The sequence below is a fragment of the Myxacorys sp. genome (assembly GCF_059501405.1).
In genome coordinates this window covers 1-54818 of the sequence record NZ_JCACCM010000042.1, presented here as the reverse complement: position 1 = coordinate 54818, position 54818 = coordinate 1, and the positions used below count along the sequence as shown (strand labels likewise).

Annotated in this window: 45 protein-coding genes; 23 read left to right on the top strand and 22 right to left on the bottom strand. The window is 48.1% G+C overall.

All coding sequences use genetic code 11. The features are described from left to right. Positions 1-215: 215 nt before the first annotated feature. The 4 genes from AC5I6P_RS04060 to AC5I6P_RS04045 all read right to left on the bottom strand — a co-directional run bounded on the left by AC5I6P_RS04060 (position 216) and on the right by AC5I6P_RS04045 (position 4791). Positions 216-1172 carry a GDP-L-fucose synthase family protein gene (locus tag AC5I6P_RS04060; RefSeq protein WP_495692480.1) on the bottom strand — a complete coding sequence of 319 codons (957 nt, stop codon included), beginning with the start codon at positions 1170-1172 and terminating at the stop codon, positions 216-218. Between the two features lie 37 nt (positions 1173-1209). Beyond that, positions 1210-2289, bottom strand: a complete 1080-nt coding sequence (gene gmd / locus AC5I6P_RS04055) for a GDP-mannose 4,6-dehydratase (protein WP_495692479.1) — start codon at positions 2287-2289, stop codon at positions 1210-1212. Between the two features lie 475 nt (positions 2290-2764). Continuing rightward, a complete protein-coding gene (locus tag AC5I6P_RS04050; protein WP_495692478.1) occupies positions 2765-3469 on the bottom strand; it encodes an undecaprenyl-phosphate galactose phosphotransferase family protein in 705 nt (234 codons plus the stop codon). A 179-nt stretch (positions 3470-3648) separates the two neighbouring features. Then, a complete protein-coding gene (locus AC5I6P_RS04045; protein ID WP_495692477.1) occupies positions 3649-4791 on the bottom strand; it encodes a glycosyltransferase in 1143 nt (380 codons plus the stop codon). Between the two features lie 125 nt (positions 4792-4916). On the opposite strand from AC5I6P_RS04045, the gene AC5I6P_RS04040 reads away from it, so the two are divergent. Then, positions 4917-5759 (top strand): hypothetical protein, encoded by an 843-nt coding sequence (locus AC5I6P_RS04040; RefSeq protein ID WP_495692476.1) that lies wholly within the window; start codon positions 4917-4919, stop codon positions 5757-5759. Positions 5760-6386: 627 nt separating this feature from the next. Here AC5I6P_RS04040 and AC5I6P_RS04035 read toward each other — a convergent pair. The 4 genes from AC5I6P_RS04035 to AC5I6P_RS04020 form a co-directional block, all read right to left on the bottom strand. Beyond that, complete coding sequence (locus AC5I6P_RS04035) at positions 6387-7214, bottom strand: metal ABC transporter permease (protein WP_495692475.1); 828 nt, start codon at positions 7212-7214, stop codon at positions 6387-6389. Between the two features lie 13 nt (positions 7215-7227). Beyond that, the gene (locus tag AC5I6P_RS04030; protein ID WP_495692474.1) at positions 7228-7992 is read right to left on the bottom strand and encodes a metal ABC transporter ATP-binding protein; all 765 of its coding nucleotides are present in this window, start codon (positions 7990-7992) and stop codon (positions 7228-7230) included. A gap of 14 nt (positions 7993-8006) precedes the next feature. Further along, positions 8007-9107, bottom strand: a complete 1101-nt coding sequence (locus AC5I6P_RS04025; RefSeq protein ID WP_495692473.1) for a metal ABC transporter solute-binding protein, Zn/Mn family — start codon at positions 9105-9107, stop codon at positions 8007-8009. Positions 9108-9530: 423 nt separating this feature from the next. After that, the gene (locus AC5I6P_RS04020) at positions 9531-11273 is read right to left on the bottom strand and encodes an Rqc2 family fibronectin-binding protein (protein ID WP_495692472.1); all 1743 of its coding nucleotides are present in this window, start codon (positions 11271-11273) and stop codon (positions 9531-9533) included. 122 nt (positions 11274-11395) lie between these two features. On the opposite strand from AC5I6P_RS04020, the gene remA reads away from it, so the two are divergent. Both remA and gmk read left to right on the top strand, forming a co-directional pair. After that, positions 11396-11662, top strand: coding sequence for an extracellular matrix/biofilm regulator RemA (remA, locus tag AC5I6P_RS04015; protein WP_495692471.1), 267 nt, complete (start codon positions 11396-11398; stop codon positions 11660-11662). 117 nt (positions 11663-11779) lie between these two features. Then, positions 11780-12349 carry a guanylate kinase gene (gene gmk, locus AC5I6P_RS04010; RefSeq protein WP_495692470.1) on the top strand — a complete coding sequence of 190 codons (570 nt, stop codon included), beginning with the start codon at positions 11780-11782 and terminating at the stop codon, positions 12347-12349. 172 nt (positions 12350-12521) lie between these two features. Here gmk and AC5I6P_RS04005 read toward each other — a convergent pair whose 3' ends face one another. Further along, positions 12522-13046 carry a photosystem I reaction center subunit XI gene (locus AC5I6P_RS04005; protein ID WP_495692469.1) on the bottom strand — a complete coding sequence of 175 codons (525 nt, stop codon included), beginning with the start codon at positions 13044-13046 and terminating at the stop codon, positions 12522-12524. 337 nt (positions 13047-13383) lie between these two features. Here AC5I6P_RS04005 and AC5I6P_RS04000 point away from each other — a divergent pair, with 337 nt between their 5' ends. The 5 genes from AC5I6P_RS04000 (at position 13384) to AC5I6P_RS03980 (ending at position 19796) form a co-directional block, all read left to right on the top strand. Next, a complete protein-coding gene (locus AC5I6P_RS04000) occupies positions 13384-13683 on the top strand; it encodes a hypothetical protein (RefSeq protein ID WP_495692468.1) in 300 nt (99 codons plus the stop codon). Between the two features lie 184 nt (positions 13684-13867). Further along, entirely contained in the window at positions 13868-15553 is a 1686-nt protein-coding gene (locus tag AC5I6P_RS03995; RefSeq protein WP_495692467.1) for a M16 family metallopeptidase, read from the top strand. Between the two features lie 98 nt (positions 15554-15651). After that, positions 15652-17121 carry a M16 family metallopeptidase gene (locus tag AC5I6P_RS03990; protein ID WP_495692466.1) on the top strand — a complete coding sequence of 490 codons (1470 nt, stop codon included), beginning with the start codon at positions 15652-15654 and terminating at the stop codon, positions 17119-17121. Positions 17122-17372: 251 nt separating this feature from the next. Next, positions 17373-18890: an Ig-like domain-containing domain gene (locus tag AC5I6P_RS03985; protein WP_495692465.1), complete on the top strand. Its 1518-nt coding sequence runs from the start codon at positions 17373-17375 to the stop codon at positions 18888-18890. A gap of 591 nt (positions 18891-19481) precedes the next feature. After that, on the top strand, positions 19482-19796 hold the full coding sequence (locus AC5I6P_RS03980) for a DUF6679 family protein (RefSeq protein WP_162422676.1): 315 nt from the start codon (positions 19482-19484) through the stop codon (positions 19794-19796). Positions 19797-19897: 101 nt separating this feature from the next. Here AC5I6P_RS03980 and AC5I6P_RS03975 read toward each other — a convergent pair whose 3' ends face one another. Beyond that, positions 19898-21250, bottom strand: coding sequence for a PQQ-dependent sugar dehydrogenase (locus AC5I6P_RS03975; RefSeq protein WP_495692464.1), 1353 nt, complete (start codon positions 21248-21250; stop codon positions 19898-19900). Between the two features lie 249 nt (positions 21251-21499). Between AC5I6P_RS03975 and AC5I6P_RS03970 the strand changes: the two genes are divergently transcribed. After that, the gene (locus AC5I6P_RS03970) at positions 21500-22360 is read left to right on the top strand and encodes an MBL fold metallo-hydrolase (protein WP_495692463.1); all 861 of its coding nucleotides are present in this window, start codon (positions 21500-21502) and stop codon (positions 22358-22360) included. 119 nt (positions 22361-22479) lie between these two features. Here AC5I6P_RS03970 and AC5I6P_RS03965 read toward each other — a convergent pair whose 3' ends face one another. The 3 genes from AC5I6P_RS03965 to AC5I6P_RS03955 form a co-directional block, all read right to left on the bottom strand. Continuing rightward, positions 22480-22860, bottom strand: coding sequence for a hypothetical protein (locus tag AC5I6P_RS03965; protein WP_495692462.1), 381 nt, complete (start codon positions 22858-22860; stop codon positions 22480-22482). 130 nt (positions 22861-22990) lie between these two features. Then, positions 22991-23344, bottom strand: a complete 354-nt coding sequence (locus tag AC5I6P_RS03960; protein WP_495692461.1) for a helix-turn-helix domain-containing protein — start codon at positions 23342-23344, stop codon at positions 22991-22993. A 465-nt stretch (positions 23345-23809) separates the two neighbouring features. Continuing rightward, entirely contained in the window at positions 23810-24745 is a 936-nt protein-coding gene (locus tag AC5I6P_RS03955; RefSeq protein ID WP_495692460.1) for a zinc-binding dehydrogenase, read from the bottom strand. Between the two features lie 342 nt (positions 24746-25087). Here AC5I6P_RS03955 and rbp point away from each other — a divergent pair, with 342 nt between their 5' ends. Next, positions 25088-25411, top strand: coding sequence for an RNA-binding regulator (gene rbp, locus AC5I6P_RS03950; RefSeq protein ID WP_495692459.1), 324 nt, complete (start codon positions 25088-25090; stop codon positions 25409-25411). Between the two features lie 191 nt (positions 25412-25602). Continuing rightward, positions 25603-25794, top strand: a complete 192-nt coding sequence (rpsU, locus tag AC5I6P_RS03945) for a 30S ribosomal protein S21 (protein ID WP_495692458.1) — start codon at positions 25603-25605, stop codon at positions 25792-25794. 134 nt (positions 25795-25928) lie between these two features. Here the strand turns inward: rpsU and AC5I6P_RS03940 are convergent, their stop codons facing one another. Continuing rightward, complete coding sequence (locus tag AC5I6P_RS03940; protein WP_495692457.1) at positions 25929-27011, bottom strand: hypothetical protein; 1083 nt, start codon at positions 27009-27011, stop codon at positions 25929-25931. Positions 27012-27257: 246 nt separating this feature from the next. After that, a complete protein-coding gene (locus tag AC5I6P_RS03935) occupies positions 27258-27398 on the bottom strand; it encodes a hypothetical protein (RefSeq protein WP_495692456.1) in 141 nt (46 codons plus the stop codon). 545 nt (positions 27399-27943) lie between these two features. On the opposite strand from AC5I6P_RS03935, the gene AC5I6P_RS03930 reads away from it, so the two are divergent. Next, the gene (locus tag AC5I6P_RS03930) at positions 27944-31060 is read left to right on the top strand and encodes a plasmid replication protein, CyRepA1 family (protein WP_495692455.1); all 3117 of its coding nucleotides are present in this window, start codon (positions 27944-27946) and stop codon (positions 31058-31060) included. 182 nt (positions 31061-31242) lie between these two features. Next, positions 31243-32514, top strand: coding sequence for a bifunctional ornithine acetyltransferase/N-acetylglutamate synthase (argJ, locus tag AC5I6P_RS03925; RefSeq protein ID WP_495692454.1), 1272 nt, complete (start codon positions 31243-31245; stop codon positions 32512-32514). 417 nt (positions 32515-32931) lie between these two features. Here argJ and AC5I6P_RS03920 read toward each other — a convergent pair whose 3' ends face one another. After that, on the bottom strand, positions 32932-33564 hold the full coding sequence (locus AC5I6P_RS03920; protein ID WP_495692453.1) for a class I SAM-dependent methyltransferase: 633 nt from the start codon (positions 33562-33564) through the stop codon (positions 32932-32934). A gap of 115 nt (positions 33565-33679) precedes the next feature. Further along, positions 33680-34912, bottom strand: a complete 1233-nt coding sequence (locus AC5I6P_RS03915; RefSeq protein WP_495692452.1) for a site-specific integrase — start codon at positions 34910-34912, stop codon at positions 33680-33682. A 256-nt stretch (positions 34913-35168) separates the two neighbouring features. On the opposite strand from AC5I6P_RS03915, the gene hemH reads away from it, so the two are divergent. Beyond that, entirely contained in the window at positions 35169-36332 is a 1164-nt protein-coding gene (hemH, locus tag AC5I6P_RS03910) for a ferrochelatase (protein WP_495692451.1), read from the top strand. Between the two features lie 97 nt (positions 36333-36429). Further along, the gene (locus AC5I6P_RS03905) at positions 36430-37716 is read left to right on the top strand and encodes a Glu/Leu/Phe/Val family dehydrogenase (RefSeq protein WP_495692450.1); all 1287 of its coding nucleotides are present in this window, start codon (positions 36430-36432) and stop codon (positions 37714-37716) included. A gap of 263 nt (positions 37717-37979) precedes the next feature. Here the strand turns inward: AC5I6P_RS03905 and AC5I6P_RS03900 are convergent, their stop codons facing one another. From AC5I6P_RS03900 to AC5I6P_RS03885, 4 genes are all read right to left on the bottom strand, one after another. Then, a complete protein-coding gene (locus AC5I6P_RS03900; protein WP_495692449.1) occupies positions 37980-39731 on the bottom strand; it encodes an SUMF1/EgtB/PvdO family nonheme iron enzyme in 1752 nt (583 codons plus the stop codon). After that, on the bottom strand, positions 39697-39981 hold the full coding sequence (locus AC5I6P_RS03895; RefSeq protein ID WP_495692448.1) for a caspase family protein: 285 nt from the start codon (positions 39979-39981) through the stop codon (positions 39697-39699). Before AC5I6P_RS03895 ends, AC5I6P_RS03900 begins: the two co-directional genes overlap by 35 nt. 4 nt (positions 39982-39985) lie before the next feature. Next, on the bottom strand, positions 39986-40366 hold the full coding sequence (locus tag AC5I6P_RS03890) for a hypothetical protein (RefSeq protein WP_495692447.1): 381 nt from the start codon (positions 40364-40366) through the stop codon (positions 39986-39988). A gap of 450 nt (positions 40367-40816) precedes the next feature. Then, positions 40817-41704, bottom strand: coding sequence for a 4-hydroxybenzoate solanesyltransferase (locus tag AC5I6P_RS03885; RefSeq protein WP_495692446.1), 888 nt, complete (start codon positions 41702-41704; stop codon positions 40817-40819). A 212-nt stretch (positions 41705-41916) separates the two neighbouring features. On the opposite strand from AC5I6P_RS03885, the gene AC5I6P_RS03880 reads away from it, so the two are divergent. The 7 genes from AC5I6P_RS03880 to AC5I6P_RS03850 all read left to right on the top strand — a co-directional run bounded on the left by AC5I6P_RS03880 (position 41917) and on the right by AC5I6P_RS03850 (position 52118). Continuing rightward, a complete protein-coding gene (locus AC5I6P_RS03880) occupies positions 41917-43572 on the top strand; it encodes a Ppx/GppA phosphatase family protein (RefSeq protein WP_495692445.1) in 1656 nt (551 codons plus the stop codon). Between the two features lie 411 nt (positions 43573-43983). Beyond that, a complete protein-coding gene (locus AC5I6P_RS03875) occupies positions 43984-47061 on the top strand; it encodes an MFS transporter (RefSeq protein WP_495692444.1) in 3078 nt (1025 codons plus the stop codon). A 115-nt stretch (positions 47062-47176) separates the two neighbouring features. Beyond that, complete coding sequence (locus tag AC5I6P_RS03870; RefSeq protein ID WP_495692443.1) at positions 47177-47620, top strand: CAAD domain-containing protein; 444 nt, start codon at positions 47177-47179, stop codon at positions 47618-47620. 329 nt (positions 47621-47949) lie between these two features. Continuing rightward, a complete protein-coding gene (locus AC5I6P_RS03865; protein ID WP_495692442.1) occupies positions 47950-49047 on the top strand; it encodes a DUF2382 domain-containing protein in 1098 nt (365 codons plus the stop codon). Positions 49048-49169: 122 nt separating this feature from the next. Then, positions 49170-49712 (top strand): BON domain-containing protein, encoded by a 543-nt coding sequence (locus AC5I6P_RS03860; RefSeq protein WP_495692441.1) that lies wholly within the window; start codon positions 49170-49172, stop codon positions 49710-49712. A 384-nt stretch (positions 49713-50096) separates the two neighbouring features. After that, a complete protein-coding gene (locus tag AC5I6P_RS03855; RefSeq protein WP_495692440.1) occupies positions 50097-51434 on the top strand; it encodes a hypothetical protein in 1338 nt (445 codons plus the stop codon). Positions 51435-51512: 78 nt separating this feature from the next. Beyond that, the gene (locus AC5I6P_RS03850) at positions 51513-52118 is read left to right on the top strand and encodes a Uma2 family endonuclease (protein WP_495692439.1); all 606 of its coding nucleotides are present in this window, start codon (positions 51513-51515) and stop codon (positions 52116-52118) included. Between the two features lie 11 nt (positions 52119-52129). On the opposite strand, the gene AC5I6P_RS03845 is transcribed toward AC5I6P_RS03850, so the two are convergent. Then, entirely contained in the window at positions 52130-52609 is a 480-nt protein-coding gene (locus AC5I6P_RS03845; protein ID WP_495692438.1) for a hypothetical protein, read from the bottom strand. Positions 52610-52850: 241 nt separating this feature from the next. Here AC5I6P_RS03845 and AC5I6P_RS03840 point away from each other — a divergent pair, with 241 nt between their 5' ends. Further along, the gene (locus AC5I6P_RS03840) at positions 52851-54503 is read left to right on the top strand and encodes an ABC1 kinase family protein (RefSeq protein ID WP_495692437.1); all 1653 of its coding nucleotides are present in this window, start codon (positions 52851-52853) and stop codon (positions 54501-54503) included. Positions 54504-54818 lie beyond the last annotated feature (315 nt).

Genomic DNA, 54818 nt, shown 5'->3' with positions numbered 1-54818 from the left:
ATTCGAGTTCGGGCTGTCGGTTTAGCTACCTTTCCCCAGGTCTAGAACACAACCAAAAGAGAGATGAGCCGTGTCGTTCCGTTTCCTGAGAGATCAACGTCGATAGGGTTTTACGCGCAATCGATAAAAGCCTTGTTCAATACAAAATGTTCAATGTAAAAAAAAAGACGCTTCAATGAAGCGTCTCCGTTAACGAAACTTACGATTAATGGAACTTACGATGACTGAGCATTTTGGCGATACCACGCGATCGTATTCTTCAACCCTTCCTCAAACCCGACTTGAGCCGTGAAGCCAAACGCTTCTTTGGCTCGATTGGTGTCAAGACAACGACGCGGTTGCCCATTGGGCTGATCGGTTTGCCAAACAATTTCGCCCTTAAACTCCATCAAGTCACAAATTAAAGTGATCAGATCTCGAATCGAGATCTCATATCCCGTTCCCAAGTTGACAGGTTCAGCATCGCTGTAGTGCTGAGCTGCCATCACAATTCCTCGGGCCGCATCTTGCGAATAAAGGAATTCGCGAGTTGGGCTGCCATCTCCCCAAACCGGAAGTTGGGTTTCTCCCCATTGCTGAGCTTCATGGACTTTACGAATTAACGCTGGAATCACATGAGAGCTACGCGGATCAAAGTTGTCTTCCGGGCCGTAGAGATTGACTGGCAGCAGGTAAATGCCGTCAAATCCATACTGCTGACGGTACGCTTGGAGTTGCACCAGCAGAGCTTTTTTGGCAACGCCATACGGCGCATTGGTCTCTTCTGGATAGCCATTCCACAAATCGTCTTCCTTGAACGGCACAGGCGTGAACTTTGGATAAGCGCAAATTGTGCCGACACAGATGAACTTTTGGACGCCGGCTTGCATCGCCGAGTGAATCAGCTGGGTTCCCATCATCAAATTGTCGTAAAACAACTCGGCAGGTTTTTCCCGATTCAAACCGATGCCTCCAACGTGTGCCGCTAGGTGAACGACAACATCTTGCTGATCGACAGCACGCTGACAGTTTTCTAGCTTCGTGAGATCGAACTCTTGCGATCGCGGAACAGTGATCTTTTCAGGATCAGCCCCCTCCTGGCAAAGCTGACTCACCACTTGGCGACCCAAAAAGCCTGCTCCACCAGTCACAAGAATACGTTTGTTGCCCAAATCTAACGATGTGGAGGTCATGGTTTGAATTTGCTTACTGATTACATAAAGGAACAGTTTAGAAAGAGATGCCCGCTAGACTCTGTCGAACGGTAGCATAGTCAGTGCTATGGTTGCCGTTGGCGCTCGGTAAAGTCTCTAGTCCTAACGCTCTAAGGTCTGCATCGACCATCAGATGCACTAGCTCTTCAAATGTAACCGATGGCTCCCAGCCCAATTTTTGCTTTGCTTTCGCCGGATCGCCAATCAGCAAATCCACTTCTGTGGGACGCAAATAACGCTCATCAAACTCAACATAGTCTTGCCAGTCGAGGTTGACCCGTCCAAACGCAAGAGTGAGAAACTCCTGTACAGAGTGCGTTTCGCCGGTTGCTACTACGTAGTCATCCGCTTGATCTTGCTGCAACATCAGCCACATCGCTCGAACATAGTCTTTCGCGTAGCCCCAGTCCCGCTTAGCATCCAAGTTGCCCATGTACAGCTTCTTCTGACGCCCAGCGACAATTTGAGCCACTGCACGGGTGATTTTGCGCGTAACAAAGGTTTCACCGCGTCTGGGGGATTCATGGTTAAACAGAATGCCATTACTGGCAAACAAATTGTACGATTCCCGATAATTCACGGTTTGCCAGTGAGCAAACATCTTCGCGCAAGCATAAGGACTGCGAGGATAGAATGGTGTGGTTTCCGTTTGCGGAACTTCCATCACTTTTCCATACATTTCAGAAGAGCCAGCTTGGTAATAGCGCACTTCGTTACCCGTGCGGTGCTGATAGTCACGGATTGCTTCTAATAGGCGCAATGCACCCATGCCGACAGCATCTGCCGTGTATTCTGGTGCATCGAAACTAACGCGAACGTGAGACTGAGCCCCTAAGTTATAGAGTTCGGCCGGTTGGACTTCTTCTAAAATACGCCCTAGCGTCGTTCCATCGGTGAGATCGCCGTAGTGAAGAAACAGCTTAGCTCCTTCAATGTGAGGATCTTGGTAAATGTGATCGATCCGATCTGTATTAAATGTCGAAGTTCTGCGAATGATGCCATGAACTTCATAGCCTTTTTCGAGCAGTAACTCGCTCAAGTAAGAGCCATCTTGACCCGTGATACCTGTTAACAGTGCGCGTTTACGCTGCGTCATGCTTTAATTTTCCTCACCTGCAACTACACAAAAAGTCCGATCGCTAGCAGTAGAGCGATAACAAACCATATTTTCGCTTTATGTTACGCTAATCTACCTTGAAAGTTCTGTACCTAGTAATCCCACGGGTAGATAGGCAATTAACATCAAGTCAGCGTGATCTACTTATAACCTTGTGTAAAGACGCTTTAGCCACTTTAACTAAATCTACAGACTGCTAAGTGGCTACTCTACGATCAATTTTCTGAAAATGGCTGTTAAAGCAGATCGCACCACACTGAACTCTGAATAACTTGTATACGACTAATAGTTTCATCTCTTTCTATGGTGATCCGGATTACTTGAAGAATTTAAAGCGCGAAAGGGCTTCTGATTGCTTATCAGAAGCCCTGCAGGTTACGAAGCGTAATTTTACAGACTGTAATCCTAGTATTGAATTCGATCTTCAAAGATCCACGAATTAGAGCTGCGAATTTCAATACGCGCCGTTATCTTTTGGAAAAACGACAACACCAATTGTCTTGATGATGATCCACAAATCTAACCAAAAGGTTCTGAAGTTGGCGTAGTACAAGTCAATTCTGACGCGCTGCGGGTAGGGAATGTCATTTCGACCCGAGACTTGCCACAATCCAGTAATACCGGGGCGAATCGTCAAAATAGCATCGATATGAGTTCCGTATTTCGGCAATTCCTCAACGACCAATGGTCGAGGACCAACAACGCTCATATCACCCATCAGCACGTTCCAGAACTGAGGAAACTCATCTAAGCTCGTAATTCTTAATAAATGACCAATCCAAGTAATTCGGGGGTCATATTTTAGCTTGAAGTTGGCTTCAAATTCTTGGCGCAGATGAGGCGAGGTTCGCAGCATATCCAGCAGCATTTCATCTGCATTCGGAACCATCGTCCTAAATTTGATGCACCCAAACCGCTTGTAGTTCTTTCCAACTCGTTCTTGAACGTAAAAAATAGAGCCTGATGAACTCAGGACAATAAGCAATGCGATTAGCAGGTAAACCGGGGAAAACAGAACTAATACTGTTAATGAAAACAAAATGTCAAACAAGCGTTTGAGAACCTGACTGTCTAGAGCTTCTAGAATCAACGGTCTCACGCTGCGTCTGACAAATGCCCGAATCACCTTGCCAGAAATGAGTTGGCTTTCGGCAGTCATCTTACTCCTTACACTTCCACACCACACACACAGTCCTGATCATAAAGCCATAGACTGATTACAGACACATTTGCTCCCAATTTGATGGGCAATTTTGCGCAATAAAACCAAAATTTTCAAGAATCGTTAGAAAATTCTGAGCTACTTTGTGGTTTCAGCGACGCTAGGTGTAGTTTCAGCTACGCCAGATTCGATTGGAATTCCTGATAGGCTTGGTCTAAAAAGGTCAGATAGCGCTGTTTGAAGATCGTTGGGTGAAAGGTTTGAGCGTGCGATCGCGCCTCTTCTGCAACTATTTTCTGCTGACAGTCCTCGAAAGTCTTGACGGCTTCAATAATGGACTGTTCCGTTTGTTCTGAAAATAAAATTCCGGTGCCGTTCTCACCGTGTTGACGAATATCTTTGACCGTCTCAAGTGTGCCGCCCGCTGCATACGCAATCACAGGCGTTCCGCAGGCTTGGGCTTCGACAGGGGCGATGCCAAAATCTTCGTAGGCGGCATAGACGAAGGCTTTAGCCTGAGATAAGTAGCGATCGACAACGGCATCGGGTTGCCAGCCTAAAACTTGAATATTGGATTTTGCAATGCTTTGAATGTGCTTCAATTCAGCGCCACTTCCAATGACTACTAAGGGACGACCGAGTTGATTGAATGCTTGAACAATTAACGATATTTTCTTATAGCTAACAAGGCGAGAAACGGTAACATAAAAGTCTTGTTTCTGGGCTTGAAAGGGGAAGCGATCGACCGCGACGGGAGGATAAATCACTTCGGCTGGACGCCTGTAACATCGCCAAATTCGACGGGCTGTATTTTTAGAGTTGGCAATAAAGTAATCGACTCGATGGGCAGATAGCGCATCCCACTGACGCAACCGATGTAGCAAATAGCGAGTAAATACTCCCGGAATGCCCTGTCCAGCGCGACTGCTACGCAGATACTCAAAGGTCATGTCCCAGGCGTAGCGCATCGGCGCGTGACAATAGCAGACGTGCAGTTGGTTGGGCGAAGTTAAGACGCCTTTAGCGACGGCGTGGGAGGACGAGAGAATAATGTCGTACTGGCGCAAATCGAGTTGTTCGATCGCAAGGGGCAGGAAGGGTAAATATTTTTGGACTCCGTTTTTGGCGAAGGGAAACTGCTGTAAGAAGGTTGTGCCGATGTTGCGCCCGTAGAGATAGCTTTCGGGATTGCTGGACTCGAAATCGATTAAGGCGTAAAGATCAGCATCAATATGCTTGAGAATTTCTTGGACAACGAGTTCTGATCCGCCTGTTGCTTTTGGGGTGAGCCATTCGTGGACGAGCGCGTAATTTGTCACGTTGGAAGTACAGCTTGTTAAGGAATCAATTCACACATTATCTATTGGATAGACCTTAAGTTCCGTAGAGCATTGAAATACACCTGTATCAACAGCATATATTTGCTTTGGGAGCCAGCCGTTTTGTGAGAAATAATGCAATTGCGCTGTGGACGATATTAGGGGGATTTTTAGCCGCGATCGCGAGCATTGGACTCTGCGTGTTCACCGAGGGCGCGTTTCTAAATTATCGCGAAGCGAGCATTAGTGGGTGGCTTGGTGTCTACGTAATCATCGCGTTTGCGCTATTTCTTCTGGGTGCTTATACAGCGGCTTTGAGAATTCAGCAAACGTCAAGACGAGAGTTAGAAATTGAGCCGTCCTTTTTAGTCCTGGGTTGCCTGACTGGTTGGCTGGTGGGTAGTTTAATTGGATGGATTTATCCAGTTTCTCCAGCAAAATCGTTCGCTTTCTATTGGGAAAACTTAGTCGATTTACTACTGCTTAACTTTCCTCTTTCGGTTCTGCTCTCTTTGGTAGGACTTCGGATTGCCTGTCAATTTAGGCTGATTCAATCCAACTCTGATACAGTCGTTCTTGTGCTGAGAGCACTGGTTCTCGCCGCGATCGCGCTTGCGGTCGTTGCGATCGCTAACAATGGGTTTCCTGGCGAAACTGCTCCTGCTGAAGTCCGACAACAATGGGCGAGCCAAGAATTCAGCTATTACGAGCAACAAGTTGTAGATCCAATTAAAACCTGCAAACCGATTATCGAGCGAGTCGGAGCCGTGAAGTTTGTCGCCCCAACTAAAGGTAAAAATTATGTGTGGTCTGAGCCGGGTAGTCCGAGTCATAGTGGGGAATTGACCCTAGAAGTAGTCGGTGAGAAAGGCAGCGGTGTAGGTAACTCTACGTTTCATATGGGCACTTCAATCGGGTATGTCCAATTTATTCATCAAGGCAAAAGCGAACAACTGAAATGTTCTTGATCAAGCAATAGACTTGCTTTGAATATGAATCGCCCTCACCCCCAACCCTTTTCCCGTGAGAAAAGGGAGCTAGAGGTCTTTATCTTGTTCCCTCTCCTGCGGGAGAGGGCTAGGGTGAGGGCAAATTCAGCGGTTTATCCCTAGATTTAGCAGTGCTGAAGATTTAATATCGTTGCTCAATGTCTAAGCTTTATCAGCCAACCTCAAACCTTCGTCGTTGATGCTCAAACGTTCAGCGTTGATGCTCAAACGTTCAGCGTTGATGCTCAAACATTCACCAGCCCACCTCAGACATTCATGCGTGAATGTTTCAGTTACCTCAGCCCATCTCAGACATTCGGCGTTGATGCTCAAACATTCGCCAGCCCACCTCAGACATTCATGCGTGAATGTTTAAGCTACCTCAGCCCACCTCAAACATTCAGCGTTGATACTCAAACATTCACCAGCCCGCCTCAAACATTCATGCGCGATGTTTCAACATTCAACACTGAACCTTAGATATTCGGCGTTGATGCTCAAACATTCATCCGCCCACTTCAGATCATCGAAGACGAAGAGCAAATCGTTGCTGCTAAAACCTTCAACACAGTTCCTCCCTCTCTTCACAGCACGCTCAATGCAGGTCTAGAGCTTAATCCAAGAGGCGGTTAATTTCGTGAATCCAAAGACGAGCAGAAACAGACAGAACTGAACGAGAACGATACTAGGACCAGACGGAAAATTGAGCGATCCAGAGACGATCATGCCAATCACACTGCTAAAAGCTCCGATCGCAACCGACCCGATTAGATAAGGCTTAAATTGATGGCTCAGGAGTTTCGCCGTTGATGCTGGAATCACTAAAAAGGCGTTGACCAGCAGAATTCCAACCGCTTTAATCGCAACCGCAACGGTGAGAGACAGCAAGACCACGAATAGATAGCGGTGAAACTGCACCGAAACGCCCTGCACCTTAGCAACCGCTTGATTCAAGGTCAAGAGAATCTGTTGTCGCAAGGTGGCGAGCAGAATCGAGACACTCAGAATTAATAGTAGAAATGTCAGTCCAATGTCGGTCAAGTTGACCGCAAGAATGTCCCCAAACAGAACGCCCATGAGGTTGCCGCGATAACCTTTGATAAAGCTCGCGAGAATCACCCCGATCGCCAGCGCTCCCGACAAGACAATATTGAGAATGCTATCGCTCCATAAATCCGTCTGGTCAATGAGATAGAGAACGGCAACGCCAAACAATAACGTGAACGGTAATAACGTCCAAGTCGGCTCAACCTGAAGCAAAACGCCCATCGCAATTCCAACTAAAGCGGCGTGCCCAACAGCATGACTGAAGAACGACAACTGCCGCAGCGCCACGAAACTGCCTAAAAAACCGCAAAGCAACCCCATGAGAACGCCTGCCGCGATCGCACGCTGCATAAACGGGTAGTGCAGAAGAGTTAGAAAATCTTGCATCTCGCAGAGCGACTCAGTGGTGGTGGTGATATCGACTAAAAGCGGGGCCGTAGGTTTGCAGAAGATTTTGGGGAGATAATGCCGCTTCAGGCTGACCAGAGCAAACTAGCGATCGATTCAAACACAATACCTGATCGCAATGCCGCCCGACCATCTCCAAATCATGAGACACCTGAAGCACCGTCCAGCTCTCCTCGCGGCGGAGTTCGTCGAGCAAGGTATAAAAATCGGCTTCTCCTTGCACATCAACTTCGGCAAAGGCTTCATCTAAGATCAACAACCTTCGAGGCACAACCAGACAGTAGGCCAGCAGAACCCGCTTCAGTTCACCCCCGCTCAACGTTCCGATCGCTTGATGGCGTAAGTGAGCCGCATTCACCCGTTGGAGTGCTTGCGTAATGGCCGCATTCCGACTCATGCCCCGCTCAGTTTTGACCCAGCCCAACTGAACTAACTCCGTCACAGAAATTGGAAAACCGCGATCGAAGATAAAGTTCTGCGGCATGTAACCAATGTCATGGCGCAGCGTTCCCAACTTGCGAATCGGACGCCCAAAAATTTGCACAGAGCCAGTCGTGCGAGGAATCAGATCCAAAATGGCCTGCACCAAAGTGCTTTTACCAGAGCCGTTCGGGCCGACGATCGCACTGGAGGTTCCGGGCATCAGTTCAAAGGAGACATTTTCGACCGCAGCATACCGTCCTCGATGCACGGTCAATCCGTCAATTTTGATAACGGGGATAGAGGCGTCAAATTGGGGGGGGATATCCGGGGTCATTGCTGAATGAGTGATCACTGAAAGGCAGCTTTTAGAGATTGTAGGTTTGCGTTCATTGCTGTGAAATAATACTGCGGATCGGTTTGTCCGGCTTCAAGAGAATCGAGGGGACGCAGCGTTAGATTCAAGTCTTGAGAGAGACTGCTTAACAGCTTGTTGTCAACGCCCGGTTCACTCAGCAATGCCTTCGCCTTGAACTGCTTCACCGAATTGACGGTACGTTTTACATTTTCTGGAGAAAGCTGATCTTCAGGAATCTCGACCACAGCAACTTGCTTGAGGTCATAGCGTTTAGCAAGATACGGAAAGGCATCGTGGAACGTGATGAAGGTGCGATCGCGGTAAGCGTTCAATTCTTTCTCGTAAGTCTGATTCAGCGTATCAAGCTGCTGAAGATAAGCCGTAGCATTCGCTTGATAGATCGCTTTGTTCGCCGGATCAGCCGCAACTAGCCCATCTCGAATGTTCTCAACCTGCTTTTTCGCTAGAACGGGATCAAGCCAGACATGGGGATTTCCCGCTTCGTGTTCGTGATTTTCCTTGCCCTCTTTCGAGTGAACGACTTCGGAGATTTCATCGATAGCATTGATGCCAGTCGAAGCATCAATCACTTTCAGATTCGGATTTTCAGCACTTTTAATCGTGCCCTCTAAAAATTCCTCAATACCCAACCCATTCTTGACAATCAAATCCGTTTGAGCCAGCGCTCTCACGTCATCCGGCGTCGATTGATATTCGTGAACTTCCGTCCCCGGTTTGACCAAAATATCGACCTGTGCCGCATCGCCTGCTACCGCTTTGGTGAAGAGATACACGGGCAAGAACGTAGCTGTTACTCGCAGCTTTTGGTTTTGTTGAGCGGGGCGGGCAGACTGAGGTGCAGTTCCGCTGGCTTGAGGAGGAGCAGGCTGACTACACCCGACAACGGTGCCCATCAGCAACGCCGCGCCTAGCGCCAAAGGTGCAAGCTCCGAAGGACATAGCACCTTGTGCAACTCCAAAGGAATCGCCATCCGCTGAAAGCGCTCCTCTAGCCTCCCTGCAAACTGTTCTGAATTAGGCTCCGTCACGCTCTGGCGGGAACCATGAAGCCATCTGCGGATGATTCTTTCCATAACGCTGAACCAAACAAAATGAGAATGGTTATAATTCTATGATGAGAATGAGTTTTATTCTATCGAATATGCTCACAGCGAGCGCCGATCTTTTAGGAGAAGATTCAATCTCTAAGTCTGCCTTGTATCGAAGGCGATCTAGCGCAATTAAAAGCCGTCATTGTTCGATTGAATACAGTCATTCAGGCTATTTATTGATAAAAATAAAAAAGCCACCCAATTTCAGGTGGCTTCAGAATCAACCTATTGTCGTTTTACATTGGAGAAAACCTTGCTGCTCGTTCCCACACTTGCAGAGGTTCCATTATGATTAATCCCTCTTGGTAAAACATTGTAACAACAAACACAAATTTTCTGTTATGAAAATTCATCCTTTTTGCTATATGTCTTTCTAATGGCAGAAGCGAAATTTGACAAGATTGACTAATTATTATTTTCGGGACTGATAGAAAATTCTCCTGGTTTGCCCCAAATAATCCGTTCCTGCTTGTAAATTACGGTTCCTGGCTTCGCGCCTTTTGGTTTGTAAACGTTTTTAGGTTCGGTATAGGTGACCGGAACCTGCTCACTTTGACGGGCACGGCTGTGATAGGCGGCAGCGTTAGCAGCAAACTGGAGATCTTTTTCGTCTGCGATCGCGCCTGGTTCTAGTCTCAGTAAGACGTGGCTTCCTGGAATCTCTTGCGTGTGAAACCATAGGTCATATTCATTAGCAGTACGAAAGGTCAGTAGATCATTTTGGCGGTTGTTTCGACCAACGAGTAGCTCAAATCCGTTTGGCGAGGTGAATTTATAGGGCTGACTGGCTTCGTCGTCTTTGGTTGGAGGCTTTTGATACTCCGAGCCTTCAAGGTAGCGTTGTTGCACTAATTCATCGCGGATTTCTTCGAGCGCGTCTAGATCTTCTGGAGTTTGGTAATTGTCGAATTGAGCCAGCGCCGCTTCAACTTGTTCAAGATAATTAATTTCGCTTTGCACCTCTGCTAACAAAGGCTCGATCGCCGCGCGGGTGCGCTTCAGCTTTTGATGTTTTTTATAAAGGGATTGAGCGTTGACAACCGCGTTTTTTTCGGGGTCAAGCGAAATCGTCACAGGCTGACCTGTTGAAAAATCGGCAAGCGCGATCGCCTTCATCCCTGGTTCCCACGCTTGTAGGTTTGCCATCAATAAATCGGCTTGTTCTCGCGAACGATCGGCTTGATCTGACTGATCCAACCGACCGCTGAAGGTATCTGCTTTCTGGTAAAGCTTGCCCAAAACACTGTTTAGTTTTTGAGCGATTTGATGGTGTAACTGTTTAAAGTCTTGTTCATTCAGCTGATCACGGTAATAAACCTGAATCACTTCCTGCACACTGCTAGCAGGTTTTGTCATGCTCCAACCCATGACCGTGTAACCCGAATCCGTCCATCCGGGTTGAAATTGCCTATTCTCCAACGTTTTTAGCCAAGTTTGCCAACGCTCAAACAGCCGTTGCCAGTCGCTTTCTGAAAGATTTTTGCTAGATTGATTTGGATCAAGCCCTGCGGCTTGCACCATCGATCGCACCAGTGCAGAACTTAATCCTCGATAGTTTTTAATCAGATCGAGTCGAAGTTCTCCAGGAACAAGACTAATCCTCTCTCTCCAACGGTCTTGAGATTCTTCTAACGTTGGTGTTGCATCCGTTAGCGAAGGCGGCAATTCGTAAGGCTGACCCGTTTGAATTGGGCGAACGCTGGATTGGTTGGAACTCACTTGGTGAGCCGCCGTCACAATTTGATTCTCTTTGTTTGCCAAAATTGCATTGCTATATCTGCCCATGACTTCTACATAGAGATGCCAAAGCACGGGATCACCCGGACGACGGGCGAATTGCAGATCCAACGCCCGTTCCCAAGGAGCGACAGGCTCAATGGCAACAAGGGCTAGATTGCCAACCTGATGGCGGACTTGCTGGCTAAACGTGAAGGTATCGGGACTACGAGGCGGCGGATCACCCATGTGCAACCGTGCGGCTTGAGGATGCCAAGAAATCGTCAGCCAACCACGCTTTTGAATCGTACGGAGGGCAAGACAAAGGGTAAAGCGATCGCGCTGATACACCTGTTCGAGCCGTGCTGGCAGCCAAGCCGTTCGGAGTTCCCAACAGACTGCATTTAAAGTGGTGAAATCTACTGGCTGCAAAGCGATGCGCTCCCTGTTCTCAATGTCTTATCTTCAGCGATTGGACGGTGTGAGACCTAATTTTTCAGATAGGATGAAAAACAATTCCTCTCGCCAGTCCTGCTTAAACGAGCAGGGAACGTATGACGGATATCAAACTCATTAACATCGGGTTCGGAAATATCATTTCTGCAAACCGAGTGATTGCGATCGTTAGTCCCGAATCAGCCCCCATCAAGCGTATCATCACCGACGCGCGAGAAGCAGAAAAGCTAATCGACGCTACCTACGGACGTCGCACCCGTGCCGTAATTGTGATGGATTCTGGTCATATCGTATTATCCGCTATCCAACCAGAGACCGTTGCCAACCGCTTCCTTTTCAACAAAGATGGAACTGGAGACGAATAATTCAAATTCTCCTCATCCCTCATCCCTCTTTAAGAAGCCTTGCTTCAGGCATCGCTCCTACAAGCTATACTCACATAATCAGCATCGGAACACTAGCGCAAACCATCGAATAGACACATGAGCAAGGGTAGACTGATTGTTTTGACAGGACCTAGCGGAGTTGGGAAGGGAACCTTGCTAAGCTCTTTGCTTCATCGCCATCCAGAGCTTTCTCTCTCAACCTCAATGACTACCCGTAAGCCTCGCCCTACGGAGATTGATGGTAAAAACTATTACTTTGTCAACCGCCCAGAGTTCGAGCGTAAAGTAGCACAAGGTGAACTTTTAGAGTGGGCAGAGTTTGCTGAAAATCTGTACGGGACGCCTCGTAAACCGGTTGAGGCGATGATTCAAAGCGGAAAATGGGTGATTCTAGAAATTGAGTTAGAAGGGGCGCGTCAGATTCGTAAATCGTTTCCAAGTGCGCTCCGCATCTTCATCGCACCGCCCTCAATGGATGAGCTAGAAAGTCGAATTCGAGGACGCGCACAAGATTCTGAAGATGCGATCGCTCGTCGCCTGCTTCGCGCACGATCAGAAGTGAACGCCGCGAAAGAATTTGATATTCAAATTGTCAACGACGATTTTGAGAAAGCCCTGAGCCAAATTGAAAAGGCGTTGTTTGAAACAGTTCCAGCAATGTGTTGATCGAATCTGTTCATCAGCTGCTCAAATCTGTTCATCAACCATGTTGCTTGATGGTGGCGTTTCTTACGCTAAATCTCTAGCCTGCATTTTAAGCTGATAGCCATTAAGGGGAAGACTTGGTCTTTCCCTTAATGGCTATCGGACTCAATTTAAAGCGGTTAGGGAAGATTCTCTACAGTCCAGAGAAGAGACTCTTCAGTAGCGCAATGTTATTGAGGACGAAAAAGGCAATGACTGCACCACCAATCCCGCCAATTAAAAATCCCGATCCATAATCGTTCCAGCCATCAGCACTTCTAAACGAGTCAGGAGGATTTGGAGTTGTGAGTGTCGAAGTTGGCTGAGGCGGATTGCTGTAAGCGTAGGCAGAAATTGCGATCGTTGAGATGATGATCAAACCGATCGTTGAGATTAGACCCGCAACGTTAGCGACATCTGTATCCCGCAGCGGCCCCAACTTGGCGAACGGCCCAATTAACCAGTAGCCATGTGCCATTCCAACTTCGAGACCTCGGCGTGAGGGAGAAAGCCCTCTACGATAGGCAGGCAGACCATTAATGTAACTTTTTACCAAAGGCGACGAATTGATTGGCGTGGCGAGATTGCCGTTAGTCACGTCGAAGGCAGGAAAGACAACCTCGTTATTACGAGGATCGTCTGGGCGCTGGGTATCTTCAGGATGCTTAAGGATTTGCATAAGGAATATTGCCCTTTGTTGTGTCGGATATGCTGAAGCAATTTTAAGAGTCGCCTCTTAATGCAACATCATTCTACAGATACAAGATTTTGCTTTCTCGCAAGTTTTTCTTTTGTAAACTCTTCTGCTCAATTTGTAAACTCTTCTGCCTAAGAGGTCGCCGAAAAGTCATACTGATTACAGTCTTTGAAGATTCAATTGCATATTATTTAACAAGTTCAGAAAAGTCTTATAAACATTTAAGATTTCTCACATTTGCGGGTTGGTTTCAGAAATAGCTCGTATCGTGTGGGAAGACAAATCTAGATTACTTTTATCCTTTCCGCTAGGACTGCTTATGCCTTATAGCCTCACTTCTAGCTACGTGCGATCGCTCCTTTTGACCCTGATTGTCAGCTTTTTGGCTCCGGTATTATTGCTTGGCAGCACGCTCGCGTTCATCCTGATGCTGGGCTTTTGTCCGCTGTTCAGTGGCACTAGCCAAACGCTTTCTGCCCTTTTTCTCTCCTTCCTTGCCACTTTTGGGACAGGCAATGCGTGGGAAGGCATTCTAGTCATCGGTTGTGCATGCGCGGTGGTTGGTGGATTGTTCGACACCTACACCTTCTACCGAAACGATAGTTTGAAAAGACTCTAAACCTTAGACACCATACAGGTTGAAAAGACAAAAAATCTCAAACAATAAATCTCAAAAAATTGCAAGGTTAAGAAAACTATAGTCTTAACATTGCGTTACGAACAATTAGTCAATTTAAACGGAAACAACACGATCTTTCAAAAAGTCCCTATTCTAGAAAACGTGCCAATTTTAGGTTGCGGCTATGGATGAGTTTTCTAGAAAGGTGTTCTGTTTCTGGCGATCCTTAGGGGTGCAGAACAAATTGCATTTGCAGCGTGTAAGTCGCAGCGCGATTCGTTTTGCGAAGCTCCAGGCGGTTCCTTCGGAGTTGCGCTCTGCGCTAATCGTCAGCATCTTAATTTTAGTTCTGAGTTGGGGCAGCTTTTCCGCTCCTGCATTAGCTCAACGGCAGCCTTCAACGCCGATAAAGCCGACCCAACCCACGACGAACCCAACTCAGCCTGCAAAGTCAATTCAGCCGTACCTCGATCGCGTTGTAAAAGAGGTCACAGAATTCAAACTAGATAACGGCATGAACTTTATCGTGCTAGAACGACACCAAGCTCCAGTGGTGTCGTTTTTAACGTATGCAGATGTAGGCGGCGCGGATGAACCAGAGGGTCAAACGGGCGTCGCACACTATCTAGAACATCTCGCCTTCAAAGGGACAACCCGAATCGGAACCACAAACTATCGAGCCGAAGCGCCGTTGCTCGACCGGCTCGATCAACTTTCACAGCAAATTCAGACTACAACCAATAAAGCAGACGTTAGTAGACTTCAGAAGGAATTTGAGCGAGTGGAAGCAGAAGCGCTCAAACTCAGTAAACAGAACGATTTTGGACGGATTGTAGAACAGGCAGGCGGTGTCGGACTCAATGCCAATACCTCAACCGATGCAACTCGCTATTTCTACAGTTTTCCGTCTAACAAACTGGAGCTATGGATGTCGCTAGAATCAGAGCGATTTCTAGATCCGGTGTTTCGAGAGTTTTATAAAGAGAAATCGGTAATTTTGGAAGAACGTCGCCTCAGAACCGAGAATTCTCCGATCGGACAAATGATTGAAGCCTTTGTAGGCAAGGCGTTTGAAGTTCATCCCTATCGACGCCCAGTGATTGGCTCAACAAAAGATATTAGGGGGCTGACCCGACAAGACGTTCGGAAGTTTTTTGATACGTATTATGCGCCGAATCAATTAACGATGGCGATCGTAGGTGATGTGAATGCGAACGACGTGAAGCGCCTGGCTCAAACCTACTTTGGGCGCTTTAAAGCGAAACCTGCCCCACCTAAAGTGACAGCCGTAGAGCCAGCTCAAACTCAAACGAAAGAGATCAATCTAACGTTAGAGTCGCAGCCTTGGTATCTTGAAGGTTATCACCGGCCAGCATTGAATCATCCCGATAATGCGATTTATGAGGCGATCGCAAGCATTCTCAGTGACGGACGCACCTCAAGGCTGTATCGATCGCTCGTAGAAGACAAGAAGATTTCTCTAGCGGCACAAGGAATTAACGGCTTTCCAGGAAACAAGTTTCCTAATCTAATGTTGTTCTATGCGCTGACGGCTCCGGGACGATCGCTTGATGATCTAGCTCAAGCGTTGAGAACAGAAATCGAGCGGATGAAAACAGAGCCAGTCTCGACACTAGAACTCGATCGCGTCAAAACTCAGGCACGCGCGGGACTGTTGCGATCGCTCGATTCCAATGAGGGAATGGCGCAACTGCTGGTTGAATATGACGTGAAAACTGGGGATTGGCGGAATTTGTTTAAGCAATTGGATGCGATCGCGGCCATTACACCCGCAGATATTCAACGGGTTGCTAAGGCAACGTTTACGCCAGAAAATCGCACGATTGGGCGAATTCTGCCGAAGTCATAATGCCTGAAATTGGTTGAAATGACCGCCTTGGCAATTTAATACCGCGCTCTAGAGCCTTTCTATTCACTCAACCCCTTATCCTCAGCGACACCACATTCATGAAACGCCGACTGTTATTGCTTTCCGCTTTTCTAACGTCCCTATTGCTGTTCTTGGGATTCGGACAACCTACTCGCGCCGAGACTGCTAAACACTACACCGAGTTGAAGTTTCCACCGCCGCCCGAAGTGACGGTTCCCGACTACACGCAGTTTAAGTTAAAAAACGGCATGACCGTTTACTTGATGGAAGACCATGAACTTCCGCTTGTAAGTGGAACTGCCCTGATTCGCACAGGCGATCGCTTTGAACCAGGGGACAAAGCAGGCTTAGCGTTGCTAACGGGTTCGGTCATGCGATCGGGCGGGACGCAAACGCACACGCCAGAGCAATTGAACGAGATTTTGGAACAAAACGCGGCTTCCGTTGAAACTGGAATTTCGATCACGTCGGGGAGCGCCAACTTCAATGCCTTGAGCGAAGATTTGCCGCAAGTCTTCGATCTGTTTGCCGAAGTGCTTCAGCAACCTGTCTTCGCAGAAGATAAACTCGCCGTTGAAAAAGTGCAGTTGCAGGGCGGAATTTCTAGACGGAACGATAGTCCTGATGCAATTGCCAGTCGTGAATTTGCAAAACTGCTCTATGGGGATACGAGTCCTTACGCCAGAACCATTGAATATGCGACCGTAGACAATATTTCTCGCAGCGATCTCGTGAAGTTTTATCAACAGTACTTCCATCCCAAAAACATTCTGTTGGGAATTGTTGGAGATTTTGATAGTAAACAGATGCGATCGCGGATTGAGTCAAAATTTGCGGCCTGGAACCCTCCTAGTCAGCCTGTTCCCCCATTGCCATCAGTCAGTCAAGCTAAACAAGGCGGAATTTATTTTGTCCAGCAACCGCAACTGAACCAGAGCTACATTCAAATGGGACACTTGGGCGGACAGTTAAACAGTCCTGACTATGCGGCGCTTTCGGTGATGGAAGATGTGTTGAGTGGCTTTGGCAGGCGCTTGTTTAACGAGGTGCGATCGCGCCAGGGACTTGCCTATTCTGTATATGCCAGTTGGGATGCAGAATATGATCATCCTGGCATTTTTCTAGCGTCTGGAGAAACGCGATCGGATGCAACGGTTCCATTCATCTCGTCTGTTATGAAAGAAATTGAGAAAATTCGCACGCAGCCGATTTCTCAAGCTGAATTGGCGTTTGCAAAAGATACTTCGCTCAATTCGTTTATTTTCAATTTCCGCGATCCGGCGCAAACTCTATCGCGGCTGTTGCGCTATGAGTACTATGGCTATCCGAAAGACTTCATTTTCAAGTATCGAAAGGATGTTCAAAATGTATCGATCGCGGATGTGCAGCGCGTCGCTCAAAAGCACCTCCAGCCTGACAAAATTGTGACGATTGTGGTCGGCAACCAGAAAGAAATTCAGCCACCGCTATCGAGTTTGGGTCAGCAAGTTACGGCGCTTGATATCACCATTCCAGCACCGAAGAAGAAAGTTGGGCAGTCTTCCTAAAATGGTTGGCTGCGATGGGGGAATGTAGGTGTATGCTTGAGTCGCTCGATTTGCTCTAAGTCTCGGCTTCCGACCCTTAGGGGCAAGCCCCCAAACCCCCATTGGGGGACGATTGCCTCCCCCAAATCCCCTGCAAACGAAATCTGGGTTGGCGATTCGAGATCCGGGTAAATCTAGTCGTATCTGCCAGTCTTAAGTTTCAAGGTTTTATTGATCTGTTAGTTTAGTTTCTTGTCTCATCCCTCATCATTATGCAAAATCCATCAGCGCCGCCCAAACCGTTTTTTCAACCGCTCGATCGGGCGGCGCTTGGGTTGATGGTCATCTTAGCGCTCTTGATCGGGGTTCTCTTGTTTAACGGCGATCGCAGCGCTCCCCGCGTCCGTGATTTCAGTTGGCAAGACAAACAGATCGGCTCAAATGACAATGCGTTTGTGCTGACCTTTAGCCGACCTATGGATCACGCCAGCGTTGAGCAAAATCTTCGCATCACTCCCCCGTTGCCCGGAAAGCTCAGTTGGGCAGGGCGACGACTCGCATATACGTTAAATCAATCGGCTCCTTATGGAACCAACTATCAACTTTCCCTGCAAGATGCCCGCGATCGCTTCACCTCAGATGGGGGAAGTCGCGCTACGCTTCAATCGTTTACGGGCAACTTTCGCACCCGCGATCGCGTGTTTGCCTACCTAGGAGTGGATGGAGATGAGGCAGGACGTCTGATTCTTTATAACTTGACTCGCCAAGACAAAAAAGTCCTAACACCGCCCAATCTCACGGTAATGGACTTTAAGCCCTACCCCAATAGCGATCGGATTCTGTTCTCGGCAGTTGAGAAGACGAATCAGCCTGAAAGCTTGGTGGAGCAACAGATTTATACCGTCACAACAGGACTGCAAATCAACGCACCCCAGCCCCTCGGCGAAGAGCAAAATTTTCAGTTATTCAAAGCTGATGCACCCCCTAGTCCAGCGGGACAAGTCAATCAGATTCTCGACAATCGAGAATATCAAAACCTCAAGTTTGATCTCTCTGCCAACGGTCACGTGATCGTGATTCAGCGCATCAGCCGCACCGATCCGAACGATTCGGGTCCCTGGGTAATTCGAGGTAACGGCAAGCCCGAAGCGCTCAATAATAAGCAGCCCGGCGGCGACTTTCTGATCACTCCTGACAGTGATTCTCTTGCGATCGCGCAAGGTCAAGGACTGGCTATTCTACCGCTGCAACCACAAGCTGACCCCCTCGATTTTCTACCCAAATTTGGCACTGTCCTTAGTTTCTCGAACGATGGAACTACCGCGGCCATGGTGAAATTTAACAATGACTACACCCGCTCTCTGTTTCTGGTAAACAACCAAAGCGGGTCAAAGGAAATCTTCAAAACCACAGGCTCGATTGAGGCGGCTCAGTTCGATCCAACCAAGCAAATTCTCTACTGTCTGCTGACCAATCTAATTCCTGGGAAGACCTACCAAGAGCAGCCCTATCTTGCTGCAATCGATCTTAAAGCCGCCCAAAAAGGGGAGAAACCAGAGCAAACCTTGCATCCCCTAGTTTTACTGCCCAACCAGCGCGACATTCAAATGACCCTTGCCCCCGATGGCTCGTCGTTGTTATTTGATCAAACTCAAGCCTCAGCAGGAGCTTCAGGTAGCACGGCAGCAACAAGTCGGCTTTGGCTGCTACCGCTTTCTAGCGATTTCAATGCCAAACTTCAACCCGAAACCTTACCATTTGCGGGATTTCATCCCCGTTGGCTACCGTGAGGAGGATACTCATCCTTCACCCCTTGATCTTAAAAAAGCTCTACTCAACAACTTTAACAATTGCTAAAATAGTGTTACGATCCCATACTTAAGAGTGGCTCGATTTTTAAACCGCTCCCAGGTTGTTCGTGCATGAAAACCTAAGCAAAATGGCAAAATTCATCGATGCTCTACTCGTCCTTGCTCTTTACCGATGTCAGTTTGCCATCGCGCTTCATGCACTAGAATGATTGAATGCTTGATTGTCTAGCTTTGTCGAGCATTGATCTAAAATCACCCTTGCTTCCTTGAATGAATGAGTTTGACAGCAACGCACCGTCTCAACCGACTCAAATCTCAGTTTTTAACAGCCCCTTCTTGTCCCATCCCTTGGGTCATCTCTTCAGGTTCGGATTTGGGTTTGGGTTATGAGTAAGACGTTTGTTCCTAATTTGTTGTTTCTTCGACTAAGACATTCTGAACGTGGTTCATCAGATGAGAAGAGCGCCCCTAGCGTTGTTCTTAGTTCAGCTCGGTATCGAGTCCAACTCGTGTCATGTTCTTAGTTTTTTATGCCCTTTCTATAGAGTTTTTGACTAGGAGAAGCAATTTATGCTACACCGCAAGATCTATCAACTCTGTTGCGATGGTCGAGAAGTCTGGATTTTCTTGCGGGACCAGCAACGCTGGATCGAACGTGCCAGAATTTTGGACATTGAAGGAGATCTCGTGACGCTGCGTTATGAGATGGAAGAAGAGGACGAAAATTCGTCTTGGGAAGAGATGATTCGCCTCGAAAGTATTGGGGCTGTGATGCAAAAGCTATCGTCTGTCCCGAAAGGAAATTCGGAGCCGCTTGTTTCGGATGATTGCCCCGAAGCGGAGCAGATTCCAAATCCCCCGTTTACTGAGAAAAAAGAAGATTAAAACAGCAAAGAGAGGAGTAAATCCTCTCTTTTTTATTTCTCTCTTTATTTACTGTTGGAGAACTAGACGCTAGAAAAATTGCGAATCTTAGATCTGCCTCTTTAACTTTTCTTTCCGGTGTACTGCACGCGGTAAATCCGATTGTTCGCCTCATCGGTAAACAGCAAACTGCCGTCTCGCATTGTTACAAGTCCCACCGGTCTTCCCCAGGTTATCGGTTCTGACGGATCGACTAAGAATCCAGTGAGAAAGTCTTCGTAATATCCCTGCGATCGCCCTTCAGCCGTAAAGGGAACATAAACTAGCTTGTATCCTGTGCCTTGATTGCGATTCCAGGAGCCACGAAACGCGACAAATGCGCCATTGCGGTATTTCTCAGGAAAGGTGGAACCGTTGTAGAATTTTAGTCCCAGCGCGGCAGAATGGGCTTCAAATAAAACATCAGGTGTGCGAGTTTTAGCCGCCAACTCAGGGCGAATGCTCTTTCCGTTTTCGACATGACGCGGATCGAGACGATCGGGACTTAAGTACGCGTAAGGAAATCCGTAAAACTCACCAGACTGCACCTGCGTAAGGTAGTCTGGCACGAGGTTATCGCCCAATTCATCCCGCTCATTCACTGTTGCATAGAGTTGATTGGTTAATGGGCTGAAATCAAGTCCCACCGGATTTCGCAGACCTGATGCAAAGGTTTGACGATCGCTACCGTCAAGATTCATCACCTGAATCGACGCCCGAGGCAGCGGTTCTTCTTCAGCATTGGATTGCGAACCGACCGAGACATACAGCTTTTGCCCATCCGGGGAAACGACTACATTGCGCGTCCAGTGCTGATTGTAGCCTTGCCCAGGTAGCTCGGTAATTGTTTCACCCCTGCCCGTCACTTTCTCTTGCCCTTGCGTGTAGGGAAACCGAATCACAGCATTAGTATTACCAACATAAAAAGAATTGCTGCCAAACGTCATTCCAAATGGTAAATTCAATCCATTCTCAGCCGTAGCAAACACGCTTTGAGCATCAGAAACACCATCGCTATTTTTATCTTTTAGCAACAGAATTCGATTTTGTCGGGTCTCAGTCACCAACACATCACCATTCGGCGTCAAGGCTAACCAACGTGGCCGCTCTAGCTTGTCAGCAAAGACATTCACTGTAAACCCTTCTGGAACCCGCAATGTAGGATTGGCGGGAATTGGAATCACATTGGGCGGTTTTGATGCACTGTCACTCGTGTAGGGTTGGGGAAGTTGATCTAGCCCGACACGAATGGGTTGTGGCGTTAAGACTTCGGTCTGGATGCTGCGTTGCGGGACAGCTTGAGGCTGAGTCTCTTTTGAGTCAGCAGGTGGAGTGAGTGCTGTGTTAGAAGAATTGCACGCTGCTAACGGAGCAATAAGTAACAGCAAAATTAGCAAGCGATGAGAGATAGCTTGATTACGAAAAAAATAATGCATAGTAAAAATGATGCGTAGTGCAAGCGGTTCCTTCAGAGTTGCGCTCTGCGCTAATCGCAGACGTTATTTCTAAGTTACAAAAGATTCCTTAATCCTGCATCTGTTGACCGCGATGAGTGCTTTACCTCTAACTACAGACAGAGCTTGCTCAGCCCTTAGACAGCATCAATTGATAGATGAATTGCGATCGCAGAATGACCACCATACAAGCATTTCTCAAACGCTTGTAAATCAAAAGCTAATAACATAATGGATGCCAAACTAACGCTTCCTCCTGAATCCATTCCTCCCGATTTTGACACTGGCTCTATTTTCTTTGTCGGAACAGCAACTGTTATCTTGCGCTACGCCGGATTTACGATTCTGACCGACCCGAACTTTCTGCACCAAGGGGATCACGTTCATTTAGGCTATGGCTTGACCTCGAAGCGGCGCACAAATCCTGCGATCGAGATTGAACAATTACCTGCGATCGATTTCGTACTGCTCTCTCACAAACACGATGATCATTTCGATCGCATTGCTGCTGAAAAGCTAGATAAATCCGTTCCGATCGTCACGACTCACCATGCTGCAAAAGCACTCGGGCGGCTCGGCTTTCAAACGCTCCATCCACTAGCAACTTGGGATACATTAACCATTCAAAAAGGAGCAACAACCCTCAAGCTCACGTCGATGCCCGGACGCCATGGGCCTGGAATTTTAGCAAAAGCTTTACCTCCGGTCATGGGCAGTCTATTGGAATTTCAGTCACCCACCCGAGGAACTCGATTTCGGCTTTACATCACGGGTGACACGCTCGTGTATGACGAGATCAAAGAGATTCCTAAACGGTTTCCTGACATTGATTTAGCGCTGCTGCATTTAGGTGGAACGCAGGTGTTTGGCGTGCTGCTGACGATGGATGCAAAACAGGGCGTTGAAGCAATTCGCATTATTTCGCCGCGAAAAGCAATTCCAATTCACTATAACGATTACACCGTCTTTAAATCATCGTTGGATGATTTTGTTAAAGCGGTGCAGGAAGCAGGATTAGAAGATCGAGTTGATTATCTCAGTCATGGAGAAACTTACGCTTTTGATGTCAGTACTGCAATGCGATTGCCGTAAGTCAAGTGCAGCAGATTGGATAATAGATGGAGCCGCTATGAGATCTGACTCTCTTCTTGAAAAGAAAGGCACTAAAATCTTGTTTCCTCTTCCAAAAGCAAAGGTTAGGACAGATTAATTCACGCAATTTTCTCTTCTAGAGGCTGACAAAAATCCTGCACGCCTGCCTTAAGAACATAAATAGCAACAGGAACTGCAAGCCGTGTGGGCAGTTCCGTGTGTTCTACGATCGCATCAATAATTCCGCCCGCTAAGCCATCTTCTAGCCCTTCCTTTAGGTCTGCTCGACACACAACATGCCGCCACCGCTTCGCAAGTCCTTCGATCCATCGCTCATTGTTCTCCGGCTCCTGCCCTGAGCGAATCGCTAAGGAGATTGCCGCATCTTCTAAATCCCCGTCACAGTCCTCAATGACTTGAAGCGCGTCTAGGGCAGCGGCATGACCAGCGAGTTCTGAGCGATAGAAGTCAAGTTCTTCAGGCGAAATCATAAACGACATAGAAATCCCTTTGTTAAAAGGAAGGTTGCTTTGCGATCGTAGCACTGTTAACTTATAAATTCGACTAAGAACTCGTTTCTAGAGGGCGAAGTAGAATAATTTCGAGGTCGCAAAATTAATTGAACCATACCTATTCTGATAGCTCTAAATGCTTCGCGATCGCACCTAAAACCCGATTCAAATCAGAAATCGTTCCTTTGATCTCTGTCACATCCGTCGATAACTGATCTAATCGAGTTTCGAGTTGTTTGATATCAGAATTAAGCGATGTTTGCCAGAGAGAAGACTTTAATGCAGAAAGAATCTTCTCGACTGTTGAAAAGTTAGGATCGTAGTCAGGATCATTCAGAATACGGTTAATTTGCTGAGTGTACCCTAAGTCACTCCCACCATTTTCCTTCGCAATTTGGGCTGAAATTTTGCGAATGCTCATTCCCTGAGTCTTCATCAATTCTCGAATGATCTCCACCACATGTTCTTGCATAACTGCCTCTACTTCAATTACTCTATTAGCTGAGAACTTGAATCAACTGAGCGACCTTCTCCTATTTGGAAAAGGTCGTTTTTCTAGTTCACTATTTGCCTTTAGAACATAAAATATAATCTTTATTGATAATCTCTATTGATAGTCTTCATTCACAACTCGGCAGTTACAGGTAAGAAAAATACGATCGCAATTTTGCGCCGTATCCCAAGTTTAGAGGTTGTTTAAAGAGTTTCAGAAGCTAGCAAATTCAGCCACTCGCTTAATCATGAAGCGAATGACTGTAATGTAGATCATCCAGAAGTGTTGAAAGAAAGTTTAAGACAGATAAATAGGGGGCAGAAAAGGGTATTCTGTCCCCTATTTATGGAAAAATGATTCTGATCATGCCTCTAGCTTAGCGAAAGTGCATAACACCCTCTAGACTTGCGTAGTGCCTGTCTCGTCCGCATTAATTAATGTGTTCTAATCCACTGACAAAACTGCTTTGCCCAAAAACTTCCGCTCGGTCAGTTGTTGTGCCACCTCTGCAATGTCTGTCCAAGAGGCTTCTAGAGCAATGTGAGGAACCAAAAGCCCTTCAGCAACGAGCTTCAGAAGGCGCGTCAAGCCAACCGAGGCAGGCTGTTTTTTCAATTCGTGAAACAGAATAAATCCGTATAAGTTCAAGCCACCTCTACCATAAAAACGAGAGGCGTTAAACGTCACTTCTGAGCCAGCGGTTGCCCCGAACGTCACGCATGTTCCATCTACCGCTAGCGTTTCTAGCACCAAAGGTAAAACATCGCCCCCGATCGAATCTAGAGCCAGATCGTACGGTGCGTATTGAGCAAAATCTGTGCCTTCACTACCGATAATCACCTGTTTTGCGCCTGCCGTTTCGACAAACTCGATCAAATCAGGACTGCGAACTTGAGCCGTCACGGTTGCGCCCGCATACTCTGCTAGTTGACACGCAAAATGCCCGACGCCTCCCGAGGCGCCAGTGATTAAAACGGATTTTCCGAGGAGCCAACCCCCACGCTCTAACGCATGTAGCGCTGTTAATCCAGCTACAGGAAGCGTCGCGGCGGTTTTAAAGTCAACCGAATCTGGCAGCGCTGCGATCGCATCAGTGGGCACAGCGACAAACTCTGCCCAAGCGCCAGATGGCACAAATCCGACCACTCGCGTTCCCATGGGTAGCCCTGACCCATCCGTTGCCGCCACCTCCACCGTGCCTGCTAGATCCCAACCCGGTCGCCAGCCTGCTTCGGCAGACTGAGAGCGGCGGACTTCCCCGCGATTAAGCGAAAGGGCAACCACTCGGATAAGTGCTTCTGATGGGAGCGGAGTCGGACGATCGACCTCAGCGATCGCAAGTCGCCCAGTAACGGATGGATTTACAACAACTGCACGCATTCGACCTTTAGCAAAATGGTGGTATATTCTGACATTTTGCAAAGCGATCATCGCATGTCTTCAGGTTTTCTTGAGATTCACAAAGAAATTGCCGCGATTTGTCTAGAAAAAGCTCCAAAAGGGTTCGTTGTGATACAAAGTGGCTGCTATTCTAAAAGTAAGTGCCAGCTAGCCTAAGAATTGTTCTGGCAAAATTGCAAATGTTACGAAATTTCTACCCGCACTTGAGATGCCTTGAGCTGTGCTATGGTTAAGGTGAAGGATTATTTTCGGCTGTGTAATTCGTTTTATAGGCGTTTCTCCGAATCTAACTCTCCACACCTCTGATTCTGGAGCCATTTCATGTCAATTTATGTGGGCAATCTGTCTTACGAAGTCACGCAAGATGACTTGAGTCAGACATTTGCAGAATATGGAACCGTTAAACGGGTTCAAGTACCGACCGATCGAGAAACAGGTCGTATGCGCGGCTTTGCGTTTGTCGAGATGGAGACCGATGCAGAAGAAGCGGCTGCCATTGAAGCACTAGACGGTGCAGAATGGATGGGTCGCGATCTTAAAGTGAATAAGGCAAAACCCCGTGAAGAGCGTCCTTCGGGCGGCGGCGGCGGTGGCTGGTCAAATCAAAACCGCGGTGGCGGTGGTGGCGGCGGACGCCGTTATTAAGAATCTATACCGCCTGTTGAAGCGTTGTTTGCTACTTAGCAGGCGAGATTTTTGGTTATGGTTGACCCTGTAGACTGTTTCACTTAAAGTCTTGAAGGCAGACAAGGCGTCTGCCTTTTTTATTAAAAGGTTTTGCTAGATCGCTAGATTGAGTCTAGACTAAACCTACGTCGATTCGTAAGGAGAAAAGGATGCCGCAAGTTATTCCAGGTGAAGACGAAAGAATTGATTCTGTTTTGCGTCGATTTAAGCGTGAAGTTTCTAAAGCAGAAATTTTCCCCGATATGCGGAAGCATCGCTTTTTTGAGACGCCAATTGAGAAACGGAAGCGCAAAGCTTTAGCAAAGCATAAGCAGAGAAAGCGCGGTGGGTCTCGCAATTAATTTTTGAAGCTACTACCTAAAACTAAAAACTAAAGATGCGATCGCGTGAAGAAAAGCCGCGATCGCATCTTTAGTTTTAGGCTCTCTGCTTTTATGCAGAAGTTTTGGATCCAGAGTGTCCTAGCCAGGCTGCTTTACGCACATTTCAGTTTGGCGACGTTAATCTGAAATTGAATAGTTGAAATTTTGTTTTTTCCGGGTAGTTCTTGCGCTCCAAAAATATAGCCGTCTTGCGTCAGTTCATCGACGGTACGCCAAAAAATTTGATTATTTCGAGAAGAATTGCTACCGAATAAGTCTAAGTTCTTAAACAAATATTTTTTAGAAATCGAAACAAACTGTCCTTCGTGTAGCGTGTCCCACTTCATTCGACTCGCTAGGTAGACCAACAGCTTTGTTTTGTAATCTGATTTTGCACTACTGCCTAGCTTTTGAGTAATGTCAAAGCTATTAGAGAAGAAAACGCAGTCCCCTGTTCGAGCCGGACCATCGAAGAACTCTAGAGAAATCGTGTAAGAATCCGCTAGTTCGTAAGTGTAATCAGCGGCTTTAACGAGATCAAAATCACGTGGAACGTGATCAATTTCATAATCTTTGATGCGTAAAATGCTCTTGATCATCACCTTAGCGGCGCGATTTTGATGGTTCTTTCTAAACGATTGAGCTAATACTAATTCTGTTCTATGAAGGTTCACCAAATCGCAATTGAGTTGCGATCGCAGCTTTGAGGCAAATCCTCCATCTTTGGTACGAGTATATCCTAAACTTTCCAACAAATCATTCGAGCGAAACGTGACGATCGGGCCTGTCCCTTGCTGTGCCGCCAGTTTATAAAGGTACAAAACAATCGACACTTGACGCGGATTGAGAAACGTAATCAGCGCCATAAATAAACGCTGAGTTTTGCGATCCTGAATTTTCTCAAGTCCGTTGCTGACGCCTTTGGTCGCACAAATTGACCAGTCGAGTTTAGCGTATTCTGCTTTGAGGTCTTCCCATTCTTCCGCAGAAAGATTTTCTAGCGGAACGCGGCGAGTCAGCGCCAGCTCGCTGTCATCTGTTCTGTCCGCCTCGACACGCAGTTCCAAATAGTAGCCGTCAGCATCCGATCGCAACCTTGGTACTCCAGCGTCGGGATGCCGAATCGATGCACTAGCGCGGGGCAACACCATCAGCAGTTGGCTATCAACTGGAAAAGTCGCTTCTACATTTTTCATTACTTGGAACAGCGGGGGTGAAGAATCAGGGTCAGTTATGAGCCATTCGCGAGGAGAGACTTAGAACTGAAGACCCCACATATAGTGCCTCACCCTTTCGATTTTGTCTAGGGGTTAAACGCTATATCTGGAGTGTTAGAGCCTGGAGTCGCGATTCACTCCGCTAGATATAGAAGCTGAACTCCATTATTCTGTAACGCTGCCGTATGATTTCTGCGCTATTGCCTGTAACTTTGGCGTTTGATCTCAGCCTGTAACTTTGGTGTAGGTGCGATCGTGCATTCTGTAACGCTGGCGTCCAATTTTACCTTGAAATACAACACGAGATTCTTCTAGAAATTTGTAGGGCGTCTCCTTTAGAAGTTGCGCCTTTAGAGCGAATTGCATCCTCCGTTCTTTAGCATTGCTTCTCTAGGATCAGGCTTTATTGCTCGGCAAGATTTCTTGCCAAACAGCCTTCGAGTCTGTAACTCTAGCGTCTGTTCTTGTCCTGTAACCCTGCCGGATCTCTGTCCTGTAACTTCGGCGTACAGTCGATTTTGCCCCCTTGCCGATCTCGATTTTGCAGTGTTAATCTCTCACAACGTCGAGGATGTCTACCACCATTCAAGGCGCAATAACTTTATCAACTTTGATTCATTCGATTTTCATTGGGCAAGCAGCAGCACACGAGATCAACAGGCAATTTGGACTTTCTACCACAAGTTCAAAGTGGCCCGATCTAGTGTGATCTACTCAACACCCCATATTCACAGCATAAGCAAGACCCCCTGAGCGTCCCTACCACAGTCAGCCCAAGGGGTCACAATCAACCTTAATTCCCAATCAGATTGGGATTGATTTCTATGTTCAAAAATTCTATCAAGTGTTCTAGCTCTGCGCTAGTCCCCTATTTTTGCTGTCAATTTTACGTTTAACCCCAGGAGACACTGATGGTTTCAAGCCTCATTGCTCCTGCGGGAGCACGCTCAGCGATTCAAATTCCGGCGAACACTCAGCTAACCTACTCGCCCCTAGATGCCAGCCATGAGCAGGAATGGCGATCGAGCGGCGTTGACCCAGGAATTATTCGGCTCAACGTGCGGACGTTGCACGATACAGGAATCGATCCGTTTACCCGTGAAGTGTCCTACCCGATCGCAGAAGCCTTGAACTGGAAAGTGACCCGCTTTGGGCCGCAAGCAAGAGAAACGATGCGCGGTTGGTGGGTGAGCGGACTCGATCCGTTCAACAACTGGCAGCGTATGCATTGGGGACGGTTTAAGCCAGATGCCGATACTCCTGTTTTTGATCGGCAAAATAAGCCTGCAAAGTATCTCAGCCCTGCGCTAGGTAAGGGTTCGAGCCGTCTCGTTCTGCTGGATGTTCCGCGCCATATTTGGGCGCAAGTTGCGAATCGATATGGAATAGAGATTGACAAGGCAGAACACGAGTACTCTAACTTTTGGGAATGGGTTTGGAAAACCAATATTCCAATCACGCTAACTGAGGGCGAAAAAAAAGCGGGATGCTTGCTGAGTTTGGGCTATGCTGCGATCGCGCTGCCCGGAATTTTCAGCGGCTACCGTCGTGAGACGCGCCAACTAATCGCAGAGCTTGCATTCTTTGCAACAGCAGGACGGTCGGTGTACATCTGTTTTGACTATGAAACGAAGCCGAAAACCTTACAGCATATCTTTTTAGCAACATCCCGGCTCGGACAACTGTTAACCAATACAGGGTGCGTTGTTAAGATCATCAATTTACCAGGACCCGAAAAAGGCGTTGACGATTTTGTTGCCGCTCATGATCCGATTGAATTTAATAAGCTATACGACACTGCAATCGAGTTAGAGTTTTGGCAAGCATCCCGGTTATGGATGCTAACTCACACGCCTAGCGTTACACTCAATCAACCGTTCTTGGGTGAGTTATCGTATCCAGAATCGGGTTTAGCCTGTGTCAAGAGTGCAAAGGGCACTGGTAAAACCACAGCACTGCAACATTTAATTCAGAAAACAATTAGTGCTTCACGGCAGCCTGATGGAGTCGATCGTAAAGTCCTTGTGATCACCCATCGGATTCAGCTTGGTAAAGCTATCTGCCAAAGCTTGGGTTTGGGGTGGCTAGAAGAACTTCAAGAGTCAGAGAACCAAGGCGTGAGCGGATATGGACTTTGTATCGACTCGCTTCATCCCAACTCAAAAGCGCGATTTAACCCAGAAGAGTGGGAAGGCGCGATCGTCATTCTCGACGAAGTGGAACAAGTGCTATGGCACGCCCTCAATAGCGCGACCTGCTATATGCAGCGGGTCAAAATTTTAGAGACGCTGAAAGAATTAGCAGACGTTGTTTTTTCAACGGGTGGTCTAATTGTGGCGCAAGATGCCGACTTATCGGATGCGAGCGTTGACTACCTCAAAGGCTTGTCAGAGGTTCCAATTACGCCTTGGCTGGTTGTTAACCAATGGCAGCCTGAGGTTGCTTGGGATGTATCTCTGTATGACACCAAAAATCCGTCGCCTCTCTTAGCTCGAATGGAGCAAGTTCTAGCAACAGGTGCAGCGTTTGTTTGTCTTGATTCTCAAAAGGTGCGAGGGCGATGGAGTTCTAAGAACTTAGAAACGTATCTACGGCTACAATTTCCCAGCAAAAGGATTCTGAGAATTGATAGCGAAACGGTTTCTGATCCGGATCATGCCGCCTATCGTATTGTCGAGCGCATTAACGATGTTATTTCTGATTATGATGTTGTTCTTGCGACTCCCACCATTGGTACTGGCGTTTCGATTGATGTCCGTGGGCATTTCAAAGCGGTATTTGGCATCTTTCAAGGCGTGACACCCGATTCTGAATCTCGTCAAGCCTTGGCGAGAGTCCGAGAAGCGGTTCCCCGCTATGTTTGGGCAGCCCACTTTGGGCACGGCAAGATCGGCAACGGAAGCTGTAACTACCGCGATGTGGCTCAATCTGTGACAAAAGGGGTTCGCTACAATATTTCACTGCTGAAGGATGTTGATTTCGATTTAGACGAACAAAGCGATCCGATCGCACTGCGGACATGGGCAAAGATGGCAGCGCGAGTGAATGCTTCGTTATGGCGCTATCGGCAAGAGTTGCGACGCGGATTGCGGCTCGAAGGCCATACCGTTACCGTTGTCACCGACGATGTGGAAAAGATTTTGGGGCAAGCGACCGAGCAGATGCAGCAAGATCTAGCAAGTGGGATGTTGCAGGTTCCAGGATTTGAGTTTTTGGGCTGGCGGCACGATGCTCAAGCTGCAGAACAGGTGGCTCAACTCGTGGCAGCGATTCGGACCCGCAACCAAACCGCCGAAGCGATCGCAGTTTCTGATTCTCCAGAAATCACGCCTGAAGAATACAGCGACATTAAGGAACAGATTCATCAAACGACTCAGAGACGCAATAGCAAATGCAAGCATGAATTGCAAAAACGCTATGCAACAACCCATGTTACGCCTGAACTAAAGCTCAAAGATGATAATGGTTGGTATGCGCAACTGCGATTGCATTATTACCTAACTCACGATCCAGATTATGTACGGTTGCATGATATGCAAGAGCTGGAAGATCATCTTGAGCGTGGTAATGGGAAGATTTCACTACAAGATGTGAAATTACTAACAGCACAAGTAGAAGCATTAAGAACCTTCCGAGTGCTGGAGTTCCTCACACCCAATGAAAAAATTCGAGCCACGGATGACTTAGTTCAATTTATTGCGGCGCGCGCATTAGAGTGTCGAGAAGACGTAAAAACTTTGTTTGGCATCACTGTAACTGAGAAGCAAGCACCAATGGCAATCTCTCAGGCGTTGCTGAGTAAAATTGGGGTCAAACTGACGTGTACAGGCCGCGATGTGGCAACTGATGGGCGTCGCGGAGGCCCGCGAGTTTACAAGTACTTTCCTCCCGAAGATGAACGGAATACCATTTTTGCCGAGTGGGAGAAGCGGGATCAGTCGCTCTTGCAAACCTTGATGGAGGTCACAGGATGCGGTTCCTTGGCTGAAATGGACGACTGGATTGGGCAGGCAGAAGACGACTGTTAGAGTTGCGACGGCTGCCGCGATCGCACGCTTGATTGGCTGCGAATCGTATGACATAAACAGATTCAAAGCGTGATGGATCGTTAACAAAATACTAAAAACAGCGACGCTCCAAGCTATGCTTTTTTGCATCAAGTGACGCTTGATCTGATGATCATCCACACACTACGAGCTACACATACATTATGAGCGACTGGACGCAAATTTCTGGGGGAGTAACCGCGCCTAAAGGGTATCGAGCCGCAGGCATCACAGCCGGACTCAAACGCTCTGGCTTGCCAGACTTGGCCTTGATTGTTTCAGACGTTGATGCGATCGCAGCTGGGGTTTTTACAACGAGCCATGTCCGCGCTGCCTGCGTTGATTACTGCCGCGAACAGCTACAGGCTAAGCCTACGGCTCGCGCCATTTTGTGTAATGCTGGACAAGCCAATGCCGCGACAGGTCTTCCCGGCATCATCGACGCTCAAGAATGCGCTCGACTGATTGCCCAAGAGTTAAACATTTCTTCTGATCTGGTGCTGTTGGCCTCTACGGGAGTGATTGGACAACGCATCAAAATGGATGCGTTACGCTCCAGCATTCCGCGCTTGTTAGAAAGTGTGAGTGAGACAGGTTCGGAGGCGGCGGCAAAAGCGATCGCGACGACGGATTTAGTCACAAAATCCATTGCGCTCGAAACGGTGATCGGCGATCGCCCAGTCAGAATTGGAGGCATTGCTAAAGGCTCTGGGATGATCCATCCCAATATGGCGACAATGCTGGCGTTTGTCACCTGCGATGCAGCCGTCTCACCTCATCTTTGGCAACAAATGCTCAGTCGGGCTGCCGATCAGAGTTTTAATCAAGTTACAGTCGATGGAGACACCAGTACAAATGATTCGCTGATTGCTCTGGCTAATGGAGAATCGCGAACCCCCTCCATCACCGACATGGGACCGGAAGCCGAAAAGCTAGAGGCAATGTTGACCGAGGTTTGCATTCACTTAGCCAAAGCGATCGCCCGAGACGGCGAAGGCGCAACCTGTCTAATCGAAGTTCGTGTCACGGGCGCGCCTTACGATGAAGCCGCACGGCGCGTTGCTCGCACGATCGCTGGATCATCGCTTGTTAAATCTGCCATTTTTGGACGCGATCCAAACTGGGGTAGAATCGCAGGGGCAGCAGGACGCGCAGGCGTGCCGTTTAACCAAGAAGAACTGGGTATTCAGCTTGGCGACTTCTTGCTTCTACAGAACGGGCAACCGCAGGAGTTTGATCGCAAAGCGGCAAACCAGTATCTGAAGCAGCAAGCCGAGGCGAGTGTAGGATCTTCCGTGGAGGGCTTAACTGGACAGTCGCTCGATCATCCAGTCGTGATTTCCGTAAGTATTGGCAACGGTTCTGCACAAGGTACGGCTTGGGGCTGTGACCTCAGTTATGACTATGTGAAGATTAACGCTGAGTACACCACATAACATAGTCTTGCAAATACTTTGTTGGTAGAAATCGCAGCTTTACTACTAGCGTCTGTAGAAAGATAAACAGCTAACTTTTCACTTACTAGACCAGGTGAATCATATCTTTATCATAAGACGCGAAGAGCAGATTGAACATAGTTACAATTCTTTGCGATCGCAAGGAGAAGTAATTTTGTGATTCCACCTTTTGATTGAATCACGACCTATCTTGAGATAGATCGGTTCCTCTACGGTGACACGTTAAGTTATTCACATGAGCAAACAAAGGCCAGCCGAAATAATTCCTCTGACCCGCTCAACCAACATCCCTTACTATGTTTCTCACCTATTTCTAACCCTCTATTTCTAACCCCTTATATTTAAACAAAAGAGTGTAGTAGATTTAAGTCTGCTGCACTCTTTTTAAGTACAATCTTATGCTCTTGGTTTTTGAGCTTGAATGACTTGTAAGCTACCGCCTGCATAGAGCACGCGATCGCAGTTTGCGAATCCGATGTTTGTAATCAAGTCTAAAAGATTGGTTTGAATTAATTGCCAAGCGGTTTTTGTCTCAAACAGCCAAAAAAATACAGCCAATCCAGGTGAGAACAACGGATTAGTTGGAGTATGAAAATCAACCATCGCAAAGTAACCTCCGGGCTTAAGAACTCGGTAGACTTCTTGCAAAATTTGCTTTAGCTGATCGGCCTCCATTTCGTGCATGGCCGCGCTTGTATGAACGAGATCAAACGTGTTGTTCGCAAGCGGCATCTCTTCTGCAAACGCCTGCACATATTCGGCTTCAGGAACGTTACGCTGAGCGCGTTGAATGGATAGAGGAGAGGCATCGAGTCCGGTGACGTGATGCGATCGCGCTACTAAAAACGCCGTGGTCTGACCGCTTCCACAACACAGATCCAAAACCATAGTTTCAGGTTCAATCGTGAGTCCTTGCAATGCCAACTGCCGAAATCGAGCTTCGCCACCAACGGCTAAGGCGGCAAGGCGGGAGATACTGTCGTAGAGCCATTGATAGCGGTAGCTGAGGTCGCGGAGGAAGGTTGCCATAGAGGGGATGAATGGAGTTTGATACGAAGGACTACAAGTTTAACGGCAAGTTTGAACTTCGTTTGAGAACGCTTGCAATCGTCATTTTTTCATCCTTCATGCTTGATCGAGCCTATCAATCTAACTTTGAAAAATTACTAGTCCGATTGCTCCAGTTTCCCCTCCTTGCAATTTCTTCGGAGTAGCGCTTGGCGCTCAGCGCCGTATCGACGGCTTGCTGTTGATCTCGCGCTGTGATCCACTGGTGATAGGTACGGGTATGAATAGCGACAGAATGACCCATCATTTTGGCGGCTACGGTATCTGGCAACCCGAAATGAATAGTTCGCACCGCCCAAGCGTGACGCAAATTATAGGGTGAAAATGGAATTTCATAGCGACGAAACTGAGCCGTAACGCGCTGACCAATCCGCTGTAGCGTTGTTTTCGTTAAATCGGTTTCGAGATCGGGTAGACGAATGTCTCGTAGCCCAAATTCGTCGATCCACTCCGGGTAGAATGCCCAAACTTGATGACTGCCCGTTTTTGTTGTAGGCAATACTTCAATCATCGTGTCCCCGATCGCTGTTTTATTTCGGCTTAAGCCAGAGAAATTGCAGAAAAAAACTTCGTGATTTCGGAGCCCGTAAGTTGCCATCACGCCATAGACAAACTGCCAAGCAGGATTCGGAATTTTTGCCCAATTGGAGACAATTTCTTCATCAGTTGGCAGCATCCGCGATCGCGTCTTGCTCGTGCCATAGTTTCCGGCTAAAGATTTCAGGTCAGTCGGTAACGGCAGCTTGAGAAACTGCGCTAACGCATTCAGGGTGGTGCAGCAGAGCTGACGACTGCGCGAATGGATCGCGGTTGAGTTGACCGTTTTATAAATGGCTTCTACCAGCGTCAAGTTAGGATGAGCGACCGCGATCGCATCAAGTTTTCTAATGTAAGGTGCATACGCTGAATCCCACGTCGTCTTGGTAGCCGCCGGGTTCTGTTGCCTAGGCAGTTCCGATAAGAAATTCTGCTCAAAGGCAGCTAACTGTTCGGATAAGCTCATCTGACTTAACCGTTTCCCGCCTAAAAACGTCTGGTAGTTTTGCCAATCAAACGTATCTTGCAAAAGTTGACCTGCAATAATTTTGACTTCTTGTTCGGCTTGTTTGAGACCGGCAGGCGTTGCGGGAAGCCCCAAACTCAGGCGCTGTTGGTGCGGACGCAGTTTAGCGCTACCGGGGCGGGGAGGCAGCGTTCCTCGCAAACAGAGCTTTGTGCCACGCCGCTCAATTTGTAAACCCATTTGCGCTGCTTTGAGGCGCTGGTTAAGCCGGGTAATTTTCTCTTCTAAAGCGTTGATTTCCGTCATGATTCTTTAACGTACAGCGTTGGATGCCCCACACCCATTCAACTCGAAATTTGTCAAGCTTTATTATTGGAGTCAACGCCTTGTATTGTGAAACAAAATTGCTAAATAAATTTGGCAATAGTAAAGTTAAAGCTTCGATTTTTAACACTATTATTTGTAGATTACTAGAGCCTTTCTTCGACCTGGCGGAGAAAGTGAAGAAAATATTGTTAAAATCGGTAACAAAGCTGAGAAAAATAAGGAACTTTCAGTAGCTATGGGTCGAATTGGGGTTTTGTTACTCAACTTGGGAGGACCAGACAAGCTAGAGGATGTACGTCCCTTCCTTTACAACTTGTTTTCTGACCCTGAAATTATTCGGTTGCCGTTCTCATGGCTTCAAAGTCCTTTAGCGTGGTTAATTTCTTCGTTAAGAGCCAAAAAATCACAGGCAAATTATCAGCAAATTGGTGGCGGTTCTCCTCTGCGTCGCATTACTGAAGAGCAAGCCCGCGCTTTAGAAGAAAAGCTGCGTCAGGGGGAGCATGACGTGACAGTGTACGTTGGAATGCGCTACTGGCATCCGTTCACCGAAGAAGCGATCGCACAGATCAAGCGCGATCGCATCGAGAAATTGGTTATCCTTCCGCTCTATCCTCAGTTTTCGATTAGTACAAGCGGTTCGAGTTTTCGCCTACTGGAGCAACTTTGGGACAAAGACCCCGCGCTTCAAAAGATTGACTATACGGTTGTCCCGTCTTGGTACCAAAGACCGGGTTACTTGCAGGCGATGGCAGATCTCATTGCTCAAGAACTCGATCGCGCTCCAGACCCAAACAGTGTTCATGTTTTCTTTAGCGCTCACGGCGTGCCTGTAAGCTATGTGGAAGAAGCAGGCGACCCCTATCAACGCGAGATCGAAGACTGCACCGCGTTGATTATGCAAACCCTAAACCGACCGAATGAGTATACGTTGGCGTATCAAAGCCGCGTGGGTCCAGTGGAATGGCTACAGCCGTACACCGAAGATGCGATCAAAGAACTGGCAGCAAAAGGGGTTCAAACCCTAGCCGTGGTTCCAATTAGCTTTGTCTCAGAGCATATTGAGACGCTGCAAGAAATCGATATGGAATATCGGGAGATTGCAGAGGAAGCAGGGATTGAGCATTTCCAGCGGGTGGCGGCGCTCAATACTCATCCTGTGTTTATTCAAGACTTGGCGGACTTAGTAACAGACGCGCTAGATTCCCCCGCGATCGCCTTCTCTGAGGTAATTCGTCCAGAGAAAAACATGAAGATGTATCCCCAAGAGAACTGGGAATGGGGGATGACCACGTCAGCAGAGGTCTGGAATGGTCGTCTGGCAATGCTGGGGTTAATCGCACTGATTGCAGAAATCTTGTCGGGTCATGGTCCCTTGCACGCGCTGGGGATTATGTAATTTGGCCAGGAGATAAAGATTTGCGTCGAAGGCTAGGGTTAATCTCCAGCAGGTTGTTATTTTGGGTCAGTCTTCACCAGGCAGATACGAAAACGACATGTCTATTTCTTTGTTGGCAGATGCAGGGCAGCGGTTAGAACAGGCCCTGAAATACACGTCACTGTCGGATGACGCGATCGCATCACTGCGCCATCCCAAAGCTAGTCTCACGGTCTCGATTCCGGTTCGCCGAGATGATGGTTCGCTGAGCGTTTTTCAGGGCTATCGCGTCCGTTATGATGATTCGCGAGGCCCAGGAAAAGGCGGCGTGCGCTATCATCCGAGCGTGACGCTCGATGAAGTCCAGTCGTTAGCATTTTGGATGACATTTAAATGCGCGGTGCTGAATCTACCGTTTGGTGGGGCAAAGGGCGGCATCGCTGTGAATCCTAAAGCCTTATCGCGACTAGAACTAGAGCGATTGAGTCGGGGCTATATCGCCGCGATCGCAGACTTTATTGGCCCTGATGTAGACATTCTTGCTCCCGATGTTTACACCAACTCGATGGTCATGGGCTGGATGATGGATCAATACAGCATCATTCAACGCCGCTCGAGTCCGGGTGTGGTGACGGGCAAACCGATTACAATGGGAGGCAGTTTGGGGCGAGACACGGCGACCGCAATGGGCGCTTTTTTTGCGATCGAAACGATGTTGCCAAAATTTGATCTCATCCCTCAAAATACAACCGTTGCGGTGCAAGGATTTGGAAATGCCGGGGCCACGATCGCAGACCTCCTGTTTCAAGCTGGATACAAAGTTGTTGCGGTGAGCGATTCTCAAGGGGCAATCTATTGTAAAACCGGATTAGATATTCCAAGTGTTCGAGCATTTAAGGATGCGACTCGTAGCATTAAAGCGGTTTACTGCGATCGCACGGTTTGCAGTATTGTGGATCACGATGCAATGAGCAATGCCGATCTTTTAGCACTAGATGTAGACATTCTGATTCCTGCCGCGTTAGAAAATCAGATTACGGACGCGAACGCACGTGATGTCAAAGCAAAACTGATTTTTGAAGTCGCGAACGGCCCTATTACATCAGACGCCGACCAAATCTTGCAGCAAAACGGAGTTTACGTTTTTCCCGATATTTTGATCAATGCTGGAGGCGTTACGGTTAGCTACTTTGAGTGGGTACAAAACCGCAACGGTATGTATTGGACGCTCGAAGATGTGAATCAACAGCTTCAACGCAAAATGATCGAAGAAGCCGAGTGCATCTGGACGATTGCTCACTCGCGTTCAATCCCGCTGCGAACTGCCGCTTACGTTCATGCTCTAGAACGATTGGGAGAAGCGATCGATGCCAAAGGAACCCGCCGCTACTACAACGGGCATTAGCTACAACGGGCATCAACTATAGTTTGGAAGTATTTAATGTGGTGAGAGATACAATCGCGGTTATCACCGTTGCCGAATCTCAGATCGAATCGCTGCTGCCGAACGAAATTTTGCAAGTGCGATCGCTAGAGATATTCGAGCACAAGTAGCAACGATTGATACCTTTGTCGCATCGTCAAAGCCCAAACTAAAAATCGAGCGCTTCGCACCAAGAAGGGTAAAAGAAAGAAGAGCAAAAGGCAAAAGAGCAAGGGGGTAAAGGGTTAAGGAGTCCTCGGCACAGAACAAACAACACGAAAACTGAGGTCGCTGTCGCGCCCCCCCGCCTCATAGTTGAGGCGAGACGCAGAATCGCAAGACCACGGAGGATTGTTCCAGGAACCGCCCCGCAGCAGTCGATCCGGCTTCTCAGCATTTGTTAGCCATGCTGATCCATCAACAGGAGCACCTTCATAGTTGTCATGCCAAGGATCAGCGCACCATTCCCATACATTGCCGTGCATGTCGTATAACCCAAACGCATTGGGCGAAAAACTGCCTACATCCGTCGTTTGCTCCCGAAAGATTCCTTTTGGTCCATCGCCATAATTCCCTGGATAAGTAGTATCTCCATGTTTCCAATCTGTACCCCGATAATTTGCAAGGTCAGTTGTAATCGTTTCTCCAAAATGAAACGGCGTTGTTGTTCCTGCGCGGCAAGCATATTCCCATTCGACTTCGCTGGGTAAACGATAGGGTTTTCCGGTTTTTTTGGATAAGCGATCGCAAAACTCAACTGCCTCATCCCAAGACACAGATTCAACAGGTCGATTTGCGCCTTTGAAGTTGGATGGATCAGGAGCAATATCGAGATTGACTTTTGGGAGACGTGCGATCGCGCTCCATTGATCCTGAGTGATTGGATATTTGCCCATGAAAAAGGGTGCGATTGTCACTTTGTGAGGTGGCTTTTCACTGCCATGCTCCGTCGAACCCATTGTGAATGAGTCACTTGGAATCGATACCATATCTAGCTTGAGAAAGTCTTCACTGAAATATTCAGCGCGACCGGGACGATGATCAATTTGTTCTCCTTTGGCGTTAACAGTAATGATGTTAAATGTGAATGTCTCAAGTGTGGAAGTGTCTTCTATAAGCAGCTCATCAGACAACAGCATAGAATATAGTTCTGTCAGGGATTGAAATCCTTGTGTGCTTTCTCTAATCACTTCTGCTGTGATCGCCTCTACATTTTCATCGGTGAGATTGAGTTCTTTTTGCAAAGCTTTAAGTTCTTGAAGCGTACGATCTCCCAATGGATATTCCAACTCAATTTCTTCTCGCAAAACCTCTTCATACTCTTGCAAATTGTGCTGATGCTGGCGATGCGGCTCCAGCACTTCAGCTTCGATCGCCACCGCTTCTTCAGGAGTGAGTCCAAGCGAGAGCGATCGACGATTCAACACTCGACGCCCAGCAGGACGAATGATTCCATCTTGGCTAAATTCCTCAACTGTCGAACGATATAGCAACTTTGGATCGCTGACAGGTGAATTTGCTAGAAAAATTTTCTCACCCTCTTGCAAAATATATCGCTGAGGGCGCATTGAAGGAGCGGCTTTGCTTACTCTGGTCTTGGCATAATCGTGCAACTCATTGACCGAAATCTTGCCATCGCGGTCAAGATCCGCCGCTCCAGTTTCAATGCCTTCAACTAAATAGCGAGTATAGATCGCTAACTCTTCTCCCTTGCGCTCAAACGAATATTCCACCGCAGAAGACGACGTAAGCACAATCCGACCTTCACCACCCAACTGCTGCTTAAAATCGATCGTCCCTTCTGCATATCTGGCAATCATGCCTTCCCCGAACGCACCACTGTTGCAACAATCTAAAATCACAACTTGACGCTTAGAGTCGCAGTTTTCCATCACATCATGCACGAAACCAGCAGGAACAGCCGTCCCTTTGTTGAGCTTGCCTTGAGGGTTTTTTCTGGTGCTACGGCTTGTAGAAATAGAACTTGCCAAACTCATCAGTTATCCCATGCCCAGAAAAATAGAGCAGCAGCAAATCATCTTCCTGGCAATTGTCGAACAAGGTAGAAATTGCATTTTGCATCGTGAGCAGATCAGGATTTTGAAGCGGCGTAACCTGATCAAATCCGCCGATTGCTGGATGCTGCAAAACCTGCCGCATTGCCTCAACATCTTTCGCCGCCGCAGGCAATGGGTTTAGTCCAGGCTCGTATTCACTCACTCCAATTAATAGCGCAACCTTCGCCATAGTCTTACATCGACTGCGAAAGCCGCTTGATTGTTTCTTCAGCCGCCGCCAGTTCTTCCCGACTGCTGGCTTCAAGCTCTACTTCTCGACCATCGGCAAACTTGGCTTTAATTTTGATCGGCTTATTGCTAAGGCGATCGCCCATAAACCCAAACAAGGTTTTGAGGCTAGCAACACTCACTTCTGCTTGAAGCAATCCCCAGAGAAACGCACCCAAAGCGCGATTTCCTTCTGGTGGGTTGGGATCGACCACGCGATCAACTGTGACACCATCGAGCGATCGCATCTGTTGCCAGAGGGTTTGCGTCAGTTTTTCCTGCTTTTCGGGACTGGAATCAGGATCTCGAAACGTAAATGTAAGCTCAACTTTGGGGGCTGTCGTCATTGCAAAACCTACTACACCTAACGTAGAGGACTAGACTGAATTCTAACCTTTCTCCACTGAATTTACGGGACTTTAAGAGTTCACAAGTAGTCATCATGAATGTTCCGAAAGCATTTTGCTCATTGGTAATGCGGTTCCTTGGTCAAATGAACTCAACCTGTCTTTGAATATCCACTAAATCAAGCACTTCTTAAACTAGTATGAAACTCCGAACGATTGCAGCTTCCATCCGCGTCGATTGAGGTTTTGTTACGTTAACTAGCGGTCTTGTCGCAATCAAACCAGAGTTGATCGGCGCAGAACCTGATCATGTCCGCACGATCGCAGCTTTCATCGCGACAAAACATGGTTTGATCGTAACAAAACCTGGTTGTGTCTTAACAAAAGATGGTTTGGTCGCAACAAAACCTGGTTTCATCGCAACAAAACCTAGTTTCATTCGTTCTAAACTCAAACTCCTGCAATCATGCCGCCTAATAAAATAAAGCCAATCCAAACGTTTTGCTTGAAAAATTGGGCATAGAGAGGATGGGGAACAGTAGGCTGCGACAATCTGTAATACTGCCACGCCCAGCCAATCGCAGCAATGCCTAAGCTGATCCAGAACGCCCAATTGAGATTCATCACAACGCCTAATTTCACTAAAACTACGACTGTGCCAACATAGAACGCCGCGATCGCATGAGACACATATTGGCCAAAAAACAAGGCGCTCGACTTCACGCCAATGCGCCGATCGTCCTCGCGATCACTCATCGCATAGACCGTATCAAATCCCAGCGTCCATAACACCGTTGCGCCCCACAGTAACCATGTTTCTTGACCCAGACATGCCGTTGGTGCCGGACCCGCGCAACTAACCGCACTCCAGCTAATCAAGACAGCAAATCCCCACGCGATCGACAACACGAGTTGTGGAACCGGAAACACGCGCTTTGCGCCCGGATACAGCACGATGACCGGAACAGCGGCCACACAGAGCCAAAACGTGAGCGGATTGAGAAACCGCGCCAGTCCCGCCGCGCACAACAGGGAAACTATTCCCACTGCAATGCCGACTTTAAGAGAGAGCGCCCGCGAGGCTAACGGGCGATCGCGCGTCCGCTCAACGTGTGGATCGATGTTGCGATCCCACAAATCATTTGCCACACAGCCCGCCGCACTCGTTGCCAACGTTCCTAAAACAATGACACCGACCAATAACCAGGGAGGCGTTCCCCGCGCCGCTAAAAACACCGCCCACAGCGCCGGAATCATCAAAATTAACCGTCCTTCGGGCTTATGCCAGCGCAAGAGACGCACGATCGCTCGCCAAGTGGGTTCGGGGGTTGTCAACATAGGAATGAAGAACGCTAAATTGAGTGAGCCGTTAATTAAAAATCTAGCGGTTTTTGACTAAGATACGGTCGATTTTCCGGAATTGGAGTAGAAACCGTTTTAGAACCTCTTAAGATGATTTTGTCGGCTGCAATGCCCGGACGCTTCACCAATCTTTGGAGAAGAATAGCGGGTCTGAACACCGTGTCCTACTAAAGCGTACCGAGCTTGTCATGGTTACTTCTTCCTCCGAACCTAAAAATAGTCTGATTAATCTGCCGACCTTGCCATCGAGCCAAGCCCGCATTCTCGCTGCGATCGATGTCGGGACAAACTCGATTCACATGGTCGTGGCTCAAATTCAGCCAGAGCTTCCTGCGTTTTCGATCATTGCTAGAGAGAAAGCAACGGTTCGGCTAGGCGATTTTTGTGAGCAAACCGGACGACTGACCGAAGCAGCAATGGAACGCGCGATCGCGGCGCTCAAACGCTGTCAAGAGGTAGCAAAGAGCCTCAATGCCGAACAAACGATCGCGGTGGCAACGAGCGCAGTTCGGGAAGCTCCGAATGGACACGAATTTTTGCAACGAGTCGAAGACGAACTGGGGCTGATCATCAATCTCGTCTCGGGTACAGAAGAAGCGAGGCGGATCTATCTCGGGGTGCTGTCGGGAATGAACTTCCACAGCAAGCCGCACATCATCATTGACATTGGCGGCGGCTCTACCGAACTCATTTTAGGTGACGGACACGAACCCCGTACCCTCAGTAGCACCAAAGTGGGAGCAGTCCGCCTCACGGCCGAGAAAATCACCACCGATCCCATCAGCAATAGTGAATTTCAGCGGTTGCAAGCCCACATTCGCGGCATGTTTGAGCGCCCCGTTGATGAGCTGAAAGCCCACTTAGAGCCGTCGGAACATCCCCGGATGATTGGCACGTCGGGCACCATCGAAACTCTAGCGGCTCTGCATGCCCGTGAGAAGTTTGGCACTGTGCCAGCGCCCCTAAATGGCTATGAAATGACCCAGAAGGACGTGCGCGAAGCGGTCAGTCGATTGAAAAAAATGAGCTTTTCAGAGCGGTTAGCCGTTCCGGGTTTGTCAGATCGGCGGGCAGAAATCATTCTGGCGGGCGCATTGATTTTGCTAGAAGCGATGACGATGCTAAAGGTGGACACAATCGTGATCTGTGAGCGATCGCTCCGAGAAGGCGTTATTGTCGATTGGATGCTCGCCCACGGGTTAATCGAAGATCGACTGCGCTATCAGAGTTCGGTGCGGCAGCGTAATGTCCTGAACGCTGCTCAGAAATTTCAGGTGAATTTAGAGCACAGTCAGCGAGTGGCAGAGTTCGCGCTGAGCCTGTTTGATCAAACTCAAGGCGTTTTACACCAGTGGACGAGTGAAGAACGAGACCTACTGTGGGCAGCCGCGATTCTACACAACTGCGGACATCATGTGAGCCATTCTTCTCACCATAAGCATTCCTATTACCTCATTCGCAATTCAGAACTCTTGGGATATACCGAGATTGAAATCGAAGCGATCGCGAACCTCGCCCGCTACCACCGCAAAAGCGGCCCCAAGAAACGCCACGAAAACTATCGCAGTCTCACCAGCAAACGCCACCGGCGCGTAGTAGAGCAACTATATCCATTACTCCGCTTAGCCGTTGCCTTAGATCGACGGCAAATTGGCGCAATTCAATCCGTGCAGTGTCAATATTCTTCTGATTCGCGCGAGCTTCGGCTGCAACTCCAGCCATCTGACCCCTTGGATGACTGTGCGCTTGAATTGTGGAGTCTCGACTACAAGAAAAGCAGCATGGAATCCGAGTACAACATCAAGCTTGTTCTAGTTCTGCAACCTGCACCTACTGAAGCTTAGAAACTCAGTCGTTCTAACTAGGTAAGAATACAGGAGTAATTGTGCCTGATTCTATCCTTGAGACGTGTTGCGATCCTTTAGAGCCTGCGTAGCGTTTTCTCTGAAGTTGCGCTAATCGCGGGTTTCAACAGATTTTCTACAATAGACTTGCCTGAATCCAGAATTGAGGGATGAAGGCAGGTTGCTCAACTTAGTGTGAACTATTTAAAAGAATCCTCCTATAGATGGGCTAAAGCTATTCACTAGAAGGATGATGACGAGTTGAGCATTTTCTACACTGCCTACATTAAGACTCTGATATTAGTGTTTTTAGCATTAGTCAGACACGACTCCTTAATGGAAATGCATTCGTCTCACGTTCTCCTTGGATGAAGAGTGAGGCTTTTGCTTTAGCAAAATGGAGAAAAAGTAATGCTTTATAGTTTAGAAACTATATTGAAAGTAGGCACTCAAGCCTTGATACAGATTCCAGTAGAAACGGGCATTTTTACGCTAGAAGAAGATTTCGCATTCTCTGGCTTTCAGTTTCTACTAGCAATGCTTTCAGGGTTAGCAATGGCATTTGCTTTCCAATTTCTATTAACAAATCTTGCGGTTGCATTTGTTGCTAGTCCAGGCACACCATCAGGTTTAGAAGATGACTCTGATAGCCTTGGCGATGCCGTTCGCGGCATTGAGACAAAATTAGGATTTTTTGTGTTGCTATCAGCGACAATCTCGCTGTTTGCCGCAAGTTTTCTAGCAGTAAAGCTAAGTTTAGTTAGCAGTGCAGTACTAGGTGCGATCGTAGGCGTCGTGCTGTGGTCTATTTACTTCTGTCTGCTCGTTTGGCTCGGTTCTAATGCTGTCGGGTCGTTGATTGGGTCTTTTGTCAGTACGGCAACGTCGGGCATTCAAGGCATGATGGGCGCAGCCACAGGCGCGATCGGAGTGAATGCTGCAAGAAATCAGGCAGTTTCAACCGCAGAAGAGATTACGGCGGCAGTTCGTCGGGAGTTGACATCGGGATTTGATCCTGACCGCATTCAGACGACGCTTCAGAGTTCACTCAGCAATTTGCAACTGCCAAAGCTAAATCTCGATACTGTTGGAGATCAGTTTGAAAGGATATTGCGAGAGTCAGACCTCAAAGACATTGCGAACAGCGACTTTCTCAAGACGATTAATCGCCAATCTTTTGTTGATTTGATTAGCGATCGTACCGATTTATCGAGACAAGACATTAATCAGCTTGCCGATCGCTTGGAAAGTGTTTGGCAAAACGCCACCAGTCAGTCGGGGCAACAGGATGCTGTCTTGCAGTTGACTGATCTATTGAAATCGGCAACCCCTGAAGACCTGAATTCTGAACAACTGACGGGAAAGCTTGATCAGCTTGTTAAAACTGTTTCAAGCACGGTTACACCGGGCGGTAGCTTAACGAATCGAGCGTTGCAATTCGGATTTGCTTCCCTTCTAGGACAAGTCATTAAAAATACAGACCTTTCTGATCTCGATGTTGAGAAGATTTCTGGTCAATTGCAACAGCTTAGAGACAGCTTGCAAGGACAAGCTAGTAAGTTGGGTCAGCAAGTTGCTAAGCCGAGCAAGCCCTTTAGCGTGATTCGAGCCGACCTCGAAAACTACCTGTTGTTCTCACCAACATGGAAGCTCAATCGAGAAACAGTCAAGAAAGAATTTCGAGATGTGATTTACGATCCGCAAGCCGATCCAGGTGCGATTCGGCAGGAGTTAGAGTCCATCGATCGCGACTATTTCATCGAACTGTTGTCGTCGCGGGATGACTTCCTGCCTGAGCAAATTGAAGATCTGGCAACCTATCTAGAAGAAATTCGGGATGAGGTATTTAGTTCTGTTCAGACGGCTGAATCAGAAACGCAATCTCAGAATCTTAGAGGTCGGGTCGAGGACTACTTCCGATCGACAGGACAAGAGGAACTCAACCCAGACGCGATCGCGCATGACTTTAAAGCCCTTCTAGAAGACCCAGAAGCGGGTTTAGATGCGCTGAGCCAACGTCTCGGACAGTTTGATCGAGATACATTAGTCAGTCTGCTGGAGCAACGTCAAGATTTTGACTCCGAGCGGGCTAACCAGATTGTGGAGCAGCTTGAGAGTGCGCGCGATCGCGTGTTATCAAACGCAAGAGAAGCGCAAGAGCGGGTGCACTCTCAAGCGCAAGAACTGAGAACGAGGGTTGAAGACTACCTGCGGAACACTCAGAAAGAAGAACTCAATCCAGAGGGCATTGAGCGGGATCTCAGCGCGTTGCTTGACGATCCACAAGCCGGACTGAGGGCACTGCGAGAAAGACTTTCGCAATTTGATCGCGATACATTGGTGCAACTGTTGAGCCAACGCCAAGACCTCAACGAAGAGCAAATCAACCAGGTGCTAAATCAGATCGAATCGATTCGCGATCGCATTCTCCACGCTCCGGGACAAGTTGCGGGCAAAGCGAAGGAGCAGTACCAGCAGACCATCAGCGCGATCGCAGATTATCTTCGCCAAACGAATCTAGATGAACTTGATCCAGACGGCATTCAACGGGATCTCACCACGTTGTTGAATGACCCGAAAGCAGGAGCATCTGCCTTACAAGGTCGCCTTGCTCAAGTCGATCGCGATACGCTGGTGCAACTGTTGGCTCAGCAGGGGAACCTAAGCGAAGAGCAAGTAAATCAGACGATTGATCAAGTGCAAGCTGCGATTCGCAATACCGTCAAGGCTCCTCGTCGTCTTGCCAGCCGTGCCCAAAAGCAGGCAATAGATTTTGAAGCAAGTCTAGAAGACTATCTGCGGAATACGCAGAAAGAAGAACTGAGTCCAGAGGGCATCAAACGCGATCTGCAACTCTTGCTTCAGCATCCGCAGGCAGGACTGAGCAGCTTAGGCGATCGCGCCTCGCAGTTCGATCGCTCGACGTTTGTCGCCCTGCTCTCTCAGCGAGAAGACCTCTCCGAAGAAGAAGCTAATCGGATTGCAGACCAAATTGAGTCTAACTTCAAGTCAATTGTTGAACAGATTCAAAAGGTGCAGCAGACCGTTCAATCCAGTGTGGATAGCGTGTTTAGCAAGCTTCGCGACTCTCTCAACTCGCTGGAGCGCCCTGAACTCAACTACGACGGCATCAAGCAAGATTTCAGTACCTTGTTTGATGATCCCCAAGCTGGCTTTGAAGCTCTGCGCGATCGCTTGAGTGCATTTGATCGAGATACCTTGGTGGCAGTTCTGAGTGCCCGTGAGGACATTTCGGAAGCAGATGTCAACCGAATTATCGATCAAGTTGAAGGAGTGAGAAACAGCGTATTGCAACGTGCTGAACGCATCCAGCAAGAAGCTCAAAACCGAATCAAGTCGATTCAACGTCAAGCGAAGAAGCAAGCCATTGAAACTCAAAAAGTGGCAGCAGGTGCAGCGTGGTGGCTGTTTAGTGCCGCTCTGTCGTCCCTAATTGCCTGTGCGATCGCAGGCTTCATTGCAGTGTAATGCCGTAACAAACCGTCTAAAGCGATCAAAAATGAATAATTTATGATCGCTTTAGTAACGCTTTTAGCAAAACATTGAAATCAAATTAACAACACCTAATACAAGGAGACTAGTCATGTATACAGAAACACCAGAAACTGAAACTGTGGCACTTCAGAACGAACCTCTAGCCTCAGACTCGGCATCAGGTCTAGAATCATCAAGTAGCCAAGATGTAACCCTTGAGGCGTCGCAATGGTGGTCGCACAATAAGCATAAGATCTCAGCATTCTTTAGAGATCCTTTCAGCTATTTTTCTAGTTTTTGGCAGCAGTACAAACCTATCTTCGTCATGCTGGGTTGGATTCTGCTCGCGATCGTGGGAGTTCGCTTAACCTTGGCTCTATTCAGTGCGCTGCTCGATGTAGTTGCAAGTGTTCCTTTATTGTCACCCTTGCTTGAGTTGGTTGGCATGGGCTACACAGGTTGGTTTGTCTATCGCTACTTGCTCAAAGCATCTAACCGTCAGGAGCTTTCTCAGAAATTTGACCAGGTTAAAACCGAGGTGGTAGGAGGCTGAGAAGTGATGTAAGAGAGAAGCAATGTTGAGAGAGCGGCAATGCTCACTCGGGTTAGAAGTGCTTAGTTTAAGTACTTGCCTGAAGGCTGAATGTGACGTTTGAAGATGTTTCTCACCTTTATCCTTTACTTCTCTTGAGGTTAAGCCAATGGGTTTGAATCCGTGATCCAAACCCATTGGCTGATCATTCCAGCGACAGAGTTTCAAACGCGCCCTAATACAGAGACGCTTCTATATCCGGCTCTATAGCATTAGAGCCGGATATTAACTATTAGGCACTGCTCTACAGGCTTCAAGCTCAACACTATAATTTTAGGAAAATTAAAACAATGGCTTTAACTCAGCGCAATGAACTTGTAAGCAATCACAGACGAGCGGTTGGCGTATTTTCGAGCCGTCGGGACGCTGAAAACGCCCTTCACGAACTCAGCGCTTCCGGGTTTAACATGGATCACGTTTCTGTTGTTACCCGAGACACACAGCATCGAGATGGTCTAGCAGGTGCAGAGGTCAAAGAGCGGGTAGGAAACAAGGCAGACGAGGGTGCAGGCGTTGGCGCAGTATCGGGAGGGGCGCTAGGCGGTTTGACTGGGCTGCTAGTTGGTCTAGGAACACTTGCTATTCCTGGAGTGGGGCCGATCATGTTGGCAGGCGCGGCAGCAACTGCGATCGCAACGACTCTAGCTGGCGGCGCGATCGGAGCGGCAAGCGGCGGATTACTTGGCGGACTGATTGGATTAGGCCTTCCCGAGAAAGAAGCTCGCCACTACAATGAGCGAGTTGAGCAAGGCGACTATCTGGTGATAGTCGATGGTACAGTGGACGAAATTCACCGGGCTGAATCACTGCTCAAGCGTCAAGGCATTCGAGATTGGACGGTGAATGAGATTCCCGTTGCAACCGCTAACCAAACCCAAACCGCTGTCGAGCACGCATCGCCAGTTGTAGCTCCTCTTACGTCGAGCGACGCTACTTTAACCCAACGCGATCTAAACCAACGCGATCGCGCACCTAGAGACGAATCAGTCAAGCTGTACGAAGAACGGTTGGTCGTAGACAAAGACCGTGAAAAAACGGGGGAAGTCACCGTCAACAAGCGAGTTGAGACGGAAACTGCACAAGTATCTGTTCCCATCGAAAAAGAGCGGGTCGTGATTGAGCGCGTCACACCGACCGCCGCAGCAGGAGTAGCTCCGGGTAGCGATGCCTTTCACGAGGGCGAAGCAGTGCGAGTGGAGGTCTATGAAGAAACTCCGGAAATTCGCAAAGAAGCCTTCGTGCGTGAGGAAGTAGGTATCCATAAAGAAGTTACCCAGGAAACAGTCCGGGCTGAAGAAACTCTACGTCGGGAAGAACTCAATATCGATACCCAGGGTCATCCTACTGTTAACGATCCTAGCAACACGAACACTCGCGATCGTGCGTAAACATGCGAAGTAGTCACGCACAATCGTCTTGAGTCGGTTCAGCTCGTCGATCGTGCCGCTACGCTCGCTCTATTTCAAGCACATTAATAAATCAAGTTCAAACACATTAATAAATCAAGGCAATGAAAAGATTGACTCTAGCGCTACTCAGTAGCATTCTAGCGGCAGGCGTAGTGGCGTGCGACAACGCGGCAAAAACGAGTAGCAGTGCCCCTGATACAGTTGAGTCCAGCAGCCCCGCTCCTGGAGCAGCAAATAACGCTGAAACGCTTGACAAATCCACGGCTAAAACGGGTCAAGACGATGCGATAAGTGAGACTCGACGTAGGCAGTTGAATGCTGATATCCGTGCTCGTGAACAGCGCGACCAAGCGGGTGGCAATGACGGTCAGCGAGCTGATGGTGATCTTAAAAGCGAGGTGAGATCGAAGCTAGAAGCGAATTTACCCGCAAGCGCTCTTGCGGTCGATGCGAAAGACGGAGCCGTCACAGTCACGGGAACTGTAGTTGACAAAAAACAATTACAGAAAATTGAGCCTTTGGCAAAGCAGATCAAAGGCGTTAAAAGTGTTGAGGTGAAAGCAGCACTTACATCTGCTGCAAAACCTGAACCACCAAAGCCTGAATCAAAGGTTCCTATAAAAGATCAGACCAGTAAGCAGTAAGTCCTCCGTCAGCAGATTGTATAAAGTGTCCACAGTTTGTGTACTGTGGACACTTTGATCTTTTGATCGCTAATTTTGTAGACATATTGATCAGCTTCGATATCGCGTCACAAAAACGCAATCAATGGCGTCTTGGCAAGGGCAATGCAATATTGTCAAACCACAGCTACAACACTGGTTGATCTAACTGGTAGCAATGTGGGTACTTTCAAGGAGATAGGCGTTGCTACCTCCTCAGCACTTCCAATTACTGGAGTGTACCTTTGAATTTGTCGTGGCAAATTCAAAGAATGGACAACATTTTCTAATGTTTTTTCTAATGTTATAGTACAAGTATTCTATTTGTAATTTTGCAGAGGAAGCAGGCTGGCTGCATAAACGAGCATGACTCAATCGGTTAAGTTTCGCTTATTTGGCAATGGAGATTCAGGTCAAGGAATGCTATTTGGGCAAGCCGCGATCGCGTGTGGAGACCTTCTGAGTCAGCCCGACAGAGTGCAACGAACGCGGGATGGTGACCCCTGCATTCGCCTAGAGTTAGCCGAACTTCGGACCCTCCAATCGGCTTTAGAAGCACAAGGCTATGAAATTTCAATCCTCAGAACGAAACGTGCCCCGATTGGGCTAGGAAAAAAGACCGCTTCTCTCATGGGTGAAGCGGCTCCGATCGTAGCAGAGGTGTTAGGACTACCGCTCTCGCAGACTCAAACGGCTAAGCCATTAGTTCGATTTCCAAAAGAACGAGTCGCCGAAGTGCAACAACGGCTAGAAGCCGATGGATTTGTCGTCACCGTGGCCGAGATTCAATCCAACCTTCCACCCAAAGCTGTCTTTCGGCTCAAGGAAGACGATGACGGAGAGGAAACCTATTTTCTGTTTGATGCCTCTGCCCAGAATGTAGCCGAGGCGTTGGGATGCGCATTATCACAAACGCCGGGAGGACGACCCAAACTGGTGATGACGCGACAAGAGTACAAGCGTGCTAAAGCGCAGTTAGTCCAACTGGGATTTGATATTTCCCTCAAAGATCTAAAGCTGAAGGCCAAACTGCTGGTGTCGGATTCGACTATGCAAAGTGCTGTCTTAGTGGGTGATGATGCGCTAGAAGCTGCCGCGCTTTTAGACAAAGAGTTGCGCTACACTGCACCGACTGCTAAAACAGGCGCTCCTCTACCCATGCTTGTCCTTTTATCCTCAGATGATGTTCATCGCGCCCAAGCGGTGCTGGAGTCTAACGGCTATGAAGTAGCGCTGGAATTTCGGGAAGCTGGCAAAGTTGCAAATGTCTCCATTTACAGCAATGGTGGAGTTGTGTTTGGAGAGGCTGCCGCGATCGTGGCTGATCAGTGCAATCTTCCGTTAGAGGTAGCGCAAGCAACCGGAAATCAAATGGTCAAAGTACCAATGGAGCAACTGGAGACGGTGCGATCGCATCTGGTCAATCAGGGATACAAAATCAACGAATCTCAGCGTCGTAGCCAAACTCATCAGTCACCGCAAGCTGACTCGCGAGTTGCTAAGATTACAGTTTTATCTGGAGATTTTGTCCTGTTCAAGACTGCTGCAGAACGGACTGCGGCTTGGTTAGAAACATCTGTTCAGAAACAGGGAAATCAATCGATCTTAAAGCTACCCATAACTCAGCTTCAGTCCGTCAAAACGTTTTTAGAAGCAGAAGGATTTGCAGTCGAGGAGCGTCATATTGCTGCGCTGTCTGTGTAGTCCAGCAAATCGGCATAGAGGAACGGTGCTGTGAAGGCTACGATCAAATCGCTTGACCCCCGTTAGGAGTTAACCCTCGTGATTACGCAAGCTCAAGAGAAACGCAGCTATACCGCCGAAGAATACCTTGAATTTGAAGTCAACTCAGCAGAGCGACATGCCTACATTGACGGTGAAATTATTCTTATGGCAGGCGGACTTCCAAATCACAATAAAATTGCTGGTAATCTTCTTAGCGTCCTCAACTTTGGGCTAAAACGCCAGCCTTACGATATTTTTATCACCGATCAGCGGCTTTGGATTCCCGAAAAGCGCACTTATACTTACCCTGATGTCATGCTCATGGCGCAACCCATCCAATATCAAGAGGGTCGCCGTGATACCCTAATCAATCCACTTTTGATTGCAGAGGTGTTGTCTCAATCAACCCGCAGCTATGACAAAGACGAAAAATTTACCGCCCATCGCACTATTTCTTCGTTCCAAGAATATCTCCTCATCGATCAAGATGTAATGCACGTCGAACACTACATCAAGACCGCCGATCGCGAATGGACGTTTCGAGAATACGACGCCGAAAGCCAGCTAATCTCCCTTGCCTCTGTGCCGTGCCAAATTGACTTGGCGGATCTCTACGACAAGATTGACTTTAACACGCTCGAAGAGGCTGCAAGTCAGGAATAAGAAGCAGCCCATCACATTGATCGATCCAACTCTCTTAGCGCTTGTCGAAATGCCTCAAAGCCAGTAGTGGAGTGCAACTTGAGCGGTTCAGTTGAGAAGACATAGTACACATCTCCGGTATCAGTCACTTCAAAATCAGCAAAGCATTCTCGCGCCCACAGATCAAGATAACGGCGCGCGATCGCAGGCTCTAACCGCGCCACACTCGCAAACTCAACCAGCGAAATTCGTCCCTTGTTTAATTGCAACAAGCGAAAGAAGCGATCTTGAATCGAACGGCGCTTGGCGATCGAACTCATATAGAGCAACAGTCCCCCGATCGCAGAGGGCGCTAAACCAAAGAAGATCAGCAGCGTGTAGAGAATTGCGATCGCCCATCCTGGCGGATGGCTTAACAGCAGCGCCATCACAATTCCAACCGACACCGTTCCACCACTGACCAGAAACAAACTGCCCGCAACTTTTCCAGCGACGCTCCAAATTCGATTCATAGCCGCATCCTGCCTGCTCAGCAAAACCGATAAATTTACCCTCACCCTAACTTGTTTTATCGCCTTTGAGGGATGGTTGTTACGGCGGTTTACCCCCCCTAACCAGCCGCAAGCCGCGACTTGGGTTTCTGTCTAGAGAACAATTCCATCCTCGATCATCTGGATTTAAGCTACGGTGAGGAAAGACGCCGACGAAGCGTATAGTTAGCTTCCTATTATTGCCACCTACCTCACCACCGATATGTTTTCACGCCTTGTCCAGACCAGTTCCCGTCAAGGAGAAATTGTTGAAGTCGTTCTCCGCAACGGCTGGGACTACATGCGACGCCTACTCACAGGCGGAAAAGTAGATGAGCCGAAACTGCCGCCTCCTGCGGTGCTGCGAAACATTTTGGTGGAATTAGGCCCGGTTTACGTCAAGTTAGGCCAGTTGCTCAGTACTCGTCCTGATTTGCTATCTCCGGATTATATTGAGGCGCTTTCCACGCTCCAGGCAGAAGTGCCGCCTGTCGATTGGGCGGAAATCGAAATTTTACTGCGGAAACAGCTGCAATTGCCGCTAGAAGAAACGTTTGCTGCCATTCAGTTTCAACCCGTAGCGGCAGGGTCGATCGCTCAAACCCATCGTGCAACTCTAAAAGACGGTCGTGAAGTAGCACTCAAAATTCAGCGTCCGGGATTATCGGCGGTGATCGAGCAAGACATTACGCTGATTCGTTTTATTGCTCGGCTAGTCGCGCAAACCGACTTTGGCCAGTACTACGATATTGTGGCGATCGCAGAAGAATTTACGCAAGCCCTCAGAACCGAACTCGACTTTACGCAAGAAGCCCACTATACCGATCAACTCCGCGAGAACTTGAGTAACACCCGATGGTTTGACCCAACCCGGATCACCGTTCCAGACATCTACTGGGAATACACCACCGACAAACTAATTGTGATGGAGTGGCTTGACGGCGTTCCGCTGCTGTCTGCCACGTTTGCCAATCCAGCGTTTGATGGAGATGCCGCGCGCGAACGGGAAGAAATCTCAACCCTGCTGCTGCGGGCGTTTTTTCAACAGATCTGTTTGGATGGCTTCTTTCATGCCGATCCGCACCCCGGCAATTTGTTCTATCTCCGCGATGGCCGAGTTGCTTTATTTGACTGTGGCATGGTCGGACGCATCGACCCCCGCACGCAGCAAATTTTGTTGGAATTGGTGTTAGCGATCGTCAATCTCGATGCGCAGCGCTGCACCCAACTCGTGTTGCAACTTGCGCCTTCGGTTAACCCAATCAACCGCGTCAAACTCCAAACCGAATTTGATCAGCTACTGCGCCGTTACTACAGCTTAAATATTACTCAGGTTAACTTCAGCAAGCTGGTGTACGAGGTGCTGCAAGTGGCGCGAAACAACAAGATTCGGATTCCAGGAAATTTGGGACTGTGTGCAAAAGCGATCGCGAACCTAGAAGGCATTGCGCGGGCGCTCGACCCAAACTTCAATATCCCGAACAAACTCCGCCCGATGATGACCGAGGTGTTTCAGCGGCAAATTATTGGCGAAGCGCCTTTGGTGGCGTTGCTGCGAACTGCACTAGATTTGAAGACTCTCTCGCTCCAGTCGCCGCGTCAGGTAGAATCCTTGCTCGATCGGGTCACGTCTGAAACACTGCAATGGAACCTCTCGGTTCGAGAAGGAGAACCGATCCGACGAACAATGGAATCATCAGCAAATCGGTTGTCGTTTAGCGTGGTTGTGGGCGCGTTGATCATTGGAGCAGCGACCATTTCGGCTAACACTCAATCGAGTCAGGTGTATTGGCTCAGTGATGTTTTGTTTGCGGCAGCAAGCTTTCTCGGGCTTTGGCTCGTGGTTAGCATTCTGCGATCGGGCCAACTGAAGTAGTGCGCCAATGTTTATGTATATCCAAGGAAAAGTTAGCGAACCTAGGAAATAGTTAACGCACTTGAGAAATAGTTAGCGCATGTAACTGTCACATTAAACTTCTTCCTGGGTCGTGGAATTGTCTCCGGGCTCTGTCTCACTTTGAGACAAGGATAAACGGGATGTCTTGAGGTGATGCCTTTGGGGTCACATCTAAATCTTCAACATGCTTCAACAAAGTAGGGCTAATTCGTTGTCACAAGATGAAAAAGAGTATCAATGTTCAGGGGGTGACAAGGCGGCTAAAAAGCAGAGTGGATCAGAGAAATGGCGTTG

Excerpts from the sequence above, each read along its gene's own strand:
- AC5I6P_RS04060 (WP_495692480.1), bottom strand. The coding sequence starts at position 1,172 with ATGACCTCCACATCGTTAGATTTGGGCAACAAACGTATTCTTGTGACT.
- gmd (WP_495692479.1), bottom strand. The coding sequence starts at position 2,289 with ATGACGCAGCGTAAACGCGCACTGTTAACAGGTATCACGGGTCAAGAT.
- AC5I6P_RS04050 (WP_495692478.1), bottom strand. The coding sequence starts at position 3,469 with ATGACTGCCGAAAGCCAACTCATTTCTGGCAAGGTGATTCGGGCATTT.
- AC5I6P_RS04035 (WP_495692475.1), bottom strand. The coding sequence starts at position 7,214 with ATGCAAGATTTTCTAACTCTTCTGCACTACCCGTTTATGCAGCGTGCG.
- AC5I6P_RS04030 (WP_495692474.1), bottom strand. The coding sequence starts at position 7,992 with ATGACCCCGGATATCCCCCCCCAATTTGACGCCTCTATCCCCGTTATC.
- AC5I6P_RS04025 (WP_495692473.1), bottom strand. The coding sequence starts at position 9,107 with ATGGAAAGAATCATCCGCAGATGGCTTCATGGTTCCCGCCAGAGCGTG.
- remA (WP_495692471.1), top strand. The coding sequence starts at position 11,396 with ATGACGGATATCAAACTCATTAACATCGGGTTCGGAAATATCATTTCT.
- gmk (WP_495692470.1), top strand. The coding sequence starts at position 11,780 with ATGAGCAAGGGTAGACTGATTGTTTTGACAGGACCTAGCGGAGTTGGG.
- AC5I6P_RS04005 (WP_495692469.1), bottom strand. The coding sequence starts at position 13,046 with ATGCAAATCCTTAAGCATCCTGAAGATACCCAGCGCCCAGACGATCCT.
- AC5I6P_RS04000 (WP_495692468.1), top strand. The coding sequence starts at position 13,384 with ATGCCTTATAGCCTCACTTCTAGCTACGTGCGATCGCTCCTTTTGACC.
- AC5I6P_RS03995 (WP_495692467.1), top strand. The coding sequence starts at position 13,868 with ATGGATGAGTTTTCTAGAAAGGTGTTCTGTTTCTGGCGATCCTTAGGG.
- AC5I6P_RS03990 (WP_495692466.1), top strand. The coding sequence starts at position 15,652 with ATGAAACGCCGACTGTTATTGCTTTCCGCTTTTCTAACGTCCCTATTG.
- AC5I6P_RS03985 (WP_495692465.1), top strand. The coding sequence starts at position 17,373 with ATGCAAAATCCATCAGCGCCGCCCAAACCGTTTTTTCAACCGCTCGAT.
- AC5I6P_RS03980 (WP_162422676.1), top strand. The coding sequence starts at position 19,482 with ATGCTACACCGCAAGATCTATCAACTCTGTTGCGATGGTCGAGAAGTC.
- AC5I6P_RS03975 (WP_495692464.1), bottom strand. The coding sequence starts at position 21,250 with ATGCATTATTTTTTTCGTAATCAAGCTATCTCTCATCGCTTGCTAATT.
- AC5I6P_RS03970 (WP_495692463.1), top strand. The coding sequence starts at position 21,500 with ATGGATGCCAAACTAACGCTTCCTCCTGAATCCATTCCTCCCGATTTT.
- AC5I6P_RS03965 (WP_495692462.1), bottom strand. The coding sequence starts at position 22,860 with ATGTCGTTTATGATTTCGCCTGAAGAACTTGACTTCTATCGCTCAGAA.
- AC5I6P_RS03960 (WP_495692461.1), bottom strand. The coding sequence starts at position 23,344 with ATGCAAGAACATGTGGTGGAGATCATTCGAGAATTGATGAAGACTCAG.
- AC5I6P_RS03955 (WP_495692460.1), bottom strand. The coding sequence starts at position 24,745 with ATGCGTGCAGTTGTTGTAAATCCATCCGTTACTGGGCGACTTGCGATC.
- rbp (WP_495692459.1), top strand. The coding sequence starts at position 25,088 with ATGTCAATTTATGTGGGCAATCTGTCTTACGAAGTCACGCAAGATGAC.
- rpsU (WP_495692458.1), top strand. The coding sequence starts at position 25,603 with ATGCCGCAAGTTATTCCAGGTGAAGACGAAAGAATTGATTCTGTTTTG.
- AC5I6P_RS03940 (WP_495692457.1), bottom strand. The coding sequence starts at position 27,011 with ATGAAAAATGTAGAAGCGACTTTTCCAGTTGATAGCCAACTGCTGATG.
- AC5I6P_RS03935 (WP_495692456.1), bottom strand. The coding sequence starts at position 27,398 with ATGCAATTCGCTCTAAAGGCGCAACTTCTAAAGGAGACGCCCTACAAA.
- AC5I6P_RS03930 (WP_495692455.1), top strand. The coding sequence starts at position 27,944 with ATGGTTTCAAGCCTCATTGCTCCTGCGGGAGCACGCTCAGCGATTCAA.
- argJ (WP_495692454.1), top strand. The coding sequence starts at position 31,243 with ATGAGCGACTGGACGCAAATTTCTGGGGGAGTAACCGCGCCTAAAGGG.
- AC5I6P_RS03920 (WP_495692453.1), bottom strand. The coding sequence starts at position 33,564 with ATGGCAACCTTCCTCCGCGACCTCAGCTACCGCTATCAATGGCTCTAC.
- AC5I6P_RS03915 (WP_495692452.1), bottom strand. The coding sequence starts at position 34,912 with ATGACGGAAATCAACGCTTTAGAAGAGAAAATTACCCGGCTTAACCAG.
- hemH (WP_495692451.1), top strand. The coding sequence starts at position 35,169 with ATGGGTCGAATTGGGGTTTTGTTACTCAACTTGGGAGGACCAGACAAG.
- AC5I6P_RS03905 (WP_495692450.1), top strand. The coding sequence starts at position 36,430 with ATGTCTATTTCTTTGTTGGCAGATGCAGGGCAGCGGTTAGAACAGGCC.
- AC5I6P_RS03900 (WP_495692449.1), bottom strand. The coding sequence starts at position 39,731 with ATGAGTTTGGCAAGTTCTATTTCTACAAGCCGTAGCACCAGAAAAAAC.
- AC5I6P_RS03895 (WP_495692448.1), bottom strand. The coding sequence starts at position 39,981 with ATGGCGAAGGTTGCGCTATTAATTGGAGTGAGTGAATACGAGCCTGGA.
- AC5I6P_RS03890 (WP_495692447.1), bottom strand. The coding sequence starts at position 40,366 with ATGACGACAGCCCCCAAAGTTGAGCTTACATTTACGTTTCGAGATCCT.
- AC5I6P_RS03885 (WP_495692446.1), bottom strand. The coding sequence starts at position 41,704 with ATGTTGACAACCCCCGAACCCACTTGGCGAGCGATCGTGCGTCTCTTG.
- AC5I6P_RS03880 (WP_495692445.1), top strand. The coding sequence starts at position 41,917 with ATGGTTACTTCTTCCTCCGAACCTAAAAATAGTCTGATTAATCTGCCG.
- AC5I6P_RS03875 (WP_495692444.1), top strand. The coding sequence starts at position 43,984 with ATGCTTTATAGTTTAGAAACTATATTGAAAGTAGGCACTCAAGCCTTG.
- AC5I6P_RS03870 (WP_495692443.1), top strand. The coding sequence starts at position 47,177 with ATGTATACAGAAACACCAGAAACTGAAACTGTGGCACTTCAGAACGAA.
- AC5I6P_RS03865 (WP_495692442.1), top strand. The coding sequence starts at position 47,950 with ATGGCTTTAACTCAGCGCAATGAACTTGTAAGCAATCACAGACGAGCG.
- AC5I6P_RS03860 (WP_495692441.1), top strand. The coding sequence starts at position 49,170 with ATGAAAAGATTGACTCTAGCGCTACTCAGTAGCATTCTAGCGGCAGGC.
- AC5I6P_RS03855 (WP_495692440.1), top strand. The coding sequence starts at position 50,097 with ATGACTCAATCGGTTAAGTTTCGCTTATTTGGCAATGGAGATTCAGGT.
- AC5I6P_RS03845 (WP_495692438.1), bottom strand. The coding sequence starts at position 52,609 with ATGAATCGAATTTGGAGCGTCGCTGGAAAAGTTGCGGGCAGTTTGTTT.
- AC5I6P_RS03840 (WP_495692437.1), top strand. The coding sequence starts at position 52,851 with ATGTTTTCACGCCTTGTCCAGACCAGTTCCCGTCAAGGAGAAATTGTT.